Genomic DNA, 55,653 nt, shown 5'->3' with positions numbered 1-55,653 from the left:
GACCCGGCGGCCGTGTCCCGGATGATCCGCAACCTCGTGGACAACGCCGTCCGCCATGCCAATTCGAGCGTGGCCATCGACGTCGCCGGCCGGAACGGAACCGCCACGCTCACCGTCAGCGACGACGGCCCCGGCATCCCCCCGGCCGAGCGGGCCCGGGTGTTCGAGCGCTTCGTGCGCCTGGATTCCGACCGCTCCCGCGGCGGCGGCGGGGCCGGCCTGGGCCTGGCGATCGTCGCCGAGATCGTCGCCGCCCACGGCGGCACGATCACCATCGACGACCGGCCCGGCGGGGGAACCAGAATGATCGTGGAATTACCTCAGCACACCAACCGGTAACCGACGCCCCGGACCGTCTCGATGGTGTGGGTACCGAACGGAACGTCGATCTTGCGGCGCACGTACCCCACGTACACCTCGACGACGTTGTCCGGGCCCTGATGGTGCGCGTCCCACACGTTGCGCAAGATCTCGGCCTTCGTCACCACCACGTCCTTGTTGCGCATCAGGAACTCCAGCACCCCGTACTCGCGGGGAGTCAGCGTGATCGGGGTCGAGCCGCGCCGGACGGTGTGCCGGGCGGGATCCAGCGACAGCGATCCCGCTGTCAGCACCGCCGGCCGCTCGGGCGCGCCGCGACGCACCAACGCGCGCAGGCGCGCCACGAGCACCCGGAACGAAAACGGCTTCGTCAGATAGTCATCGGCCCCGAGATCGAACGCATCGGTCTCGTCGAACTCACCGTCTTTGGCTGTCAGCATCAGCACCGGTGTCCACACGTCCCGCGCCCGCATCCGGCGCAGCACCTCGTATCCGTTGTAACCGGGCAGCATGATGTCGAGGACCACGACGTCGAAGCTGTTCTCGGTCGCCCGCTGCAGGCCCTCGACGCCCGTGCCGACGGCCACGACGACGAAGCCCTCGGCCTTCAGCCCCATGGCCAGCGTCGCGGACAACCGCGGCTCGTCCTCGACGATCAGGACTCGCATGTCGCTACGCTACGTCGTGCGCGGCTTCCGGCCGACCGGGGTGACGTCCCGGCCGCTGCGGCAGGACGATGAGCAACGCGACGATGATCGCCGCGATGACGGCCGAGGCCAGCGGGCGGCTCAGGGCCAGGCCGCCGTCGGCGACGGGCTTGTCGAGGAAGTCGCCCACGGTCGCGCCCAGGGGGCGTGTCAGGATGAACGCGACCCAGAACAGGGTGACCCGCGACACCGAGGTCCAGTAGTACAGGGCCACCACGGCGGCGAGGGCTGCGGTGAACACCAGCGCGCCGCGCTCGTAACCGAAGCCGCGGGTGTCGGCGAGCCAATCGCCGAGCGCGGTGCCCAGCGTCTGCGAGAACGTGATCGTCGCCCAGTAGAAGGTTTCCACCCTGGGCGTGGAGACGGTGTTGACCGATACCGTTCCCTCCGACCAGCGCCACAGGCCCAGGGTGGCCAGGAGGCAGGCCAGAAGCAGCAGCGAACCGCCCGTGTAGCCGATCCCCAGCTGCCGGTCGGCGAAATCGGCCAGCGTGGTGCCGAACGTCGTCGAGGCCACGATCGTCGCCCAGTACAGCCCCGCATGGAAACGCTTGGCGCGGATCTGCGCGGCAACCAGCGCTATCAGCGCGACGCCGAAAAGCGCCACGCCAACCAGATATCCCCAATTCTTGTGTGTATCAGCGTGGAAGACGTTCATCGTGAGGGCGTCGCCACCCGTCTCGCCCAGCGTCGTCGCCAAGATTTTGATCACCCAAAAGCCCAGCGTCACCGCGGGCACTTTGGTCAGAGCGTGGCTTGCAGCGTCAGTCATCACACAGTGACCTTCCGGTGTCGTTGTTGTGCATGTCTACGGTAGCCACGCTGAGAAATCGCTGAGACCGGTCAATGAGGTGTCCGGTAACGGATCGGCCACGAATTGCCTGTGCATCGCCTTTGAATTTCGCCCCGACACCGGTTGCGGGCAGCAGATGATGGGCGAATTCCATCATGCTACCAAACTGCGAGGCGCTCAACACATTTCACGGCTCACGCGAGAGCCGGCCGTGACGGCGATGCTGGTGGCTGGTTAAGAATTACCTTAGCGTTCAATAAGTTTCGCCGTCAGTGCGGTTGCCGAGACGCCCAGTGGCCGCAAAACGCTGTGCCAATATGGGTGCATGCTGATGGGGGCAGACACCACGTTCGAACTCGGCGCGGGGGCGCGGTGGTCGATCATGGCCATCTCGTTGGGGGTGACGGCAAGCTCCTTCCTTTTCATCAATGGCGTTGCGTTCCTTATCCCTTCGCTGCAGGCTCGCCGTGGCGTCCCACTGGCCGAAGCGGGCCTGCTGTCGTCGATGCCCAGTTGGGGCATGGTGGTCACGCTCGTCATGTGGGGCTACGTGCTGGACCGTGTCGGCGAGCGGATCGTGCTCACGGCGGGCTCGGCACTCACCGCGGCCGCGGCTTACGCCGCGGCGTCGGCCCATTCACTGCTGATGATCGCCGCCTTTCTGTTCATCGGCGGGATGGCCGCGGCGAGTTGCAACGCGGCCGGCGGACGGCTGGTGTCCGCCTGGTTCCCGCCGCGGCGACGCGGCCTGGCGATGGGGATCCGCCAGACCGCGCAACCGTTGGGAATCGCTTTGGGCGCGTTGATCATTCCGGAGCTCTCCGAGAGCGGCCCGCACCGCGGGCTGATGTTCCTCGCGGTGATGTGCACGGTGGCGGCGGTGGCAAGCGCGATCGGAATCGCCGATCCGCCGCGGAAACCCCGCGCGGCGGCTGCACGGGGGGAACTGGCCAGCCCGTATCGCGGTTCGTTCGTGTTGTGGCGAATCCACGCGGTGGCCGGCCTGCTGATGATGCCCCAGACCGTGACCGTCACCTTCGTGCTCGTGTGGCTGATGAACCACCACGGCTGGTCGGTGGCGGCCGCGGGCGCTTTGGTCACCTTCGCCCAACTATTGGGCGCCGTGGGGCGAATCGCGGTCGGCCGCTGGTCCGATCGCGTCGGCTTGCGGATGCGTCCGGTCCGCACCATCGCGATCGCCGCCGCGCTGGCCCTGTTCCTGCTCGCCCTCACCGACGGCACCGGTTCGGGTTACGACGTGTTGCTCATGGTCGCCGTTTCGGTGCTCGCGGTGCTCGACAACGGGCTGGAGGCCACCGCGATCACCGAGTTGGCCGGGCCGTATTGGAGCGGACGCGCCCTGGGCCTGCAGAACACCACCCAGCGGCTGGTGGCCGCCTGCGGCCCGCCGCTCTTCGGCGCATTGATCATGGCGGCCCACTACCCGGCGGCCTGGGCGCTGTGCGCGCTGTTCCCGATGGCGGCGGTGCCGTTGGTTCCGGCCGATCTGCGCCCGCCCGGCCTGGAAACCCAGTCTTCGCGATTTCGTGAACGCCGTGACAGCCCCGCGGTCCGGTTAAGTATGCGCTGACGACTTCCAAAGTGCGCTCAGCGCAGGATCTTCGCGTACAGCAGGGCGTCCTGGGGCTCGGGCCCGATGGTGGGGTAGACGGCGTGGCGGGCCAGCCGTCCCTCCAACGCGAAACCGGCGCGCTCCAGCGACCGCGCCGAGCGCTCGTTGTCCGGGCTGCAGGTCGCCCAGACGCGGTATACCTGGCGATCGGCTTCCAGCGCGGCGAGCAGCAGGTCGAGCACCTCGGACATGTAGCCCTTGCCCCACCAGCGCCGGCCGAGGCAGTAGCCGATCTCGACCGAGTGCGGCGCGGCACGCCGGCAGCTGGTCAGCCCGACGACCTCGCCGCTGTGCTTCAGCGTGATGGCCCAGGTCCGCTCCTCGCCGCTGATGTTGAGCTTTTCGGTGATGACGCGTCGCGTCGCCGCCACGTCGCGATGAGGCGCCCACAGCAGGTACTTGGTGACCTCGGGATCGCGGGCGACCCGCTGAAAGAGCGCCCCCGCGTCGTCGAGCGCCGGCGGGCGCAGCATCAGCCGCGGGCCGGTCATGCGGTCGGGCGGGTAGTCGACCATGGCGCTACAGGCCAAGCGCCTGATAGGTGCGGCGGACGAACTTCGGTTGCGCGGTGCGGAGTTTCGCCAGCGACGTGTTGCCCGCGACGGCCGTCGCCGCGTCCACGGTCAGGTCGGGCAGGTTCTGGATCAGGTACAGCAGGATCAGGTCGTCCGCGCTCGGGTCGGCCTGCCACCACGTCCCGTAAGCGCCGGGCCAGCTGAAGGTCCCCGGGCCGCCCGGGCCGAACAGCGGGGCGGACTTCGCCGGATCGGTCACCACCGACAGGTTCAACCCGAACCCGCGCCCGACCCAGTACGGCGCCCCGAGGAAGTTGTGGCGCTTCTGTTCGTCGGTGAGCCGGTCGGTCCGCATGAGGCGGGCCGACTCGGGGGACAACACGCGCACGCCGTCGACCGTCCCGTCGTCGAGCAGCATCCGCACGAACCGCAGGTAGTCGTCGGCCGTCGACCACAGCCCGCCGCCGGCGTTGCAGAACGAGGGCGGCTTGATGTGCGGCGGCCCCATCACGCCGTGCTGCAGCTCGTGGTCGTCGGTGAGCCGGTACATGGTGGCGGCGCGCCGGCGCGCTTCGGGGGAGACGAAGAACCCGGTGTCGGGCATGCCCGCCGGACCCAGCACGCGTTCGTCGAGCACCTGGTGGAACGGCTTGCCGTCGACGCGGGAAGCGATGACGCCCAACAGGTCTATGGCGTGGCTGTAGGTGACCTTCTCGCCGGGCTGATGCACCAGTGGCAGCCTGGCCAGCTCGCTCAGCCAGGCATCGGGGCCGTCGTGGAAGGGCAGCCGCATGTAGGCCTTCGAGATCGGCCCGGACACCGAGAACGCGTAGGCCAGGCCGCCGGTGTGGGTGAGCAGGTCCTCGATCAGGATGGCGCGACTCAGCGGGTGCGTCCGGTCCAGCGGGCCGTGCGGGTCGTCGAGCACCCGCACGTCGGCCAGCTCGGGAGCCCAGCGCACGACCGGGTCTTTCAGCGCCAGCTTGCACTCGTCGACCAGGCTCATCACAGCCGCGACCGTGACCGGCTTGGTCATCGACGCGATGCGGAACAGCGTGTCGCGCTGCATCGGCAGGCCCGCATCGATGTCCCGGTAGCCGATCTCGTTGACCTGCAGGAGTTCTCCGCGCCGCCAGACCATCGTCACCGCACCGGCGAGCAGGCCCGCGTCGCACACCTCGCGGACGGAGGCCTGATTGACGTCCAGATTCACCCGGTTCAGGGTAGCGGGCGGGCCGGTGAACTGTGCCGACCGGGCACGGCGCCCGCTCAGGCGGCGTGAAGTCGGGCGAGTGCGATTCCGATCCGGGTTGCCAGTTCACTGACATCCACCGTGGGCGGTCCCGGCAACGGCGGCGCGCCGGACTGGTACTGCGTTCCGGTAGGCGTAGTGAATTCCGCAGTATGACAACCATTTTCGTCAACTGCGGTGGTGACGCGCCAGCCGGGCGCTTCCTTGGCGTAGTTGCAGCGTTCGCACGAACCGAGCCCATTCGCCGCGCTGGTCGGTCCGCCGCGATGATGCGGCCGGGCGTGATCGCGGTGGCGGATCGGGGCATCGCAATAGGGGGTGCGACAACGCTCGTCACGCAGCCCGATGAACGCGGCTAGCCCCTTGGGGGAGCAGCGCGACCGCGACTCCATGCTCACCAAAGCGCCCGAGCGGGGATGGCGGTAGAGCCTGCGCAGTGTGGCCCGCGACCGGTCATCGATGACCGCATCTCGCACAAGATGGCGCGCCACGGCGGCCGGTATCGGGCCGTACCCGTCGACCACCGCCGCCGTGTCGTCGTGACCCAGCAGCGTCTCGTCGGAGATGACGAGGTTGACCCCGACCGGTTGGGCCACCTCGGCCGGCCGACCCGTGACCCGCTCGACCAACGTGTCGGCCATCACCTGGCCGCGGGTGCGGTCATCGAACGTCGTGTCGGCGGCGCGCCTGAGCGCCGCGTAAATCGCGACGCCCTTGGCTACCGGGAGGAGCGCCGTCACCCACGTCATGGTGTCGGGGGCCGGGCGAATCGTCACCGTGCGTTCGGATTCGGCCTTCGCGGCGCAGTCGACCACCGCCTGCGCATCGAGGCGGTAGGCGATTGCCTTGGCCGCCGCCGCGATCCGCGCATCACCCATCCCTTCCAGCTTCGACCTGGCGGCGCACATCTCGGCGTCGAGCGCGCGACGGTCGTTGACGTCCAGGCAGGCCGATTCCCGCACGATCAGCGTCGCCCGCCACTCCGACAACCGCCCGGCCTCCAGCGCGGCGAGTGTGTGCGGCATCTCGTGCACCAGCGCCTTGGCGAATCCGAGATGGCGCCCACCGCGGGCCGGGGAATCCCGTCGTGCCAGCGCGATCTCGCTGGCCACCCCGCGGCCACGCTGGGCAGCCGGGACTCCGGCGTCGGCTTCGTTGGTGCGACGCAGCGCATCCATCGCCGCCGCCGCGCGCGCCTGGCCCGCGGCGGCCGCCGCTTTGACCGCCTCCAACTCGGCGATCCGCGCGATCAGCGCGGCTTCGTCGGCATGCGGATCCACGACCGCGAGCGCCCCCAATTCGAACATGCTTTCGATACTACACGGGGCACCGACACGTCGGCGAAGTCGACTAGCGCCGCTGCGCGCGGACGTACCAGAACGCCATTTCGATCTCGGTCCCGTCCACTTCGCGCCGCACGGTGGCCGGGTCCAGCGATTCGATATCCCAGCCGGCGCCGCCGAGGACCTCCCGCAGCGTCTGCTCGGACACCGCCGGTCGCGGCCATTCGGTGTCGGTCGGGTTGGCGTCGGAAAAGCAACTGATGAGGAGGGTGGCGCCCGGCCTGGTCGCCCGGTGCGCCGCGGCGGCGTAGCTGCGCTTGCCGTCGTCGTCGAGGCAGTGGAACATGCCGCTGTCGACGATGGTGTCGAACGCGTCGGTGTAGCCCTCGAGCTTGGTGGAGTCGGTCACTGCGAACCGCACGTCGACGCCGGCGTCGCCGGCGCGCCGCTCCGCGGTGATCAGCGCGGTGGGGGAGATGTCCAGCCCCGTCACGCGGTAGCCGTTCTTGGCCAGGTAGATGGCGTTGTCGCCGAGCCCGCACCCGATGTCGAGGACGTCACCGTGCACCCAGCCATTGGTGTGCCACGCGATGACATTCTCCTTGGGGGCCTTGGTATCCCACGGTGGTGTGGTCATCGCGGGGATGCCTTCGCCGGGGCTCTCGCCGCGGTAAAGCGCATCGAAGTCCATGCGCTGCAATCCGGAGGGAAAACCGGAGGAACTCGAGCCTGTCATTTCAGCCAGGATAGTCCGAAGTGCTACGCTGCCGGGCAGTCGACATCCTTTAACGATCCGTCCAGAGAGGCGGAGAAGGAGGTCAAGTCTCGCATGGCTGCCGTGAGTGGCGCCGGCCGCGAATTGATGTCGGCGGCCGACGTGGGTCGCACCATTTCCCGCATCGCGCATCAGATCATCGAAAAGACCGCGCTGGATGCTCCCGACGCGCCCCGGGTGGTGCTGCTGGGCATCCCGACCCGCGGCGTCACCCTCGCCAAGCGGCTGGCGGCCAACATCGGCGAATACAGCGGCGTGGACGTCGCGCACGGCGCCCTGGACATCACCCTGTACCGCGACGACCTGATGCAAAAGCCGCCCCGGCCGCTGGAGGCCACGTCGATCCCGGCCGGCGGTGTCGACGACGCGCTGGTGATCCTCGTCGACGACGTGCTGTACTCCGGCCGCTCGGTCCGCGCCGCGCTCGACGCGCTGCGCGACGTCGGCCGGCCGCGGGCGGTGCAACTGGCGGTGCTGGTCGACCGCGGCCACCGCGAACTGCCGCTGCGCGCCGACTACGTCGGCAAGAACGTGCCGACCGCGCGCGGCGAGAGCGTCCACGTGCTGCTGAGCGAGCACGACGGCCGCGACGGGGTGGTGATCTCGCGATGACGCGCCACCTGCTGGCCGCCGGCGACCTCAGCCGCGACGCGGCCGTCGCCATCCTCGACGACGCCGACCGGTTCGCCCAGGCGCTGGTGGGCCGCGACATCAAGAAGCTGCCGACGCTGCGCGGCCGCACCGTCGTCACGATGTTCTACGAGAACTCGACCCGCACCCGGGTGTCCTTCGAGGTGGCCGGCAAGTGGATGAGCGCCGACGTGATCAACGTCAGCGCGGCCGGATCGTCGGTGGGCAAGGGCGAGTCGCTACGCGACACCGCGCTGACCCTGCGCGCCGCCGGCGCCGACGCGCTGATCATCCGGCACCCGGCGTCGGGGGCCGCGCACCTGCTCGCCGACTGGACATGCGGCAACGGTGACGGCCCCTCGGTGATCAACGCCGGCGACGGCACCCACGAGCACCCGACCCAGGCGCTGCTGGACGCGTTGACCGTCCGCCAGCGCCTCGGCGGCATCGAGGGCCGGCGCGTCGTGATCGTCGGCGACATCCTGCACAGCCGGGTCGCCCGGTCCAACGTCATGCTGCTGACCACCCTGGGCGCCGAGGTGGTGCTGGTCGCGCCGCCGACGCTGTTGCCGGTCGGGGTCGACGGGTGGCCTGCCACCGTCTCCTACGACTTCGACGCCGAGCTGCCCGCCGCGGACGCCGTGCTGATGCTGCGGGTGCAGGCCGAGCGGATGAACGGCGGCTTCTTCCCGTCGGTCCGCGAGTACTCGGTGCGCTACGGGCTGTCCGAGCGGCGCCAGGCGATGCTGCCGGGCCACGCCGTGGTGCTGCATCCGGGGCCGATGGTGCGCGGCATGGAGATCTCCTCTTCGGTGGCCGACTCATCGCAATCTGCCGTGCTGCAACAGGTTTCGAACGGGGTGCACGTGCGGATGGCGGTGCTGTTCCACGTCCTCGTGGGAGCGGAGGAGATTGCGGCATGAGCGTGCTGATCCGCGGTGTGCGCCCCTACGGCGAAGGCGACCGGGTCGACGTCCTGGTCGATGACGGCCAGATCGCCGAAATCGGGCCTAAGCTGACGATCCCCGACACCGCCGACGTCATCGACGCCACCGGACAGATCCTGCTGCCCGGGTTCGTCGACCTGCACACCCACCTGCGCGAACCCGGCCGCGAATATGCCGAGGACATCGAAACCGGCTCGGCCGCAGCAGCTTTGGGCGGCTACACCGCGGTGTTCGCGATGGCCAACACCAATCCCGTCGCCGACAGCCCGGTGGTCACCGACCACGTCTGGCACCGCGGCCGGCAGGTCGGCCTGGTCGACGTGCACCCCGTCGGCGCGGTCACCGTCGGGCTGGCCGGGGCCGAGCTGACCGAGATGGGCATGATGGCCGCCGGCGCCGCGCAGGTGCGGATGTTCTCCGACGACGGGGTCTGCGTGCACGACCCGCTGATGATGCGCCGCGCCCTGGAGTACGCCACCGGCCTGGGGGTGCTGATCGCCCAACACGCCGAGGAGCCGAGGCTGACCGTCGGCGCCGTCGCCCACGAGGGGCCGACGGCCGCCCGGCTGGGGCTGGCCGGATGGCCGCGGGCCGCCGAGGAATCGATCGTGGCGCGCGACGCGTTGCTCGCCCGCGACGCCGGCGCCCGGGTGCACATCTGCCACGCCTCCACCGCCGGCACGGTCGAGATCCTGAAATGGGCCAAGGGGCAAGGCATCGCGATCACCGCCGAGGTCACCCCGCACCACCTGCTGCTCGACGACAGCCGGCTGGCCAGCTACCAAGGGGTGAACCGCGTCAACCCGCCGCTGCGCGAGGCCGCCGACGCGGTCGCGCTCCGTCAAGCGCTGGCCGACGGGGTGATCGACTGTGTGGCCACCGACCATGCCCCGCACGCCGAGCACGAGAAGTGCGTCGAGTTCTGCGCGGCGCGGCCCGGCATGCTGGGTCTGCAGACGGCGCTGTCGGTGGTGGTGCAGACGATGGTGGCGCCCGGCCTGTTGACCTGGCGCGACGTCGCGCGGGTGATGAGCGAGAATCCGGCGCGCATCGTCGGGTTGCCCGACCACGGCCGGGCGCTGGAGGTGGGGGAGCCGGCCAACCTGACCGTGGTGGACCCCGACGCCACCTGGACGGTCGCCGGGCCGGAGCTGGCCAGCCGGTCGGCCAACACGCCGTACGAGTCGATGACGCTGCCCGCCACCGTCACCGCGACCCTGCTGCGCGGACGGGTCACCGCACGGGATGGGAAGAGCCCGGCATGAACCGCGCCGGCGACGATGCAGTGGGGGTACCGCCCGCTTGCGGGGCACGAAGCGATGAGAAGGAGCGGCGCGCATGAACTCCGCCACGCTGGTGGGATCGCTGATATTCGCGGCCGTGCTGGTGGTGGTGATCGCGGTGCTCATCCAGCTGATGATGCGCGGCTGGCAGCGCCGCTCGCAGCGCCAGACGGAGCTGATCGGCGACCTGCCCGGCCTGCCCGACAAGCTGGGTACGGCGAGCGTCACCACCCGGGGGCTCTACTGCGGCTGCACGATGGCGCCCGCCTGGAACGAGCGCATCACGGCCGGCGACCTGGGGTACCGCAGCAAAGCGGTGCTCACCCGCTACCCCGAGGGCATCCTGCTGGAACGCATTCGCGCGAAACCGATTTGGATCCCGCGGGAGGCGGTCACGGCCATCCGCATGGAGCGCGGCATGGCGGGCAAGGTGGTGGCGCGCATCGGCGTTCTGGCGATCCGCTGGCGGCTGCCGTCGGGCCCCGAGATCGACACCGGGTTTCGCGCGAACAACCGCAGCGAGTACGACGCGTGGGTGCACGATTCGCAGGAGGGAGCCGCGTGAGTCGCGCCGACGACGATGCAGAACGAAGTGATGTGGGGGCACGCCCCCAAGTGGGAGGAGCGGCGCTCATGAGTAAGGCGCTACTGGTCCTCGAGGACGGCCGTGTCTTCACCGGCACGCCGTTCGGCAAGGTCGGCCAAACGCTCGGCGAGGCAGTCTTTTCCACCGGTATGTCCGGCTACCAGGAGACGCTTACCGACCCCAGCTATCACCGGCAGATCGTGGTGGCCACCGCGCCGCAGATTGGCAACACCGGCTGGAACGATGAGGACGGCGAAAGCCGCGGCGACAAGATCTGGGTCGCCGGCTACGCGGTGCGCGACCCGTCGCCGCGCGCCTCCAGCTGGCGCGCCACCGGCACGCTTCAGGACGAGCTGGTCCGCCAGGGCATCGTCGGGATCGCCGGCATCGACACCCGGGCGGTGGTGCGGCACCTGCGCAGCCGCGGCTCGATGAAGGCCGGGGTGTTCTCCGGCGAGTCGCTGGCCGAGCCGGCAGAGTTGGTCGACCGGGTGCGGGGCCAGCAGTCGATGCTGGGCGCCGACCTGGCCGGGGAGGTCAGCACCGAGGACGCCTACGTCGTGGAACCCGAAGGCCCGCACCGATTTACCGTCGCCGCGCTGGACCTCGGGATCAAGACCAACGCCCCGCGCAATTTCGCCCGGCGCGGCGTCCGCAGCCACGTGCTGCCGTCGTCGGCGACCTTCGAGCAGCTCGCCGACCTCAAGCCCGACGGCGTGTTCCTGTCCAACGGTCCCGGCGACCCCGCCACCGCCGACCGCGTCGTCGCGCTCACCCGCGAGGTGCTGGGCGCCGGGATCCCGCTGTTCGGCATCTGTTTCGGCAACCAGATCCTCGGCCGGGCGCTGGGCCTGTCCACCTACAAGATGGTCTTCGGCCACCGCGGCATCAACATCCCGGTCATCGACCACGCGACCGGGCGGGTCGCGGTGACCGCGCAGAACCACGGCTTCGCGCTGGAGGGGGAGGCCGGCCAGTCCTTCGACACGCCGTTCGGCCCGGCGATCGTCAGCCACACCTGCGCCAATGACGGGGTGGTCGAGGGCGTCAAACTCGCTGACGGCCGGGCATTTTCGGTGCAGTACCACCCGGAGGCCGCCGCCGGCCCGCACGACGCGGAATACCTTTTCGACCAATTCATCGACCTGATGGCGGCTCAGTGATGACGCCATGGCCCGCGAGCGCGCGTAGTACAACGACACGCCGTAAATCGCGTACAGATGGGGACCCTCGCGCCAAGGAAAGGGGGCGCTAGTGCCGCGTCGCACCGACTTGCGCCACGTGCTGGTGATCGGCTCGGGGCCGATCGTGATCGGCCAGGCCGCCGAATTCGACTACTCGGGGACCCAGGCCTGCCGGGTGCTGCGCGCCGAGGGCCTGCAGGTCAGCCTGATCAACTCCAACCCGGCCACCATCATGACCGACCCCGAGTACGCCGACCACACCTACGTCGAGCCCATCACCCCGGCGTTCGTCGAGCGGGTGATCGCCCAGCAGGCCGAGTGCGGCAACAAGATCGACGCGCTGCTGGCCACGCTGGGCGGCCAGACCGCGCTCAACACCGCGGTCGCGCTGTACGAGAACGGGGCACTGGAGCGCTACGGCGTCGAGCTGATCGGCGCCGATTTCGACGCCATCCAGCGCGGCGAGGACCGCCAGCGGTTCAAGGACATCGTCGGCAAGGTCGGCGGTGAATCCGCCCGCAGCCGCGTATGTTTCACCATGGACGAGGTTCGCGCGACCGTCGCCGAACTCGGCCTGCCCGTCGTCGTGCGCCCCAGCTTCACCATGGGCGGGCTGGGCTCGGGGATGGCCGACTCCGCCGAAGACGTCGAAAGGATGGCCGGCGCCGGGCTGGCCGCCTCGCCCAGCGCCAACGTGCTCATCGAGGAATCGATCTACGGCTGGAAGGAATTCGAACTCGAGCTGATGCGCGACGGCCACGACAACGTCGTGGTGGTGTGCTCCATCGAGAACGTCGACCCGATGGGCGTGCACACCGGCGACTCGGTCACCGTCGCGCCGGCCATGACCCTCACCGACAGGGAATACCAGCGGATGCGCGACCTGGGCATCGCGATCCTGCGCGAGGTCGGCGTGGACACCGGCGGCTGCAACATCCAATTCGCGGTCGACCCGCGCAACGGCCGGCTGATCGTCGTCGAGATGAACCCGCGGGTGTCGCGGTCAAGCGCGCTGGCGTCCAAGGCCACCGGTTTCCCGATCGCCAAGATCGCCGCCAAGCTGGCCATCGGCTACACCCTGGACGAGATCGTCAACGACATCACCAAGGAGACGCCGGCCTGCTTCGAGCCGACCCTCGACTACATCGTCGTCAAGGCGCCGCGGTTCGCGTTCGAGAAATTCCCCGGCGCCGACCCGACGCTGACCACCACGATGAAATCCGTCGGTGAGGCAATGTCGTTGGGCCGCAACTTCGTCGAGGCGCTCGGCAAGGTGATGCGGTCGCTGGAGACCGGGCGCGCCGGCTTCTGGACGAAACCCGACGACGACGGGGACGTCGACGAGGTCCTGACCAGGCTGCGGACGCCGACCGAAGGCCGGCTCTACGACATCGAGCTGGCGCTGCGGCGGGGCGCGTCGGTCGAGCGGGTCGCCGAAGCCAGCGGCGTCGACCCGTGGTTCGTCGCGCAGATCGGCGAGCTGGTCGAGCTGCGCGCGGAGCTGGTCGCCGCCCCGGTGCTCGAGGCCGACCTGCTGCGGCGGGCCAAGCACAACGGTCTCTCGGACCGCCAGATCGCCGCCCTGCGTCCGGAATTGGCCGGGGAGAACGGGGTGCGCTCGCTGCGCGAGCGGCTGGGCATCCACCCGGTGTACAAGACGGTCGACACCTGCGCGGCGGAGTTCGAGGCCAAGACGCCCTATCACTACAGCAGCTACGAGCTGGACCCGGCCGCCGAGACCGAGGTCGCCCCGCAGGCCGACAAGCCCAAGGTGCTGATCCTGGGATCGGGTCCCAACCGGATCGGCCAGGGCATCGAATTCGACTACAGCTGCGTGCACGCCGCAACGACGTTGTCGCAGGCCGGTTTCGAGACCGTGATGGTCAACTGCAATCCGGAGACGGTGTCCACCGACTACGACACCGCCGACCGGCTCTACTTCGAGCCGCTGACCTTCGAGGACGTGTGCGAGGTGTTCCGCGCGGAAACGCAGTCGGGCGCGGGCGGCCCCGGGGTCGCGGGAGTCATCGTGCAACTCGGCGGCCAGACCCCGCTCGGGCTGGCGCAGCGGCTCTTCGACGCCGGGGTTCCGATCGTGGGCACCCCGCCGGAGGCCATCGACCTGGCCGAGGACCGCGGCGCCTTCGGCGACGTGCTGGCCACCGCGGGGCTGCCAGCGCCAAAGTACGGCACTGCAACGACTTTCGCGCAGGCCCGCCGGATCGCCGACGAGATCGGTTATCCGGTGCTGGTGCGGCCGTCGTACGTGCTGGGCGGCCGGGGCATGGAGATCGTCTACGACGAGGAAACGCTGAAGGGCTACATCACCCGGGCCACGGCGCTCTCGCCCGAACACCCGGTGCTCGTCGACCGCTTCCTCGAGGACGCGGCCGAGATCGACGTCGACGCGCTGTGCGACGGGGCCGAGGTCTACATCGGCGGCATCATGGAGCACATCGAGGAGGCCGGCATCCACTCCGGCGACTCGGCCTGCGCGCTGCCGCCGGTCACGCTGGGCCGCAGCGACATCGACAAGGTGCGCCGCGCCACGGAGGCCATCGCCCACGGCATCGGCGTCGTCGGGCTGCTCAACGTGCAGTACGCCCTCAAGGACGACGTGCTCTACGTCCTGGAGGCCAACCCGCGAGCCAGCCGCACGGTGCCGTTTGTATCCAAGGCCACCGCGATCCCGCTCGCGAAGGCGTGCGCGCGAATCATGTTGGGCACCAGCATCTCCCAGCTCCGCGCCGAGGGCATGCTGGCGGCCTCGGGGGACGGCGCGCACGCGCCGCCGCAAGCCCCGATCGCGGTCAAGGAGGCCGTGCTGCCGTTTCACCGCTTCCGCCGCGTCGACGGGGCCGCCATCGACTCGCTGCTCGGCCCGGAGATGAAGTCGACGGGCGAGGTGATGGGCATCGACCGCGACTTCGGCACCGCCTTCGCCAAGAGCCAAACCGCCGCCTACGGATCGTTGCCGGCCGAGGGGACGATATTCGTGTCGGTGGCCAACCGGGACAAGCGATCACTGGTGTTTCCGGTCAAGCGGCTGGCCGATCTGGGCTTTCGGGTGCTGGCCACCGAGGGCACCGCGGAGATGTTGCGCCGCAACGGGATTCCCTGCGACGAGGTCCGCAAGCACTTCGAGCCGCCGCAGCCCGACCGGCCCGCGATGTCCGCGGTCGACGCGATCAAGGCCGGCGAGGTCGACATAGTGATCAACACGCCGTTCGGCAACTCCGGCCCGCGCATCGACGGCTATGAAATCCGCTCGGCCGCGGTGTCGGTGAACATCCCGTGCGTCACGACGGTGCAGGGCGCCTCGGCCGCCGTGCAGGGCATCGAGGCGGGGATCCGCGGCGACATCGGCGTGCGGTCGCTGCAGGAGCTGCACAGCGCCATCGGCGCGCAAAGCGCTGGGGCCGTAGGGCCCCGGGGCAACTTCCGATGACCGGGTTCGGCGCCCGGCTGGCGGCGGCGAAGCTGAGCCGCGGGCCGCTGTGCCTGGGCATCGACCCGCATCCGGAGCTGTTGCGGGCCTGGGGCCTGCCGACCACCGCCGACGGGCTCGCCTCGTTCTGCGACACCTGCGTCGAGGCGTTCGCCGGATTCGCCGTCGTCAAGCCCCAGGTGGCGTTCTTCGAGGCCTACGGCGCCGCCGGGTTCGCGGTGCTCGAACGCACCATCGCCGCGCTGCGTTCGGCCGGGGCGCTGGTGCTGGCCGACGCCAAGCGGGGCGACATCGGGACGACGATGGCGGCCTACGCCGCCGCCTGGGCCGGTGATTCGCCGCTGGCCGCCGACGCGGTGACCGCCTCGCCCTACCTGGGATTCGGGTCGCTGCGGCCGCTGCTGGAGGCCGCCGCGGCAACCGACCGTGGGGTGTTCGTGCTGGCCGCGACCTCCAATCCGGAGGGCGGCACGGTGCAGCGCGCGACGTTCGACGGCCGGACGGTGGCCCAGCTGATCGTCGACCAGGCGGCGGTGGTCAACCGGTCCGCCACGGGATCCGAGCCCGGGTACGTCGGCGTGGTCCTCGGCGCGACGGTGTTCGAGGCCCCCGACGTCAGCGGGCTGGGCGGACCGGTGCTGGTGCCCGGGGTCGGGGCGCAGGGCGGGCGGCCCGAGGCGCTCGGCGGCCTGGGCGGGGCCGCGCCGGGCCAGCTGCTGCCCGCGGTGGCGCGCGAGGTGTTGCGGGCCGGACCGAGCGTGTCCGGCCTGCGTGCGGCCGGCGAGCGGATGCTGGACGCCGTCGCGTACCTGTCCGTCCCCTAGGGCCGTCACTCCGCGGCGATCGCCGCTCCCGGCCGCGCCGTTTCCACGATCACGGTGGTGGCCTTGACGACGGCCACGGCCACGCTGCCGGGCTGCAGGTTCAGCTCCTGGGCGGCCGTGGTGCTCATCAGCGAGACGATGGTGTGGGGGCCGCACTGCATCTCGACCTGGGTCATCACCTTGTCGCTGATCACGCTGGTGACCAGGCCGACGAACCGGTTGCGGGCCGAGCTGCCGATGCTCAGCGGATCCGGCGGCGGGGTGGGCGCGTTGGAACGCGAAAACTCGGCCAGGTCCTCGCTGGCGATGACCTTGCGGCCGGCCGCGTCGTGGCTGACCGACAGCGTGCCCTGGTTGATCCACCGGCGGACGGTGTCGTCGCTGACTCCGAGCAGCTCAGCCGCCTGACGGATGCGCAGGTTCGGCACGGCTCGATGGTATCTGATATTTGGCTGGGCATTAGCTGAAACATCCCTGCGGACGGACCGCCGACCTGCCGCTTGGCCGCGGACGCGACACGCGCGACACGCCACGAAAAAATGCGTGATCCGCCGCACCCCGACTCGGGGCCGTCCGCCGTGGGCGCCCGCAGGGCCCGCGGCCGCGGCGCGCGGCTTTCGCCCATGGGCACAAAACCCCACGTCAAGCACCATATCCATGGCTCCCGCGGGCGATTGAGCACCGGCGCCGGCGCCCTTTCCCGACCCGTCGCCGCAGGGCCCCTGGCACCCCGTGCCGGGCTCGCCCGCGCGCTCCACGCTGCACATTTGCACAATTAACCAGGGGGGCGGGTTAGATTTCGTCAGGAAGCCTGAGTACGGTCATCTCCGCTGGCTGAAGTACCCGGCAGAGACAAACGAGATCGATTACCGATTGATCAGATACGGAGGAATCGTGGCCCTTCCCCAGTTGACCGACGAGCAGCGCGCGGCCGCTTTGGAGAAGGCGGCTGCCGCTCGTCGCGCGCGCGCAGAGCTCAAAGACCGCCTCAAGCGTGGCGGCACCAACCTCTCCCAGGTGCTCAAGGACGCCGAGAGCGACGAAGTCCTGGGCAAGATGAAGGTGTCTGCGCTGCTCGAGGCGTTGCCGAAGGTGGGCAAGGTCAAGGCGCAGGAAATCATGACCGAGCTCGAGATCGCGCCCACCCGCCGCCTGCGCGGCCTCGGCGACCGGCAGCGCAAGGCCCTGCTGGAAAAGTTCGGCTCCGCCTAACTCGCCCGCCGACGATGCAGGCCGACAGGCCTGATGAGACGGCGGGCGATCGGGCCCGGCCTGCGACGATGCGGGCCGTACGGCCTGTGGGGGTACCGACCCGGGAGCGCCGGTGAGCGCCCCCGAGGGGCCGGACGTCGTGCAGGGGGCACGCCCCGAGCCAATGGGCAGGGGGCGTGTGGTCGTGCTGTCCGGCCCCTCCGCGGTCGGCAAGTCAACCGTGGTCCGGTGTCTGCGGGAGCGGATCCCGAACCTGCAGTTCAGCGTCTCGGCCACGACCCGGGCGCCGCGGCCGGGCGAGGTCGACGGCGTCGACTACCACTTCATCACCCCCGCCCAGTTCCAAAAGCTGATCGACGACGGCGCGCTGCTGGAATGGGCGGAGATCCATGGCGGGCTGCACCGGTCGGGCACGCTGGCCGAGCCGGTGCGGGCCGCCATGGAGTCCGGGCTTCCGGTGCTCATCGAGGTCGACCTGGCCGGTGCCAGGGCGATCAAGAAGGCGATGCCCGAGGCGATCACCGTGTTCCTCGCCCCGCCCAGCTGGGAGGACCTGAAGGCCAGGCTGGTCGGCCGTGGCACCGAGACGGCGGAGGATATCCGCCGTCGCCTCGACACCGCCCGCATCGAAATGGCGGCCCAGGACGACTTCGATGAGGTGGTGGTCAACCGTCGATTGGAGTCTGCGTGCGCCGAATTGGTATCGTTGCTGGTGGGAACTGCGCCGGGCCCGGCATGATTTGCCTGGCCGGGCCAGCAGCCAGATCAGATTCAACCGACTCCAATCCGCCAGGAGATAGACCTACGTGAGCATTCCCCAGTCCGACGCGTCGCTGACCGCCGTGGACCAGTTCGATCCGTCGGCAGGCGGACAGAGCGCCTACGACACCCCGCTGGGCATCACCAACCCGCCCATCGACGAGCTGCTGGACCGCGTGTCCAGCAAGTACGCCCTGGTGATCTACGCCGCCAAGCGAGCCCGCCAGATCAACGACTACTACAACCAGCTCGGCGAGGGCATCCTCGAATACGTGGGCCCGCTCGTCGAGCCCGGGCTGCAGGAAAAGCCGCTGTCCATCGCGCTGCGCGAGATCCACGCCGACCTGCTCGAACACACCGAGGGCGAGTAACGGGCAGGCCGGGCGCGCTGTGGATGTCCGTGAGCGGATCTCAAAACGGGTCATAGTCGGCGTCTCCGGGGGCATCGCCGCCTACAAGGCGTGCACCGTCGTTCGCCAGCTCGCCGAGGCCGGTCACGAGGTCCGCGTCATCCCCACCGAATCCGCGCTGCGCTTCGTGGGGGCCGCCACCTTCGAGGCGCTGTCGGGTCAGCCGGTGCGCACCGGCGTCTTCGACGACGTTCCCGAGGTGCCGCACGTCCAGCTCGGCAAGCAGGCCGATCTCGTCGTGGTGGCGCCCGCCACGGCCGACCTGCTGGCCCGTGCCGTGCACGGCCGCGCCGACGATCTGCTGACCGCCACCCTGCTGACCGCCCGATGTCCGGTGCTGTTCGCGCCGGCGATGCACACCGAAATGTGGTTGCACCCGGCCACCGTTGACAACGTGGCCACGCTGCGCCGCCGCGGCGCGGTGGTGCTCGAACCCGCATCCGGGCGGCTCACCGGCACCGACAGCGGCGCGGGGAGGCTGCCCGAGGCCGAGGAGATCACCACACTGGCCCACCTGCTGCTGGAGCGCCACGACGCGCTGCCCTACGACCTCGCCGGCTGGCGGCTGCTGGTCACGGCCGGCGGCACCCGCGAACCCGTCGACCCAGTGCGCTTCATCGGCAACCGCAGCTCCGGCAAGCAGGGCTACGCGGTGGCGCGGGTCGCCGCCCAGCGCGGCGCCGAGGTCACCCTGATCGCCGGGCACACCGCCGGCCTGATCGACCCCGCCGGCGTCAACGTGGTGCACGTCAGCTCCGCGCAGCAACTCGGGGAGGCGGTGTCCAAGCACGCGCCCGAGGCCGACGTGCTGGTCATGGCGGCGGCGGTCGCGGACTTCCGGCCCGCGCAGGTCGCCGCCGCCAAGATCAAGAAGGGCCCGGATAACCAGTCCGAGTCCCCCACGATCGAGCTGGTCCGCAACGACGACGTGCTGGCCGGCGCGGTGCGGGCGCGAGCCCATGGGCAGTTGCCCAACATGCGCGCCATCGTGGGGTTTGCCGCCGAGACCGGCGACGCCAACGGCGACGTGCTGTTCCACGCCCGGGAGAAGTTGCGGCGCAAGGGTTGCGACCTCTTGGTCGTCAATGCCGTCGGCGACAACAGGGCGTTCGAGGTGGACAGCAACGACGGCTGGCTGCTGGCTTCCGACGGCACCGAGTCGGCGCTGCCGCACGGCTCGAAGACGCTGATGGCCAGTCGTATCGTGGATGCCGTCGTCGCGTTCCTGCACGGCCGCAGCGAGTAGCGGGGTTTGCTTCGGTACGGCGCCCGGACGGGGGCTGGCCCACCGGGACGATATTATTCGATTAACTAACTATTGGAAGGATAGAGACTGTGAGCGAAAAGGGTCGGCTGTTTACCAGTGAGTCGGTGACCGAGGGGCATCCCGACAAGATCTGTGACGCGATCAGCGACTCGGTCCTCGACGCGCTGCTGGCGCAGGACCCCCGCTCACGGGTTGCAGTCGAGGCGCTGGTGACCACCGGACAGGTGCACGTGGTGGGCGAGGTGACGACGACGGCCAAGGAGGCCTTCGCCGACATCACCAACACGGTCCGCGCGCGCATCCTCGACATCGGCTACGACTCGTCGGACAAGGGCTTCGACGGGGCGTCGTGCGGGGTGAACATCGCCATCGGCGCGCAGTCACCCGACATCGCCCAGGGCGTCGACACCGCGTACGAGGCGCGGGTCGAGGGCGAGCGGGACCCGCTGGACGCCCAGGGCGCCGGCGACCAGGGCCTGATGTTCGGCTACGCGATCAGCGACACCCCCGAGCTGATGCCGCTGCCCATCGCGCTGGCCCACCGGCTGTCGCGCCGGCTGACCGAGGTCCGCAAGAACGGCGTGCTGCCGTACCTGCGCCCCGACGGCAAGACCCAGGTCACGATCGCCTACGAGGACAACGTCCCGGTCCGGCTGGACACCGTCGTGATCTCCACCCAGCACGCGGCCGACATCGACCTGCAGAACACCCTCACCCCCGACATCCGGGAGAAGGTCCTCAACACCGTGCTCGACGACCTGGCGCACGGCACGCTGGACACGTCGTCGACGCGGCTGCTGATCAACCCGACGGGCAAGTTCGTGCTCGGCGGCCCCATGGGCGACGCGGGCCTGACCGGACGCAAGATCATCGTCGACACCTACGGCGGCTGGGCCCGCCACGGCGGCGGCGCGTTCTCCGGCAAGGATCCGTCCAAGGTGGACCGGTCGGCGGCCTACGCGATGCGCTGGGTGGCCAAGAACATCGTCGCCGCCGGCCTGGCGGAACGGGTGGAGGTGCAGGTGGCCTACGCCATCGGCAAGGCCGCGCCGGTCGGCCTGTTCGTCGAGACCTTCGGGACCGCGACGGTCGACCCGGTCAAGATCGAGAAGATCGTTCCGGAGGTGTTCGACCTGCGGCCCGGTGCGATCATCCGGGACCTGGACCTGCTGCGCCCGATCTATGCGCAGACCGCCGCCTACGGCCACTTCGGGCGCACCGACATCGAGCTGCCGTGGGAACAGCTCAATATGGTCGACGAGCTCAAGCGCGCGATCTAGGCACCGGGTGGTCGGCCTGTAGTGCCGGCAGCCCATCGATGCTCTGCCTGTTGCGCCGGGCGAGCCGGGCATACACGTCATCGGACGCCTTCTCGTGGTGCGCGTCGAGGACCGGGCGCTCGTCGACGAGCTCGTAGTAGGGCACCGCGAACCCGCAGGCGTCGGCGATCCGTTCGACCGTGATGACGGATGACGGTCGGCAACCCACGTTCACATGTGAGCGGAGGCCCCAGCCTCCCATACGGTCTAGCAGAGTGATGTATAATGTGGTGTATGAAGCGCACGAACATCTACCTCGACGAGGTGCAGACGGCGGCGCTCGACCGCGCGGCGGCGCAACAGGGCGTGTCGCGCGCGGAAGTGATACGCCAACTGCTGGACCGTGTTCTGGCGGGGGTGGATGAGCATGTCGCCACCGACCTTGACGCGATCAAGGATTCGTTCGGGGCGTTGCGCGACATCGAGGTGCCGGCGCGCGGCCCGGGCGCCCGTGAGAAGCATCTGGCCCGAGTGTGGGACCGCTCGTCGTGATGCTGGTCGACTCGGATGTGCTGATCGCGCATCTGCGCGGGCTCGGCGCTGCTCGAGACTGGCTCCTCGATGCCCGCAGAGAAGGGCCGCTGGCGATCAGCGTGGTGTCGATCGCTGAGGTTGCCGGCGGCATGCGCTCCGTCGAGCGTCGGCACGTGTGGCGGCTGCTGTCCTCTTTCCGCGCGGAACCGGCCACCGAGCTCATCGCTCGTAGCGCCGGGGACATGATGCGTCGATATCGTCGCAGTCACAGCGGTATTGGCCTCGGTGACTACCTGATCGCCGCGACAGCGGATGTCAAAGGGCTGCAGCTTGCCACGCTCAACGTCCGACACTTCCCCATGTTCGCGCATCTGCGACCACCGTTTGCGGTGCCGGCCGAGTAGCCAAGGGAAGTGGCCGCCCGGTGCAGAGAAACTGGTGCTGGCTGACGAGTTGGCGGGCCACCGCGCGGCCGGGCCGTACCTTGGCCATCCGATCGAAAACCCTGATTTGGCCCCGCATCTGCGCGCCACGCTGGAGTCGGGGCCGGCCGCTAACGGCTGAAGCGGTAGTCGTCGAGATCGAACCGCCGGCTGCGCCAGTAGGCCTCCAGCGTGGTGGTGGGACGTAGCGGCACGTCGCCGTTCTTGTCGAAGTAGTAGCTGTTGGCCAGCCGGCAGCTGTCCTGCCAGAAAATCTGGCGGTGCCGCTTGCGCATCATCTCGGCGAAGTACCGTTGGTTGGCCTCCTCGGTCACCTCCACACGTGTCGCGCCTTCGCGCCGAGCGCGTTTCAGGCACCGCACGATGTGGTGCGTCTGCATCTCGATGAGCGCGAAATACGAAGAGCCGACGTACCCGTACGGGCCGAAAACGGTGAACATGTTGGGGAAGCCGGGGACGCTGACGCCCTCGTAGGCCTGCAGCCGGTGTTCGTCCCAGAACCGGCTCAGGGACTTGCCGCCGCTGCCGGTGACCGCAAACGTGGGGACGTTGTCGGTGTCCATCACCTTGAAGCCGGTGGCCAGCACCAGCGCGTCGATCACGTGGGTCTCCCCGTCGGTGGTGGCCACGGCGGCGGGCGTGATTTTGTCGATCGGCTCGGTGACCAGCCGGACGTTGTCGCGGTTGAAGGTGGCCAGGTAGCCGTTGTGGAATCCGGGCCGCTTGCAGCCCACGGCGTAGCGGGGGGTGAGTTGCTCGCGCACCGCTGGGTCGGTGACCTGCTGGCGCAGATAGGCGAGTCCGGCCGACTCCATCCGCCTGGCGAGCGGGAACACGGTGAAGTACTGCGCCGAGATCGGGAAGCTCAGCTCGACGAAGGCCTGGCTGAGCAGCCGCTGGACCACCTTTCCGCCGGGTATCCGCATCGCCCAGCGGACCGGCGCGGGCAGCGGCACGTCGAACTTCGGGAAGCACCAGATCGGCGTGCGCTGAAACACCGTGAGTTGGGCGACGATCGGCGCGATCTCGGGGATGACCTGCACGGCCGAGGCACCGGTGCCGATGATCGCGACGCGCTTGCCGGTCAGGTCCTGGCTGTGGTCCCACCGCGCCGTGTGCATGGTGGTGCCGGCGAAGGAGTCGACCCCGTCGATGTCGGGCAGGTTCGGCACGGTCAGCACGCCGCTGGCGCTGATCAGGAACCGGGCGGTGAGCATGCCGCCGGGGTCGGTCTGCACCCGCCACAGGCGGTTCTCGTCGTCGAAATCGGCGGAGAGCACCTTGGTGTGGAACCGGATCCGCGACCCGATGCCGTACTTGTCGACGCAGTGTTCGGCGTAGGCCTTGAGCTCGCGGCCGGGCGCGTAGGTCCGCGACCAGCGCGGGCTCTGCTCGAAGGAGTACTGATACGAGAACGACGGAATGTCCACGGCGATACCGGGATAGGTGTTCCAGTGCCAGGTCCCGCCGACGCCGTCGCCGGCCTCGAGCACGAGGTAGTTGGACAGCCCGACCCGGTCGAGCTTGATCGCGGCACCGATGCCGGAGAATCCCGCGCCGACGATCAGGGTGTCGTAGTCGGGGGTTTCCATACCGCGTGGGCTCATGCGCGCCTGCTTCCGATGACGTGAATGCCGTGCTTGGGCCGCAGGGTCAGCGTTGCCTCGAGTTCGACGGGATGGCCGGGCGCGAGGTCAAAGGTGAAGCGCCGGCTCATGATCGCGGCCATCAGCACCATTTCCATCAGGGCGAAGCTCTGCCCGATGCAGATGCGCCGGCCGCCGCCGAACGGCAGGTAGGCCGAGCGGGGACGGTTCCTGTCCGGCCGGCAAAACCGGCCGGGCTCAAAGGTTTCCGGGTCGGGCCACCACCGCGGGTCATGGTGGATGTGGTGGATCGGGATGAGGATGGTGGTGCCGCGCCGGATGTGACGCCCGCCGATGACGTCGTCGTCGATCGCGCGGCGGGCGATCGTCCAGACCGCGGAGAGGTAGCGCTGCGCCTCCTGCAGGCATGCGGTGGTCCACGGCAGGCTGCCCAGGTCCTCGGCGGTGGGACGGCGGGCGCCCAGCACGTCGTCGATTTCGGCGAGCATCCGGTCGCGGGCGCCGGGGTGCTGTGCCAACAGGTACCAGAACCACGACATCGCGTTCGCGGTGGTTTCGTGACCGGCGAGCATGAACGTCAGGGCCTCGTCGCGCACCCGCCGGCGCGGCCACGTTCCGCCGTCGGCGTGCAGCAACACGTCGAGCAGGTCGGCGGAGTCGGTCGGTTGCACCAGTCGGTGGTCGATGACCGCGTTGACCGCCCGGTCGAGGGTCAGCGTGATGTTCTGGATGTCGCGCAGCGGCGGGGGCATGCGAAAGCCGGAGAACACCAACCAATTCAGTGTGTCGTAGACCCCGCGCGGCATCAGGCCCCACAGCCCCAGTCGCTCTAGTCGCTCGGCGTGCCGCAGGCCGCGCGTCGCCAGGTCGTTCATGCTCTCGACCAGCGGCCCGAAGTCCTGGCCGAACAGGGAATTGGCGACCACCCGCAGCGTCGCCTCGACCATCGTCTGGTGGATGTCGAAGCGCGTGCCCGGTTGCAGGGCGTCGACGACCCCCATGATCGGGTCGATCATCAGGTCGACCATGCCGTTGAGGTGGCGCCGGGCGAAGGTCGGGTTCAGCGTGCCGCGGTGCGCGGCCCAGGAATCGCCCTCGTCGGTCAGCAGGTTGACGCCCGCGGTGGCCCGGATGGGCTCGTACTCGTCGGACTTGACGTATTTCAGCCGGGCCTCGTGCAGCACGTGATCGACGTAGTCGGGATGGCTGATCGAGACGAAACGTCTTCCCGCGCAACGGAATCGAACGATATCGTTGCCGCGTAACCGTCCGACGAAGCGGTCGCCCACATCGAATCCGACGGTGAGGGCCTCGCGGGTCATCGTCCAGGAGCTCAGGCGTCTGGCGGGTCCCCCCAGGGGGCGCTCAGCGGTGAGGGTCGCCATGACTCCACTGTATGGATGACGGCGGCGGCCGGTAATGAGAGTATCGGACAGGGAGTTGGGAGATTAGGACAGTCCATGGGTCATCCACCGACGTTGAGTCACCCGGTCTATGCGACCCGGGTCTTGTGCGAGGTGGCCGGCGAGCGCGGGGTGCCGACGGGCGAGGTCCTGGCGGGCACCGCGATCGACCCCGCCGCCCTGAGCCGGCCGGACGCGATGGTAAGCGCCCTCGACGAGATCGAGGCGGTGCGCCGGGTGCTGGCGCGGCTGCCGGGTCAAGCCGGTATCGGCGTCGATGTGGGCAGCCGGTTCGCTCTCACGCACCTCGGGCTGTTCGGCTTCGCGGTGATGTCGTGCGGCACCCTCCGGGAACTGTTCTCGATCGCGATGCGGTACTTCGCGCTGACCATGATGCACATCGACCTCACGCTGTTCGAGACCGCCGAGGGCTACGTCCTCGGACTCGAGGCCGGCCACCTGCCCACCGATGTGCGCGGATTCTTCATCGAGCGCGACATCGCCGGAATCATCGCGACCACAGTCAGTTTCGCGTTGCCGGTGGCCGAGAAGTACGCCGACGAGGTGTCGGCGGAATTGGCCGTCGACGAGGAGCTGCTGCGGCCGCTGCTCGAACTGGTGCCGGTGCACGACGTCCGGTTCGGCCGCGCGCACAACAGGCTGCACTTCCCGCGCGCCATGTTCGACGAGCCGCTGCCGCAGGCCGATCGCCACACGCTTCAGATGTGCATGGCGCAGTGCGACGTGCTGATGCAGACCAACGAGCACCGCCGGGGCATCACCGCGCTGGTGCGCAGCAAGCTGTTCCGCGATTCCGGCGTGTTCTTGACGCTTCCCGACGTCGCCGGCGAGCTCGCCATTCATCCGCGAACGCTGCGCCGCCGGCTCGCCGAGGAGGGAACCTCGTTTCGGGCGCTGCTGAACGAGGCGCGGTCCGCGGTGGCGGTCGACCTGTTGCGCAACGTCGGGCTGACGGTGGATGAGGTTTCCACCCGGCTGGGCTACTCCGAGGTCTCGACTTTCTCGCACGCGTTCAAGCGCTGGTACGGCGTCGCGCCCAGCGCGTATACGCGTAGGGGCCCGTAAAGGGCTAGGGGTGCAGCGCCTTGCGCAACGCCGCCAGCCCGCGGTTGGTGGCCTCGGCCGCAGCGGGAATCACCAGGGCGAAGCTCGCGTAGCCGTGCACCATGTCCGGCTCGTTGCTCAGTTCGGCGGGCACGCCCGCGGCATTCAGCAACTCGGCGTAGCGCGACCCGTCGTCGCGCAGGGGGTCGTGTTCGGCGGTCCCGATGAAGGCGGGCGGCAGTCCGGAGAGGTCGTCCGCGTTGGCCGGGGCCAGCGTGGTCGGCAGGGCCTTCGGGTCGGTGATGTCGAGGTCCGGCAGGTACCAGGAGAGAAAGGCCTCGATCACGTCGCGATCCAGGATGGGCGCGTAGGCGTTCTCGTTGTGCGACGGCAGCGACAGGTCGGCGGTGACCGTCGGGTACCACAGCAGCTGGAACGTCAGCGCGGGTCCACCGTTATCCCGGGCCAGGTGCGCCATGACGGCGGCGAGGTTGCCGCCCGCCGAGTCCCCAGCCACCGCGATCCGGTCCGGGTCGCCGCCCAGCTCGGCGGCGTTCTTGGCGACCCACTGCAAGGCGGCCCAGCAGTCGTTGACGCCGGCCGGGAACGGGTGTTCGGGGGCCAGCCGGTAGTCGACCGACACCACGATGGCCTCGGCGCCGACGGCGTGCGTGCGGGCTACGGGGTCGTGAGTCTCCAGGTCGCCGAGCGAGAACCCGCCGCCGTGGTAGAAGACGACGACGGGCAGGGTTTCGCGGTCGCTGGCCGGCCAGTAGATCCGGACGGGAATGTCGGTGAGCTCGCCGTGACCGATCCTCCGCTCTTCGGTGCGCAGATCGGGAAGCAGCTCCGGGGGCACCTTGAGCTGCCGCAGCCTCGAGCGCGCGACCTCGACACCGTCGGCGGCGTTGAAGGTGACCGTGAAGGCGTTCAGCAGCGTTTTCAGCGTCGGATCGATGGTCGGTCGAGCGATGGTCGGCTCAATCATTAGTACAAAGTACGCCTTGCGTTCACCTGTGCAGCGCATTCCGCAGCGCCGCGAGCCCACGCTCCATACCGGCGGTGGCGGCCGGCACCACGCCGGCGTAGCCGAGGTAACCGTGCACCAGGGTCTCAGCGTTGTGCACCTCGACCGGGACGCCCGCGGCGGCCAGCAGCTCGCCGTACCGGATGCCGTCGTCGCGCAGCGGGTCGTGACCCGCGACGCCGATGTAGGCCGGTGGCAGGTCGTCCAGGTTTTTCGCCCGCCCCGGCGCCATGCCCGGCGGCGGGTCCGACAGGTCGACTTCGCCTGCGTACCAACGCGAGAACGCGGCGATGGACCTGGCGTCGAGGATCGGCGCGGTGGCGTTTTCGGTGAACGACGGCAGCGACGGGTCCCAGAGCGTGGAGGGATACCACAGCAGCTGGAAGGCGATTGCCGGCCCGCCTTCGGCGGCAGCCTCGCGGGCGCGTTGCGCGGTCGCGGCGGCGATCGTCCCGCCGGCCGAATCGCCGGCGACCGCCACCTGGTTGGTGTCGGCGCCGAGCTGCCCCCCGTGCTCGGTGACCCACAGCGTTGCGGCCCAAGCGTCTTCGACGGCGGCGGGGTAGGGGTGCTCCGGCGCCAACCGATAGTCGACGGACACCACGATCGCGTCGGCGCCGACGGCGTGCTGGCGAGCCGTGCCGTCGTGGGTGTCGAGGTCGCCCACCACGAAGCCGCCGCCGTGGAAGTACAGCACGATGGGAGCCCCGTCCTCTGCGGGATCGGTTTCCGGCCAATAGATCCGGGTGCCGAGGGGGCCGCCGGGACCCGGGATCGCCCGGTCCTCGACCCGCAGCTCGGGGTGCAGTGGGCGTCGGGGCAGGTCGCGGAACCGTTGCCGCGCCGCGTCGACACCATCGTCAGTTGATAGCCGGAACGGAACCGCATCCAGTACCTTCTGCAAGATGGGGTCGATACCAGGGTTTTCCTCGGCTGTGTCCAAGCTGGGCATGGAAGTACCGTACGCACCGCGCCTGGTGTCCGGCGGGTGGGTGTTGGCCGGGTGGGCGGGCCTCGCCTACGGCGTCTACCTGACCGTGATCGCGTTGCGCTCGCCGCCGGGAACGAGTTTGACGGGGCACTGGGTTTTGCAGCCGCTGTTCAAGGCGTCGATGGCGTTGCTGCTGACCGTGGCCGCGGTGGGGCACCCCATCGTCCGCGAGCGGCGGTGGCTGATACCGGCGCTGCTGTTGTCGGCGGTCGGCGACTGGCTGTTGGCCATCCCGTGGTGGACGATGTCATTCGGGTTGGGGCTGGCGGCGTTCCTGTTGGCGCACCTGTGTTTCCTGGGCGCGCTGGTTCCCCTGGCCCGGACGTCGCGGCCGCGCCTGGCCGCCGTCGTGCTGATGTGCCTCGTCTCGGTGTCGTTGTTGCTGTGGTTTTGGCCGCACCTGGTCCGCGACAAGCTGACGATCCCGGTGACGCTCTACATGATCGTGCTGACCGCGATGGTGTGTGCGGCGCTGCTGGCGGACCTGCCGACGATCTGGACGGCGGTGGGGGCGGTGTGTTTTGCGGCGTCGGACGCCATGATCGCCATCGGCCGGTTCATCCTGTACAACGACGCGCTGGCGGTGCCGATCTGGTGGTTGTACGCCGCGGGCCAGGTCCTGATCACGGCGGGATTCTTCTTCGGCCGGGAGGAACCCGATTACGAGGGCGACTACCAAGCCGATTACGAGGGCGATTACGAGGGCGATCACGGGCCCGAGACTGACGAAGGCTAGTTGTCGGTTCCCTTGGCCGGCAAGGTAACTCCCGAGGTCGAACCCATCGCCCGGGTGCTGCCCATGCTCTCGGTGCCACACCTGGACCGCGAGTTCGACTACCTGGTGCCGGCCGGGCAGTCCGACGACGCCCAGCCCGGGGTACGGGTGCGGGTGCGGTTCCACGGCCGGCTGGTCGACGCGTTCGTCCTGGAACGCCGCAACGACACCGATCACACCGGCAAGCTCGGCTGGCTGGATCGCGTCGTGTCGGCCGAACCGGTGCTCACCCCGGAGATTCGCCGATTGGTCGACGCGGTGGCGGCGCGCTACGCCGGCACCAGGCCCGACGTGTTGCGGCTGGCGGTGCCGCCCCGGCACGCCCGGGTCGAGCGGGAACCGGCGCGTGTCTTCGCGCTGCCCGTGGTCTCGTCCGTCGACGCCTCGGGCTGGGAGGCCTACGGCCGCGGCGGGCAGTTTCTGGCCGCCCTGGCCGAGTCGCGCGCCGCCCGGGCCGTCTGGCAGGCGCTGCCGGGCGAGCCATGGGCCGACCGCTTCGCCGAGGCCGCGGCGCAGACCGTGCGGGCGGGACGGGCGGCGCTGGCGATTGTGCCCGACCAGCGGGACCTGGACACGCTGTGGGAGGCCGCGACCGCCCGCATAGACCCGGAATGCGTGGTGGCGCTGTCGGCCGGGCTGGGTCCGGCCGCCCGCTATCGGCGTTGGCTCGCGGCGCTGCGAGGCACCGCGCGGCTGGTGATCGGCACCCGCAGCGCGGTTTTCGCGCCGCTGTCCGACTTGGGCCTCGTCATGGTGTGGGCCGACTCCGACGACAGCCTCGCCGAGCCGCGGGCGCCGTACCCGCACGCCCGCGAGGTGGCGATGCTGCGCGCCCATCAGGCCCGGTGCGCGGCGCTCATCGGCGGCTTCGCGCGGACGGCCGAGGCCCAGGCGCTGGTGCGCCGCGGATGGGCGCACGACATCGTCGCGGCGCGGCCGGTGGTGCGGGCCCGCACCCCGCGGGTGGTCGCCCTCGACGACAGCGGCTACGCCGAGGAACGCGACCCGGCGGCCCGCACCGCGCGGATCCCGTCCATCGCGCTCCGCGCCGCCCGCTCGTCGCTGCAGGCCGGGGCGCCGGTGCTGGTGCAGGTGCCGCGGCGTGGGTATGTCCCGTCGCTGGCGTGCGGGCGCTGCCGCACCATCGCCCGGTGCCGGCACTGCACGGGCCCGCTGTCGCTGCAGGAGGGCGGCCCCGGCGCCGTGTGCCGGTGGTGCGGACGCCCCGAACCGCAGCTGCGGTGCGCGCGTTGCGGATCCGACGCCGTGCGCGCGGTGGTCGTGGGGGCGCGGCGCACCGCTGAGGAGCTCGGCCGCGCCTTCGCCGGTACGCCGGTCATCACCTCGGCGGGCGACGCCGTCGTGGGGGAGGTGGCCGCCCGCCCGGCGCTGGTGGTCGCGACTCCGGGCGCCGAACCCCGAGCGGAGGGCGGGTACGGGGCGGCGCTCCTGCTGGACACCTGGGCGCTGCTGGGCCGCCAGGACCTGCGCGCCGCCGAGGAAGCGCTGTGGCGCTGGATGAGCGCCGCGGCGCTGGTGCGTCCGCGCGGCGACGGCGGCGTGGTGCTGGTGGTCGCCGAATCATCCATTCCCACAGTGCAATCGCTGATCCGTTGGGACCCGGTGGGGCATGCGGATGCCGAACTGGCGGCTCGGGCCGAGGTCGGCCTGCCGCCCAGCGTGCACATGGCGGCCATCGATGGGGGCGCCGAAGCGGTGGCCGCGCTGCTGGAGGAGGCGGGGCTGCCCGACGGGGCCGAGGTGCTCGGTCCGGTGGACCTGCCGGCGGGCGTGCGCCGTCCGCCGGGGACGCCGGCGGATGTGCCCGCGATCAGGATGCTGGTGCGCGTGCGCCGCGAGCACGGACTGGCGCTGGCGGCCGCGTTGCGGCGCGGCGTGGGCGTGCTCAGCGCGCGCCAGAACCATGAGCCGGTGCGGGTGCAGATCGACCCGCTGCACATCGGATAGCTCTTCGCCCGGCTCAAATCATTCCCTGTGGCGATAGTATTTGTGGGAAACAATCCCAGATCTCGACATTAGAAGGCTGTTACACTTTCTACTCTTTAGCTCGCTGATGGCCCGAAGGGGAGGCGCAATGGCGTCGGACAACGCGACTACGGCGGACGAGTCTTTGGACGCGATCACCGACGCGTTGCTGACCGCCTCCCGTTTGCTGGTGGCGATCTCGGCCCGCTCGATCGGGCAGGTCGACGAGACCATCACCATTCCGCAGTTCCGGACGCTGGTGATCCTGGCCAACCGGGGCCCGATCAACCTGGCCACGTTAGCCGGCCTGCTGGGCGTGCAACCGTCGGCCACCGGCCGGATGGTCGACCGGCTCGTCGCCGCCGGACTGATCGACCGCCTCCCGCACCCCACTTCCCGCCGCGAACTGCTCGCCGCGCTGACCAAGCGCGGCCGCGAGATCGTCCGCCGGGTCACCGCGTACCGGCGCGCCGAGATCGCCGCCATCGTGGAGAAGATGCCGCCGCCGGAACGCCACGGGCTGGTGCGGGCCCTGACGGCGTTCACCGCCGCCGGCGGCGAGCCCGACGTCCACCTGGACGCGGACATCGACTTGTAGTCGGTTTCGGTCGTCGGGGTCCCGTGCCGGGCTGGGGGGCGGCCCGGCACGGGCCTGACTCGGCGCTTCTCAGAGTTTTTCAGAGCTTCTCTGCGGTGACCAGCAGGTACTCCCACCGCATGGCGCCGTCGGCCAGGTGCTGGTGCGCCAGTTCGACGAGTTGGGCGTCGAGCGCGGCGGCCAGGATCCGGTTGTGGCCGATGTTCGCGTACGCCTCGATCGTCGGGCCGTAGTGATCCTTGAAGTAGCGGTGCACGGCCTCGGCGCTGTCGAACCGGTTCACCCGCAGGTTGCCCCGCAGCGTCGTGACGCGGCCGACCCGATCGCCCAGCAGCCCGGCGACGTAACCCTCGCGTCCCCACAACGCCGCCGGCGCCACCGCCGGCGACAGGCTCGGACGGTACGGCCGCAAGGTGGCCAGCATCCGGCCGAAGAACCCCTCGGGGGTCCAGCTGATCACGCCGATCATCCCACCCGGCCGGCAAACCCGGATCAGCTCGTCGGCGGCGCGCTGGTGGTCGGGCGCGAACTGCACGCCGATGGCCGAGATCACCGTGTCGAACTCGCCGTCGCCGAACGGCAGCGCGTGCGCGTTGGCTTCGCGGTAGTCCAGCAGCAATCCCTGCGCGGCGGCCCGCGCCTGGGACCGCCGCAGCAGCTCGGGCGTGAGGTCGGTGGAGACGACGTCGGCACCCGTCTTGGCGGCGGGCAGCGAGATGTTGCCGGAGCCGGCGGCGACGTCGAGCACGCGCACGCCCGGTCCGATACCCGTCGCGGCCACCAGGACCGGACCCAGCGGCGCCATCACCTCCTCGGCCATCAGGGCGTAGTCGCCCAGCGCCCACATCGCGCGATGCGTGGCCGCGATGTCGTCGGGAATGGTGGTGTCGACAGCGTCGAGGGTCATGGGACCTCCTGAGTTGGGAACGGACTGGCTGCTCGACCTCGTCGTCGTGGGCGCGGTGGCAGAGAAATCCGCGACCATTTCCGCCAGAAATAATATCCAGCGGCGATAATATACTGACGCAACTGTGTGAAACTGTGCGGTTCCTAGGCGTGTCCTGCGGAGATCCGGTGCTTCCTAGACTTGTGCCCGTGCGTCTAGTCTTCGCCGGAACTCCCGAACCCGCGCTGCCCGCGCTGCGTCGCCTCATCGATTCGCCCCGCCACGACGTGCTCGCGGTGCTGACCCGGCCCGACGCCGCCTCGGGCAGGCGCGGCAAGCCGGAGCCGTCACCGGTGGCCCGCGAGGCGCTCGACCGCGGCATCCCGGTGCTGCGGCCGGCCCGGCCCAATTCGCCGGAGTTCGTCGCCGAGCTGTCGGAGTTCGCACCGGACTGCTGCCCGGTCGTGGCCTATGGCGCCCTGCTGCGCGACGGCCTGCTCGCCGTGCCCCCGCAGGGTTGGATCAACCTGCACTTCTCGCTGCTGCCGGCCTGGCGCGGCGCGGCGCCGGTGCAAGCCGCGATCGCCGCGGGGGACACCATCACCGGCGCGACCACCTTCCGGATCGAGCCGAGCCTGGACTCCGGGCCGGTGTACGGGGTGGTCACCGAGGCGATCGGGCCGACCGACACCGCGGGCGATCTGCTCGAGCGCCTTGCCGTTTCGGGCGCGGAGCTGCTGGCGGCCACGCTGGACGGCATCGCCGACGGGACCCTGACGCCGCGGCCCCAACCCACCGAGGGGGTCAGCGTGGCGCCCAAGGTCAGCGTCGAGCAGGCCCGGGTGCGCTGGGACCTGCCCGCGCCGGTGGTGGAGCGCCGGATCCGCGCCGTCACGCCGAACCCGGGTGCCTGGACGCTCATCGGTGACCTGCGAGTCAAGCTCGGACCGGTGCGGCTCGACTCGGGGTCGCCAGAACCCTTGGCGCCCGGTGCCATTCACGTGAACCGCAAGAGCGTGTGGATCGGCACCGGCTCCGAACCCGTGCGGCTGGGCCAGATCCAGCCGCCCGGCAAGAAGCTCATGAACGCCGTCGACTGGGCGCGCGGCGCCCGGCTCGACGCCGCCGCGCGGGCGTCATGAGCGCGCCCCGCCCGACCAACCGGGGGCGTCAGCGGCGGCGCCGGCCGCTGGACCCGGCGCGCGCGGCCGCGTTCGAGGTGCTTCGGGCCGTCAGCGAGCGCGACGCGTACGCGAACCTGGCGCTGCCGGCGTTGCTGCGCCAGCGCGGAATCGGCGGCCGCGACGCCGCTTTCGCCACCGAGCTGACCTACGGCACCTGCCGCACCCGGGGGCTGCTCGACGCCGTCATCGGCGCGGCCGCCGGGCGCTCGCCGGAGGCCATCGACCCGGTGCTGCTCGACCTGCTCCGGCTCGGCGCCTACCAGCTGCTGCGCACCCGGGTCGACGCCCACGCCGCGGTGTCCACCACGGTCGAACAGGCCGGCATCGAATTCGACTCGGCCCGAGCGGGTTTCGTCAACGGTGTGCTGCGCACCATCGCCGGCCGAGACGAGCAGTCCTGGGTCGATGAGCTGGCGCCCGACCCGGCCCGGGATCCGATCGGGCACGCCGCGTTCGTGCACGCGCACCCGCGCTGGATCGCCCAGGCCTTCGCCGACGCGCTCGGCGCGGCCGCGGGGGAACTCGACGCGGTCCTGGCCAGCGACGACGAACGGCCCCAGGTACACCTGGCGGCGCGCCCGGGCGTGCTGACCGCCGCCGAGCTGGCCGACGCGGTGGGTGGCGCAGTCGGCCGTTATTCGCCGTACGCCGTGTATCTGCCGGGCGGGGATCCCGGGCGGTTGGCTCCCGTGCGCGACGGCTCCGCGCTGGTCCAGGACGAGGGCAGCCAGCTGGTGGCCCGCGCGCTGACGCTGGCCCCGGTCGACCGTGACAACGGCCGATGGCTCGACCTGTGTGCCGGACCCGGCGGCAAGACCGCCCTGCTGGCCGCGCTGGGCGTGGACTCCGGGGCCCGCGTCACCGCGGTGGAACCCGCGCCGCGCCGCGCCGACCTGGTGGCCGAGAACACCCGCGGGCTGCCGGTCGACGTGCTGCGGGTCGACGGGCGGCAGACGGGTCTCGAACCCGGCTTCGACCGGGTGCTCGTCGACGCGCCGTGCACCGGGCTGGGGGCGTTGCGGCGCCGGCCGGAGGCGCGGTGGCGGCGCCAGCCGGCCGACGTGCCGCCGCTGGCCAAGTTGCAGCGCGAGCTGCTGGCCGCCGCGATCGCGCTGACCCGGCCCGGCGGTGTGGTGCTGTATGCGACCTGTTCGCCGCACCTCGCGGAAACCGTTGGGGTGATTGGCGACACGCTGCGCCGGCAGCCGGTGGAGGCCCTGGACACCCGGCCGCTGTTCGAGCCCGTCGAAAAGGGCACGGCGCAGGGCCCCACCGAGAGCTCGGTGCAGCTTTGGCCCCACCGCCACGGCACCGACGCCATGTTCGCGGTCGCCCTGCGCCGCGCCTGAGGTGAGGTTGGCCGCCGGGCTCAGTAGTGTGGCGCACATGCCCGGCCATACCGGTAGACCGCTGATCGCGCCGTCGATCCTCTCCGCCGATTTCGCCCGACTCGCCGACGAAGCGGCCGCCGTGTCCGGCGCCGACTGGTTGCATGTCGACGTGATGGACAACCACTTCGTGCCGAACCTGACCGTCGGCCTGCCGGTGGTGGAGGCCCTGCTGGCCAGCACCACCATCCCGATGGACTGCCATCTGATGATCGAGGCCCCGGATCGGTGGGCGCCGCCCTACGCCGAAGCGGGCGCCTACAACGTCACCTTCCATGCCGAGGCCACCGACAATCCCGTCGGGGTGGCCCGCGACATTCGCGCCGCGGGCGCCAAGGCCGGGATCAGCGTGAAACCGGGGACGCCGCTGGAGCCCTACCTGGAGATCCTGCCGCACTTCGACACCCTGCTGATCATGTCGGTCGAGCCCGGCTTCGGGGGCCAGAGCTTCATTCCCGACGTGCTCGGAAAGGTCCGCACCGCGCGCAAGATGATCGACGCCGGAGAGCTGACGATCCTGGTCGAAATCGACGGCGGCATCAACGAGGACACCATCGTGCAGTCCGCCGAAGCCGGCGTCGACTGCTTTGTCGCCGGGTCGGCGGTCTACGGGGCGGAGGACCCGGAGGCCGCGGTCGAGGCGTTGCGGCGACACGCCGCCGTCGCATCAGCGCATCTGAGCGCGTGAACCAGCCCCAGTCGGTCGACAGCCTCGACGCCGCGATGCGTCTGGCCATCGAACACTCCTACCAGGTCAAGGGCACCACGTACCCGAACCCCCCGGTGGGGGCCGTCATCGTCGACCCCCAAGGCCGCGTCGTCGGCGTCGGCGCCACCGAGCCCGCGGGTGGTGATCACGCCGAGGTGTTGGCCCTGCGGCGGGCCGGCGGCCTGGCCGCCGGCGGCATCGCGTTCGTCACCCTCGAGCCGTGCAATCACTACGGCAAGACCCCGCCGTGCGTGAACGCCCTGATCGAATCAAGGGTGAGCCTGGTCGTCTACGCCGTCGACGACCCCAACGCGATCGCGGGCGGCGGAGCGGGCCGGCTGCAGGCCGCGGGCGTGCAGGTGCGGTCCGGGGTGCTGGCCGATCAGGTGGCCGCCGGGCCGCTGCGGGAGTGGCTGCACAAGCAGCGGACCGGGCTGCCGCACCTGACCTGGAAATACGCCAGCAGCGTCGATGGCCGCAGCGCGGCCGCCGACGGCACCAGCCAGTGGATTTCCAGCGAGGCCTCCCGGTTGGACCTGCACCGGCGCCGCGCGACCGCCGACGCGATCGTGGTCGGCACCGGCACCGTGCTGGCCGACGATCCCGCGTTGACCGCCCGGCGCCCCGACGGCTCGCTGGCGGACCGCCAACCGCTGCGGGTGGTCGTGGGGATGCGCGAAATACCGCCGGAGGCAAAGGTTCTCAACGACGATTCGCGCACCATGGTGATTCGCACCCACGACCCCATGGAGGTGATCAGGGCGCTGTCGGACCGCACCGACTTGCTGCTGGAGGGCGGCCCCACCCTGGCCGGCGCCTTCCTGCGGGCCGGGGCGGTGAACCGCGTCCTGGCCTACGTCGCGCCGATCCTGCTGGGCGGGCCCATCACGGCCGTCGACGACGTCGGGGTGCCCACCATCGCGCGGGCGCTGCGCTGGCGGTTCGACGGGATCGACCGGGCCGGCCCCGATCTGGTGCTCAGCCTGGTGCCGCACGGCGGCTAACCCTGATGGCGCTCAGGGCGCAGGGACGACGGCGCGCTCTTGCTCGGGGACTTCGGGCTCCTCGGCGTGCTCGCTGCGGCCGCGAATCAACAGGCCCAGCAGCGCTCCCGCCACACAGACGCCGGCGGTGATGGTGAAGATCTCGCCGTACATCGCCGCGAACGACGGCAGGACGTTCTGCGCCTGGGCGACGGCTCGATCCGGCTTGCTCATGCCGCCGGGCAGGGCAGCATTTTTCTCGTTGAGGATCTGGTAGAAGCGGTACAGCCCCCATGCGCTGAGCGCGGCCACGCCGATCAGCATGCCGGTCATCCGGGACACCACCACCGCCGCGGAGGCGATGCCGTGCTCGGCCGCGGGCACCACCCGCAGGGCGGCCGACGTCAGCGGGCCGATCACCAGCCCGAGCCCCAAACCGGTGATCAGCAGATCGTTGTTGACCGCGACCCCGCCGATCAGTAGGTCGTTGTTCATCGCGGGCACCGTGAACAACCCGAAGAAGCTGTGCTGATAGTGCGGCAGGTCCACCGGCCAGTGCGCGATCAGCAGGTAGCCGCCGGCGGCGATCAGCAGCCCGACCAGGGTGACGGCGCGGTCGCCGACGCGGGTCGCGATGAAGCCGCCCAGCAACGCTCCGATCGGCAGCGCGATCAGGAACGACGTCAGCATCGCGGCCGCTTTGTTCTGGTTCAACCCCAGCACGCCCTGACCGAACAATTCCACGTCGACCAGCGTCACCATCAGCGCGGCGCCCGCGGCGAACGACGCGCCCATCGCGGCCAGGAACGGCCGGAACTGCACTCCCGCCGGATCGATCAGCCGGGTCCGCGCGAAGCGTTCCCAGAGCAGGAATATGACCGCGAAGACGGCCGCCGCGATCACCAGCGGCAACCCATAGCTAGGCAGCGCCTGCTGACCATTCGGGTTGGGGTTGTACAGCCCGATGACCGCGAGACCGAGGGTGACGGCCAGCAGCAGGCCGCCGACCACGTCGATTTTCTCCGGCGCCTCGCTGCGGTCGTGCGCGGGCAGGCTGACCTGGATCAGGGCCATGGCGACCAGGGTCAGCGGGACGTTGATCCAAAACACGTCACGCCAGTCGCGGAACAGCCAGACGATGAAAATCCCGTACAGCGGACCCAGCACGCTGCCGAGTTCCTGGGCGGCGCCGATGCCGCCGAGTACGGCGGCACGATTGCGCTGCGCCCAGAGATCGGCGCCCAGGGCCAGCGTCACCGGCAGCAGCGCGCCGCTGGCGATGCCCTGGATGGTGCGGCCGGCGACCAGCACGTGAAGCGTCTGCACGTGGAAGTTTTGTATCGGGTACCCGAGGATCACCAGGTCGCGGAGCGGGTGCCCGAAGATCTCCACATTCATGCTGGCGACGTCGAAATTGCCGATCGCCACCGACAGCGCGGTGATCACCGAGCCGACCATGAACGTGGCCAGGCTGACCTGCAGCAGTCGCTTGCGGCCGAACCGGTCGGAAGCCTTACCCAGCAGCGGCATGGCCGCGATGTAGCCCAGCAGGTACATCGTGACGATCGGGGTGATCCGCTGGAGTTGGTTAATCGGGATGCCGACGTCGTGCATGATGTCGCGCATGATGGTGACCACGACGTAGGCATCGAGGGCGCCCAGCAGCACCGCCAGGCTGCCGGCCCCGATCGCGACCCGGCGTCCTGCCAGCCGGCTCATGAGCTCGCCGCGGGCTTGTTGATCTGCACCGGCTGGTTCCAGTTCGACAACGTCATTTGGACGTTGTTGCCCTGGCTGTATTGGAGGCTGATCTGGGCCAGCTCGTGGTCACCGGTCTCCACGACCCACACCGTGGCCGGCACCGGCTTGGTCGCCTTGAAGGGGGGGACGATCTTGTTCACGGCGTCCGGCGAGACGTTTCCGCTGATGCGGACCGCGGTTTGGCCGCTGACCTGGTCGCGCCCCTCGGACTTGGCGTCGGTGAAGTTCGCCAGCACATTCGGCAGGCCGGTGTCCGGGCTCAGGATCGCGGAGGGGTCATAGACCTGGGAGGCCGGACCGACATCGGTCATCGTCTTGTCGCCGGGGTTGAGGGCGTTGGTGTACAGGTCGCCGCCCACCACGACGAAGTCGGCGCTGATGTCTTGCCCGAGATAGCTGATCTGGGCGTTGCCCTGTGCCGCGACGTTCGGGGAGGTGGTGAGGTCGCCGGTCAGGTTCCGCACGGGCAGGCCCGGGATTTTTCCGCCCACCGTCAGCACCAGATGCGCGCTCTTCAGGTTCTTGGTGGCATCCGTGGACTGCTTCACCAGCGTCGCGCCGTCGGGCAACGGGCCCCCGCTTTTCGACGAGCTGAACGAGCAGCCCGCGACCAGGGCGGTGGCAAGGCTCAAGAATGCAAGGACGGCCGACCAGCGGCGGGGGGTTTGCATACCCTGCATCGTAGAGGGTGCCGGTGACCGGCTTTGGGAACGTGGGGGCCGCCTCGCCGCGCATCGGCCCGTTAACCTGGTGCAATGTTCACCGGAATTGTCGAGGAGCTCGGCGAGATCACCGGCCGGGACGTCCTTGCTGATGCCGCGCGGCTGACCATCCGCGGGCCGGTGGTGACCGCCGATGCCGGCCACGGCGATTCGATCGCCGTCAACGGCGTGTGCCTGACGGTCGCCGAGCTGAAGCCCGACGGCCGCTTCACCGCCGACGTAATGGGCGAGACCCTCAACCGGTCCAACCTCGGCGAGTTGCAGGTCGGCAGCCGGGTGAATCTGGAGCGCGCCGCGGCCATCAACAGCCGGCTGGGCGGGCACATCGTGCAGGGGCACGTCGACGGCACCGGCCAGGTGGTGGCCCGCACCCCCTCCGAGCACTGGGAAATCGTGCGGATCGAGGTTCCCCCGGCGGTGGCCCGCTACGTCGTGGAAAAGGGGTCGATCACGGTCGACGGGATCTCCCTGACGGTGTCCGGGCTCGGGTCCGAGCCGCGGGACTGGTTCGAGGTCTCGCTGATCCCGACGACGCGGGAACTGACCACCCTCGGCCGGGCCCCGGTCGGGACGCAGGTGAACCTCGAGGTCGACGTCATCGCCAAATATGTTGAGCGGCTGATGGGCAGATAAACGCTGGTCACAGGCATAAACGTCCAGGATGTCGTGCAGCGAGGCGATGAGCCTGTCCTAGTGGACGACCGTCGGCCCACGGACACGCTGCTGCTCGTTGGACATCCCGCTGTTGGCCCTCTGGCTTACGCTGCAATACGTTTCGTGAGCGGTGGCTTGCGTTTACGCATGGTTCTCTCCGATTTCGGGCCTGTTGCCGGCCCCGGCTATCCGGAAGTGTGGCTAGGCGAAGCGTGGCTAGGCTGCGTCACCGGGTTCGGTGACCATTTCCGTCACGGTTCAGGTAACGGCGCTGTAGCCGTTCGATGAGAATCTGGGCCTCGGAGATGTCTAGCCGCAGAGCAGCCGCTTCGCGCCGGATGGCCGACGCCTGACCGTGCATGCCGGCGACATCTTGGCGCTCAAGCCACACCAGCTTGTGGCTCATCGCATGCAATTCCTCGCGCAACGCGCGGACCAGCTCCACAGCCTGCGCGACGTCGCATGCATGGACGTCGCCGGGCGGTCCCAAGCTCAAGCCCCCGCCGAAGCCCCATTCACGCATAACCCTCAAGCGTTCGCTTCGCGCTCGTGAGCGCCTAGGGCCTTAGGGCGTAGGGGCCTAGGGCCATAGGGCCCCATGGAGGCATGACGAAACCGTACTGTTCCCGGCAGGTGCTAGCGGATCCCGAGTCGGCCAGGTTTTCCTACACCGGCACCCGAGCTGCGGTGTTCTCCCAGCAACCCTGAACTGGCAGTTGATCCGTGGTTTCAAAGCACGTATGCGGCAGCCGTCGCTAATCTCAGCACCTGCCATCGGACCCAACCCTTCCGTGGGTCGCCCGCGGGTTGCTTGAGCCGATGCCGCACCGTTGGGATGCAACAGCTTGTTTGGGCAGCGCTGTTCACGAAGTTGAAAACAGGCCGCACACAGCGGCGCTTTCGCCGTTGCAGCGGCCTGCTTTCAGCTCGGCTGGTTACAGCTGGTTTAAAGGGGGCGCCAGTTGGGGCCGTCCCAGTAACCCCAATGGTTCTGGCCTTGGTCCCAGACCACCCGGGCCCACGGCGCCCACGGCGGCGGCGATGGCGGCGGGCCCGCCCAAGGCGGTGCTCCGTAGCCCGCGGGGCCGCCGTAGTTGTCGTCCCAGTCACGGCACTGGTTCCAGTTCTGGTAAGGGCCCCAGCCCTGGTCCCACTGGTCGCCCGGGCACCAGTGGTGGTGGTACATGGGAGCCGGCGGAGGAGCCGCCTGGGCGGTGCCCGAGGCCAGCCCCAGCATGGATGCAGCCAGGCCGCCGGCCGCCAGCGCACCGGTGCACAGACGAACCCAAGGCTTTGTTTGCGTGTTGGTATTCATGCCGCCTCAGATTCCCCTTAGGAATGAGGCCGAAACGCCTTCACTCGCGTTGACCGCGCCTCATAGCTTCCACCTAACTTGCGCTCACCCCGCGCTTACGCTGCGCGCCCGGGTGATCGACCCTCCCCAAAACCTCAAAAACCCGTGGCAATAACCGCGCCGCCCAGGTGGTTCATACTGAATGCGACACTTGGGCTTCTCCGGTGGGCCCCTATGAGAGCAGGCAGCAACGATGACGAGGTTGGACTCCGTCGAGAGGGCGGTTGCCGACATCGCGGCCGGCAAGGCCGTCATCGTCATCGATGACGAGGATCGCGAGAACGAGGGCGACCTGATCTTCGCCGCCGAGAAGGCGACGCCGGAGCTGGTGGCGTTCATGGTCCGCTACACGTCGGGGTACCTGTGTGTCCCCCTGGACGGCGCGATCTGCGACCGGCTGGGGCTGCTGCCGATGTATGCGGTGAACCAGGACAAGCACGGAACCGCCTACACCGTCACCGTCGATGCGAAAAACGGTGTCGGCACCGGGATTTCGGCCTCCGACCGGGCCACGACCATGCGGTTGCTGGCCGACCCCACCAGCATCGCCGAGGATTTCACCCGCCCCGGTCACGTGGTCCCGTTGCGTGCCAAGGACGGTGGCGTGCTGCGCCGGCCCGGCCACACCGAGGCCGCCGTCGATCTCGCCCGGATGGCGGGGCTGCGGCCCGCGGGCGCGATCTGTGAGATCGTCAGCCAGAAGGACGAGGGCTCGATGGCCCAGACCGATGAGTTGCGAGTCTTCGCCGACGAGCACGACCTCGCGCTGATCACCATCGCCGACCTGATCGAATGGCGGCGCAAGCACGAGAAGCACATCGAGCGGATCGCCGAGGCGCGGATCCCCACCCGGCACGGCGAGTTTCGCGCGATCGGCTACGCCAGCATCTACGAGGACGTCGAACACGTGGCGCTGGTGCGCGGCGAAATCGCCGGGCCGAACGCCGACGGCGACGACGTGCTGGTCCGCGTGCACTCCGAATGCCTGACCGGCGACGTGTTCGGTTCCCGTCGCTGCGACTGCGGGCCGCAGCTGGACGCCGCGATGGCCATGGTCGCGCGCGAAGGCCGCGGCGTGGTGCTGTACATGCGCGGCCACGAGGGCCGCGGCATCGGCCTGATGCACAAACTGCAGGCTTACCAGCTGCAGGACGCCGGCGCCGACACCGTCGACGCCAACCTGAAGCTCGGATTGCCCGCCGACGCAAGGGATTACGGCATCGGCGCGCAGATCCTCGTCGACCTCGGGGTGCGCTCGATGCGGCTGCTGACCAACAACCCGGCCAAGCGGGTCGGGCTGGACGGCTACGGCCTGCACATCATCGAGCGGGTGCCCCTCCCGGTGCGGGCCAACGCGGAGAACATCCGCTACCTGATGACCAAGCGCGACAAGATGGGTCACGACCTGGTGGGGCTGGACGACTTTCACGAATCGGTCCATTTGCCGGGTGAATTCGGCGGTGCTTTGTGAGCGGTAGCGGGGAGCCGGAGCTGCCCGCGCTGGACGCGTCCGGCCTGCGGGTCGGCATCGTCGCCAGCACCTGGCACACCGAGATCTGCGACGCGCTACTGGCGGGCGCGCGCAAAGTCGCCGCCGACTCGGGCATCGAGGACCCGACGGTGGTCCGCGTGCTCGGCGCGATCGAGATCCCCGTAGTGGCGCAGCAGCTCGCCAGCAACCACGACGCCGTCATCGCCCTGGGTGTCGTAATCCGCGGTGAGACACCGCATTTCGAGTACGTGTGCGACGCGGTGACCCAAGGGCTGACCCGGGTCGCCCTGGACACGTCGACGCCCGTCGCCAACGGGGTGTTGACCACCAACACCGAGGAGCAGGCGCTGGCCCGGGCCGGGCTGCCGACATCGGCCGAGGACAAAGGGGCCCAGGCGGCGGGGGCGGCGCTGACCGCCGCGCTGACCCTCCGTGACCTGCGCGCCCGGTCGTGAGTGCGCCCAACCGCGAGGTCTGGGATGTCGAGCTGCGTCCCCACCGGACGCCGGTTTTCGTCTATGCGGCGGCGTTTGTGATCGCCGCGGCGCACATCGTGGTGGGCCTGTTGCTCAAGATCAAGTCCAGCGGCGTCATCTTCCACACCTCCGACCAGGTGGCCATCGCCGTGCTCGGCCTGGTGATCGCCGGTGGTGTGCTGCTGTTCGCGCGGCCGCGGCTGCGCGTGGGCCCGGCCGGGCTGGCGGTGCGAAACCTCTTCGGATACAGGCTGATTCCCTGGGGTGAGGTGGCCGGTGTGTCGTTTCCCGCCGGGAAACGGTGGGCGCGCATCGACCTGCCCGACGACGAGTACGTTCCGGTGATGGCGATCCAGGCCGCCGACAGGGAACGCGCCGTGGACGCCATGGACACCGTGCGGTCGCTGCTGGCGCGATACCGGCCGGATCTGCGCTGAGCGCTATAGGGTCGCCCGATGGCGCGTCCTGGGTGGGTGACTGCCGCATTGGCCATCGCTGCGGCGCGGTTGTGTGCCTGCGCCACATCGGTGGCGGGTCGGGCGGTTTTCCGGGCTTCCGGCCAGCCGGGGGATTCTCGCTCGGGCGGGCAGCCGTCGATCTCGGCAAGTGGCCTCTTGTTGCAGTCCGGGGATTCGACTCCTTTCGGCGCGGCAACCGCGATTGCGGTGGTGACAACTACCGATTGCGGTGGTGACAACTACTTCGCCGACGTCCGGCCGGCGGAATGCTCGGCGGCGGTGGTATGCATCCTGTCCGATCCCAGAGTCCGCTGGGCGGTTGTTGGCCGTTGGTGACCCAATGTGTTGCGCTGCGGCGATTCCGGGGAGCAGGCCGACTGGGCGACCGATACGTGGAGGTGGTGGCCGCGCAGGTGGCCGCGATGCTGCAGTGCGCCCCCCAACGCTGGCGACTCTTTGCTCGAATCGGCGCTGCGGCGAAAAAAGTGGACACCTTTTCCGCTAAGGCGTTATTTGCGCCGAACGGCCTTCGCCGGCAAGCCGCATCTTCTGTGCCGTTACTAAGCAGTAGGGCGGTTCGCTAAGGACCAGTCTCATGGCAGTGCAGCCGGCCTGCGCCCCCGGGGTAGGTTCACCGTTATGGGAGAAAGAGCGATCAACTTAGATCGGATATTCCATACATTCAGCGACCCAACCGACTTGTTGGGGTGCCCGAGAGCGCAGTCGAATGCGCGTAGACACATTTCGGTGAGGTCGTCTCGCGAAATTTTCTGCGACTGAACCCATTTCACGCAGGCTGCGCGAACGAACGCCAACCAGCCCTCTACCGCGATCTCGGTGACATCGCGCAGTCTGCCCTCCGCGACGAGTTCATCGATCAGGCGTTGGCCCACGACGTTGAGCTCTTCGGTGATAATGGCCTGGATCGCCGGGTCATCCGACAATGCGCCGCGGTTCATCGCGACTGCCTCAAAGGGATGGTCGGCAAAATATTGGATGTAGGCCTCGAGTCCAGTGGCAAGCTGTTCTGTCAGCGGTAGCTGCGGATCAGGATTGGCGCGTGCCCGCAAGCGGTTACTAGCTCGCTTGAATATAGCTACGTATAAGTCTCGCTTGCTCGGGAAATAATGGTACAGCGTCGCTCTCGACACACCCGCGCGGGCGGCGATCTCCTCCACCCACACATCTTCATAAGGCTTTTCCGCGAATAACGCTGCTCCGATGTCGAGCAGCTGCTCGCGTCGCTGTTGCGGCTCTAGCCGGGACGGTCTCACCGTGCCGACCATAATCGATGAGTGACGCGCACGGCAAGAGACACATCGTTACAATACGTGTTCAATACAGCTAACTGGCTGCGTCAAACGTTTGCACATGAAGAGCCGTAGGGCAGGGCTTTTTTGGGAAAATCAAGTTCGCCTGACTGGCCAGGTCAGCTGAGCTCTTCCAGGAAAACTCGGTCGCCCCTGTGGCAAAGAGACCCAGCAAACAGGCGAAGCAACCCGGCGAATCGGAAGCTATCGGCAGCAAATCGTCCGCGTTGATTCGGGTACGAGCGTACCATATCGTGCGAGACTAGTCTTCGGTGACAACGACAGGCGGACCGCTCGGCTTGGCACGCCGGAGGTTAGCGGCGGGCCGACAGGGCGGCGGGCCTGCTCGATCAGCATGGTCACCGAGCGGTAGCTGATGGGCTTCCCGTGCAGCCACCACCCGTTGCCGCGGCGTCGTTTCGCCACGGCGGCGTGTAACTGCTGCTCATAGCGTGGTCCCGATCGGGTCGATTATGCGGTGCAGCCCTTCAGCCGCCGGCGCAGGTGTTCAAAACTGGCGATGGCGCGGCGCATCTCGGTGCATGCGCCGCGTCTCGGCTCGGCCGCCAGGCGCCCGATCCGCTGCGCACGGACTCGCCCTCGGCCAGCGCGATTCCGTGTCGACACGGAGTTGTCAACAGTCGAAATGTGCAATAAGGCTTGGGTGTGCTCTGAAATGTTTTCTGACAATCGCACCCATCATTTGCTCAAGACGTTTCAGCGTGGCGCGATTATCAGCTGCCTGATGGCACGGGAGATTTTCTGAGATACCCCCTGACTGTGTCTGCCGGGGCAATTAGGCAATGGCGAGCACGTGATTCCTAGCAATCCAGTCGTCGATCTGGCCCACGGTGACGGGTAGCGCTTCCCCTGAAAACACCATGTGGTCGGAACGCGGAATTTCGACGTGGGTGCCCTGCTGATACTTGGCTGCGGTCTGGCGCACGACTCCGGTTGACACGATCCGGTCGCACTCGCCCCCTATCACCAGCACGGGGGTTGTCACCGCTGCGAAGTCGACAAGGGTTGGCTTGGAAAGCTTCAGCACCGCAAGGGCCATCTCCCAGAATGCTCGTCCGGATTCGCAGACCAAGCCGTCATATATCTCGCGGGCGGTGTCCTCAGCCTGAGAGTTGGCGATCCACCGTTGACATTGCTCTAACGTCGGGGGATACACCGGCTTGGCCCATGCGCGTGGCCGCAGCAAGGACGGGAGGGACATCCGCATGTTTGTGGGAGTCGTACCGAGGATGCCCGCGGTTGGGCCAGGACACGCTGCGACCAACCCAGCGTGGTGTGTGCGCGCGGCAACCAATTGCGCCAGCAGCCCTCCCATCGAATGACCTATTAGAAGCGCTGGGGAATCCAGGGAATTCACGTATGCCACCAGGTCGTCGGTGTAGTCGCTGAGGCTTAGTGACGCGACCTTCATCGCGCCTTCCCGCATTGGTAGGTCGTGATGACGCAGCGTCGGGGTGTGCACCCTGTAGCCACGCTCTTCGAACGCGGTGCGGGCCGGAGTCAGCTGCTCGCCACGGCTCCACGCGCCATGAATCAGGACGACGTGCTTGGTATCGGACATGAGACTCAGGATGACAGCCGATGCGGCAGACTGCCCTGTAAGCGCCATTTTGGGTACACCTCCGCGGGGGGCCCGGTTGGTGTGAGTTGGGTCGCTAGTCGGGTTTGGCAGTTGCGGCGGCGTTTGGTGGCGATGCGCGCGGCCCGGTTTTGCGCGCGGGGTGCGCCGGCGTGGGACATCATCGCCATGCGCTCGCCGCACCGGTCGGTGGCCTTCGGTGCATCGCCTGTGGGCACAGACAAGCTGGGGAACAGCAGCGCGCTACCCGGGGTGGTGACGTAGGTGTCGGGCAGGGTCCAGATCACCGTGCCGCTGACGACCTGCCCGTCCGACACCCGATGCCGAGGAGCCACCGCCCTTTTAGGTATCGCCCCCATGTTGTTGTCCGCGCGCCCCGGCTGCGGATGGGGCCGGCCGGGCTGTCGGTGCCGAAAACTGTTCGAATACAAGCAGATTCCCTGAGCCGACGTGGCCGGTGATGGCGATCCAGGCCGCCGACAGGGACCGCGCCGTGGACGCCATGGACACGGTGCGGTCGCTGCTGGCGCGATACCGGCCAGACCTGCGCGTCTAACGGTTCAGGCGTCGAAGAACAACGTCCCGGTGTTGAGGGGGGCGTACGACAGGTAGATCGGCATTATCTCGAATGGCGAATTCCCGGTATTGAAAAGGCCATTCGCCCCGGTGACGACAACCGGGGCGGTCGGAGCCGCACCGACCGTCTCCTGGTAGAGCGTGACATCGTTGGCGGTGTAGACGGTGAGGGTCGTTCCCTGCGGCACGTAACCGTCCACCGAGCCGGTGCCTAGCGTCGCGGGGATATCTCCCCACAGGCCACCGGAATCCACGAACGCGTCATTAACGGTCACCGCGGTGCCGCCGTTGACCGAAACCTTCAGCGTGGTCACCGGCGCCCCGGAAGACGAGGTGAGGGCGGCCAGCGGGTTGGCGCCGAACTGCGCAGAGCCGGCGGGCTCGTTGAGAAGCACACCCTGGTCGAGGGTGCCCGGCAGGGCTTGCACGGGGCTAGTGCCCAGTGGGCCGACGAGGTTGCTCCCGCCGATGCCCAGAACCGGAAGCCCGTCGGCGACGGGCAGATTCGTTGACATGCCGTTCTGCGTCTGCGTCACGGACGTGATCACGGCAACGGTGGTCGGCTGGGTGATGATGCCATTCCCGAAGTTCACCGTTGCCAGATACGTTGTGTAGTTTTCGGTTAGCGTGTTTCCCCCGTCGCCGTAAATGACGCTGCCCGTCCCGGTGGGGCTGCCGAGGGTCGCGAAGTTGACGTCCTGCGGCGGGACGACGAGACCTCGGGATCCCGTGTCGAGAACCACTTGCGAATTGGGTCCGCCGGCGATCGAGACGTCGACGTAGGGCCTGTTGATCTGCTGGTCCACCTGCACCGGGATGGTGGGCGCACCACCGGTGCCGCCGGCGGCCCCGTGCAGGCCCAACAGGGGCGCGGCGCCGCCGGCACCGCCGACACCGCCCGCGACGCCCCCGGGACCGCCGGAAACCCCGCCGGTACCGCCCGCGCCGCCGTTGCCGACCAGCCACCCGCCGCGGCCGCCGGTACCGCCGCTGCCCCCAAGCTCCCCGCCCAACCCGCCGGGCCCGCCGTTGCCGAAGTACAGCGCGCTGCCGCCGACGCCGCCGGTACCGAACGGCCCGCCGATCCCGCCCGCGCCGCCGTTGCCCCAGATCAAGCCGCCGGTGCCGCCGGACCCGCCGGACGCGTCCCAGCCTCCCATGCCGCCGGCACCGCCGGAGCCGATCAACCCGGCCGGACCGCCCGGGCCGCCGGCTTGCCCGGACGCTCCCGACCCGCCGCTACCGCCACTGCCCAGCAGGATCCCGCCCGCCCCGCCGGCCTGCCCCGATCCCGGCGTCCCGTTGAGGCCGTTGCCGATCAGCGGGCGCCCCACCAGCCGCTCGGTGGGCAGGTTGATCACCCCGAGCACGTCTAGCGCGAGGATCTGCAGCGGGGAGCTGCTGGCGGCCTCGCTGGCCGCATACGCGCCCGGAGCCCCGCTCAGCGCTGCGACGAACTGGGCGTGAAACGCCTCCGCCTGCGCGCCGAGCGCCTGATAGTCCCGGGCGTGGCTGGAAAACATCGAAGCGATCGCCGCCGACACCTCATCGCCGGCGGCCGCCACCACCCCGGTGGTGGAGGCCGCCGCCGCCCTGTGGGCCACCGCCACCGACGAACCGATACCCGCGATATCGCCGGCCGCGTCCGTGACGAGTTCCGGCTCGATCACCAACGACACTCGGAACCCCCAGCGGTAGTGGTTGCCCGGCGATCAGGGATACGCGGATCGTAGCCCTCCCAACAGCGAATTCCGCGGTTTTCGAGGACGCCTCGCGCGCGCGACCCCGAGGGCGCCCCGCCGCTCTCGACGCCCCGTCAGCGACTACTAGCCTGGGAACGTGCCAGATCCCGCAACGTATCGCCCCGCGCCCGGGTCCATCCCGGTCGAACCGGGCGTCTACCGGTTCCGGGACGCGCACGGGCGGGTCATCTACGTCGGCAAGGCCAAGAGCCTGCGCAGCAGGCTGACGTCCTACTTCGCCGACATCGCCGGCCTGCACCCGCGAACGCGGCAGATGGTGACCACCGCGGCCAAGGTCGAGTGGACGGTGGTCAACACCGAAGTCGAGGCGCTGCAGCTGGAATACAACTGGATCAAGGAGTTCGATCCGCGCTTCAACGTCCGCTACCGCGACGACAAGTCGTACCCGGTGCTGGCCGTCACGCTCAACGAGGAGTTCCCGCGGCTGATGGTCTACCGCGGTCCCCGGCGCAAGGGCGTACGCTATTTCGGGCCGTACTCGCACGCGTGGGCGATCCGCGAAACGCTGGACCTGCTCACCCGGGTGTTCCCCGCGCGCACCTGCTCGGTCGGGGTGTTCAAGCGGCACAAGCAGATCGACCGCCCGTGCCTGCTCGGCTACATCGACAAATGCTCGGCGCCCTGCGTCGGGCGGGTCAGCGCGGAGCAGCACCGCCAGATCGTGGAGGACTTCTGCGACTTCCTGTCCGGCAAGACCGACCGGTTCGCCCGCGACCTGGAGCAGCAGATGAACGCCGCCGCCGAGGAACTCGACTTCGAACGGGCGGCTCGGCTTCGTGACGATCTCGGCGCCTTGAAGCGGGCCATGGAAAAGCAGGCCGTGGTGCTTGGCGACGGCACCGACGCCGACGTGGTCGCCTTCGCCGACGACGACCTGGAGGCGGCGGTGCAGGTGTTCCACGTCCGCGGCGGCCGGGTCCGCGGCCAGCGCGGCTGGATCGTCGAAAAGTCCGGGGACCCGGGAGAATCGGGCGAGGAGCGGTTGGTCGAGCAATTCCTGACCCAGTTCTACGGCGAGCAGGCCGAACTCGATGGCGCCGCCGACGAATCCACCAACCCCGTGCCCCGCGAGGTGCTGGTGCCGTGCCTGCCGTCCAACTCCGACGAGCTGACCAGCTGGCTGTCCGGCCTGCGCGGCTCGCGGGTCGCGTTGCGGGTGCCGCGGCGCGGCGACAAGCGCGCGCTGGCCGAAACCGTGCAGCGCAACGCGAAAGAGGCGCTGCAGCAACACAAGCTGAAGCGGGCCGGCGACTTCAACGCGAGATCGGCCGCGCTGCAGAACATTCAGGAGGCGTTGGGTCTGGCCGATGCGCCCCTGCGCATCGAGTGTGTCGACATCAGCCACGTGCAGGGCACCGACGTGGTGGGCTCGCTGGTGGTGTTCGAGGACGGCCTGCCGCGCCGGTCGGACTACCGCCACTTCGGCATCCGCGAGGCGGCCGGGCAGGGACGCTCCGACGACGTGGCCTCCATCGCCGAGGTGACCCGGCGCCGGTTCGCGCGGCACCTGAGCGAGCAAAAAGACCCGAATATGCTTTCCCCGGAAGGAAAATCACGCCGCTTCGCCTACCCGCCCAACCTGTTCGTCGTCGACGGCGGCGCTTCGCAAGTCAACGCGGCGTCCGCCGTGCTCGATGAGCTCGGCATCACCGACGTCGCGGTCATCGGCCTGGCCAAGCGGCTGGAGGAGATCTGGGTGCCGTCGGAGCCCGACCCGATCATCATGCCGCGCAACAGCGAGGGCCTCTACCTGCTGCAGCGCGTGCGTGACGAGGCGCACCGGTTCGCCATCGCCTACCATCGCAGCAAGCGATCCAAGCGAATGACCGCCTCAGCGCTGGATTCGGTGCCAGGATTGGGGGAACATCGCCGCAAGGCGCTGGTAACCCATTTCGGATCGATAGCCCGCCTCAAGGAGGCCACCGTCGACCAGATCACCGCCGTTCCGGGCATCGGCGTGGCCACCGCCACGGCCGTCCTCGAGGCCCTGCGACCCGAGCAACCGGAAGTTCCGGAATGACGAGCCAAGACGAGTTCACCGACAACCACCGCGGCGGCGCCTACCCGGAAGACGGAGCCGGCATCGACGTCGTGCTGGTGACGGGGTTATCGGGGGCCGGGCGGGGCACGGCGGCCAAGGTGCTCGAGGACCTCGGCTGGTACGTGGCCGACAACCTACCGCCCCAGCTGATCACCCGGATGGTCGATTTCGGGCTGGCCGCCGGTTCGCGGATCACCCAGCTGGCGGTGGTGATGGACGTGCGGTCGCGGGGGTTCACCGGCGATCTGGATTCGGTGCGCAACGAACTGGCCACCCGCAACATCACCCCGCGCGTGGTGTTCATGGAGGCCTCCGACGACATGTTGGTGCGCCGCTACGAACAGAACCGCCGCAGCCATCCGCTGCAGGGCGAGCAGACCCTGGCCGAGGGCATCGCCGCCGAACGCAGGATGCTGGCGCCGGTGCGGGCCACCGCCGACCTGATCATCGACACCTCGACCCTGTCGGTGCGGGGCCTGCGGGAGAGCATCGAGCGCGCCTTCGGCGGCGAGACCGGCGCGTCCACCAGCGTCACCGTCGAGTCGTTCGGCTTCAAGTACGGCCTGCCGATGGACGCCGACATGGTGATGGACGTCCGGTTCCTGCCCAACCCGCACTGGGTCGACGACCTGCGCCCGCTCACCGGCGAGCATCCCGCGGTGCGCGACTACGTGTTGGGCCAGCCCGGCGCGGAAGAGTTCCTCGACGCTTACCATCGTTTGCTAAACCTCGTTGTCGACGGCTACCGCCGGGAGGGCAAGCGTTACATGACGGTCGCCATCGGCTGCACCGGCGGCAAGCATCGCAGCGTCGCGATCGCCGAGGCGTTGATGCAGCTGCTCAGGGGCAACCCGCAGCTGGCGGTGCGGGTGCTGCACCGGGATCTGGGTCGCGAATGAGTGATGGCATCGTTGCGCTGGGGGGCGGACACGGCCTGTATGCGACGCTGTCGGCGGCGCGCCGGCTGACGCCCCACGTCACCGCGGTGGTCACCGTCGCCGACGACGGCGGCTCGTCGGGCCGGCTGCGCAGCGAACTGGATGTGATCCCGCCCGGCGATCTGCGAATGGCCTTGGCGGCCTTGGCCTCCGACAGTCCGCACGGGCGGCTGTGGGCGACCATCCTGCAGCACCGATTCGGTGGCAACGGCGCGCTGGCCGGCCACCCGATCGGCAACCTGCTGCTGGCCGGCCTCAACGAGGTGCTCGCCGATCCGGTCGCCGCCCTCGACGAGCTCGGCCGCATCCTCGGCGTGAAGGGCAGGGTGTTGCCGATGTGCCCGATCGCGCTGCAGATCGAGGCGGACGTGTCCGGCCTGGAGGCCGACCCGCGGATGTTCCGCCTGATCCGCGGCCAGGTGGCGATCGCGACCACACCGGGCAAGGTGCGGCGGGTCCGGCTGCTGCCGCCCAATCCTCCGGCGACCCGGCAGGCCGTCGACGCCATCATGGCCGCCGACCTGGTGGTGCTGGGGCCCGGATCGTGGTTCACCAGCGTGATCCCGCACGTGCTGGTGCCGGGGCTGGCCTCGGCGCTGCGGGCCACCACCGCGCGGCGGGCGCTGGTCCTCAACCTGGTCGCCGAGCCGGGGGAGACGGCCGGCTTCTCGGTGGAACGCCACCTGCACGTGCTGGCCCAGCACGCGCCCGGCTTCACCGTGCACGACATCATCATCGACGCCGAACGGGTGACCGGTGAGCGCGAACGCGAGCAGCTGCGCCGTACCGCGACGCTGCTGGAAGCCGAGGTCCACTTCGCCGACGTGTCCCGACCTGGTACACCTTTACATGACCCGGGCAAGCTCGCGGCGGCGCTCGACGGGGTCCGAGCGGGCCACAGTGGTGGTTCGAAAGGCCCGGGAGCCCCCTCGGCGACGACCACGAACGAAATCCGCGTCGACGGTGAGAGGGGTGACGACGCGTGGCGATGACGACCGAAGTCAAAGACGAGCTGAGCCGCCTGGTTGTGAAGTCGGTCAGCGCGCGGCGCGCGGAGGTCACGTCCCTGCTGAGGTTCGCCGGCGGGTTGCACATCGTCGGCGGCCGGGTGGTCGTCGAGGCCGAGGTGGACCTGGGCAACGTCGCGCGCCGGCTGCGCAAGGACATCTTCGAGCTCTACGGGTACAACGCCGTCGTGCATGTGTTGTCGGCCAGCGGGATTCGCAAGAGCACCCGCTACGTGCTGCGGGTGGCCACCGACGGCGAGGCGCTGGCACGGCAGACCGGGCTGCTCGACATGCGGGGCCGTCCGGTGCGCGGGCTGCCCGCCCAGGTCGTCGGCGGCAGCATCGCCGACGCCGAGGCGGCGTGGCGGGGCGCCTTTTTGGCGCACGGGTCGCTGACCGAGCCGGGACGTTCGTCGGCGCTGGAGGTCAGCTGCCCCGGCCCCGAGGCCGCGCTGGCGCTGGTGGGCGCGGCACGCCGGCTGGGGGTCAGCGCGAAGGCGCGCGAGGTGCGCGGCGCCGACCGGGTGGTGGTGCGCGACGGTGAGGCGATCGGCGCCCTGCTGACCCGGATGGGGGCCCAGGACACGCGGCTGATCTGGGAGGAGCGGCGGATGCGTCGCGAGGTGCGCGCGACTGCCAACCGGCTGGCCAATTTCGACGACGCCAACCTGCGCCGCTCGGCGCGGGCGGCGGTCGCGGCGGCCGCCCGGGTGGAGCGCGCGCTGGAGATCCTCGGCGATACCGTCCCGGAGCATCTGGCCTCGGCGGGCAAGCTGCGCGTCGAGCACCGGCAGGCCTCCCTGGAGGAGCTGGGCCGGCTGGCCGACCCGCCGATGACGAAAGACGCTGTGGCCGGCCGCATTCGGCGGTTGCTGTCGATGGCCGACCGTAAGGCGAAGGTCGATGGCATCCCGGACACCGAGTCGGCGGTGACGCCGGACCTCTTGGAGGATGCCTGACACCGGGCTACGGTCAGGTCATGAAACGGCTTTCGAGCGTTGACGCGGCGTTTTGGTCCGCGGAAACTGCGGGCTGGCACATGCATGTGGGCGCTCTGGCCATCTGCGATCCCCACGACGCGCCCGAGTACAGCTTTCAGCGGCTCCGCGAACTGATCATCGAGCGGCTCCCGGAGCTGCCGCAGCTGCGGTGGCGGGTCACCGGGGCGCCGCTCGGGCTGGACCGGCCGTGGTTCGTCGAGGACGAGGAACTCGACGTCGATTTCCACATCCGGCGCATCGCCGTTCCGGCGCCCGGCGGCCGCCGGGAGCTCGAGGAGCTGGTGGGCAGGCTGATGTCCTACAAGCTGGACCGCTCCCGGCCGCTTTGGGAGATGTGGGTGATCGAGGGCTTGGAATTTGGACGGATCGCAACGCTGACCAAAATGCACCACGCCATCGTCGACGGGGTCTCGGGGGCGGGGCTGGGCGAGATCCTGTTGGACGTCACCCCGGAACCGCGTCCGGCGCAACGGGAAACGGTGGGATCGCTGGTCGGATCGAAGATTCCGGGGCTGGAACGACGCGCGGTGGGCGCGCTGATCAATGTCGGCATCAAGACGCCCTTCCGCATCGCCCGGCTAATGGAGCAGACCCTGCGCCAGCAGGTCGCCGCGCTGGCTGTGAGCAGCAGGCCGCCGGGCTACTTCGAGGCGCCCAAGACCCGGTTCAACGCTGCCGTGTCGCCGCACCGGCGGATCACGGGTTGCCGCGTCGAGCTGGCCCGCGCCAAGGCCATCAAGGACGCGTACGGCGTCAAGCTCAACGACGTCGTGCTCGCGCTGGTGGCCGCCGCCGCGCGCGAATACCTGCAGAAGCGGGGAGAGCTGCCGGCCAAACCGCTCATCGCGCAGATCCCCGTGTCCACCCGCACCGACGAGAACAAGGACGACGTCGGCAACAAGGTCAGCTCGATGACCGTGTCGCTGGCCACCGATATCGAGGACCCGGCCGAGCGGCTGCAGGCCATCCGCGAAAGCACCCAGAGCGCCAAGCTGATGGCCAAGGCGTTGTCGGCGCACCAGATCATGGGGCTGACCGAGACCACGCCGCCCGGGCTGCTGCAGCTGGCCGCGCGCGCGTACACCGCCAGCGGGCTGTCGCGAAACCTGGCCCCCATCAACCTGGTTGTGTCCAACGTCCCCGGTCCGCCGTTCCCGTTGTACATGGCCGGCGCCAAGCTGGATTCGCTGGTGCCGCTCGGCCCGCCCGTCATGGACGTCGCCCTGAACATCACCTGCTTCTCCTACACCGACTACCTGGACTTCGGCTTCGTGACGACGCCCGAAGTGGCCAACGACATCGACGACATGGCCGACCGCATCGAGCCGGCGCTGACCGAGCTGGAGAAGGCAGCCGCGCGCGAAGCGAGCAGCTAGCCGAAGACGATCCCGGGTCAATCGGGTTCGTCGTCGTCGTCGTCCTCGTCTTCGTCGTCGCGGAGGAATCGTTCGGGGTGATGGAAGGTGTTGGTTCGGGGTTGTCCGTGGTCGAGGTTTGGCGGTGGTATCCATTCGGTTTGGCCTCGGGCGTTGGTGCGGGTGGTCCAGCCTTTTTCGGCGAGTCTGTTGTCGGGGCCGCAGGCCAGGGTGAGGTCGTTGATGTCGGTGCGGTAGGTGGTTGCCCAGCCCCGCACGTGGTGGACTTGGCTGTGGTAGGCCGGGGCGTCGCAGCCGGGTTTGGTGCAGCCGCGGTTCCTTGGCGTACAACATGATCCGCTGGGCGGGGGAGGCCAGGCGCTTGGTGTGATGTAGCGCCAGGGGTTTGCCCTGGTCGAAGATCGCCAGGTAGTGGTGAGCGTGGCTGGCCATGCGAATCAGGTCCGACATCGGAAGC

The 55,653-nt window shown here is 69.4% G+C and carries 54 protein-coding genes and 2 pseudogenes (1 of these 56 only partly in view); 34 read left to right on the top strand and 22 right to left on the bottom strand.

The window, feature by feature from the left end:
* Positions 1-339, top strand: the 3' portion of a protein-coding gene (locus VMD50_RS02740; RefSeq protein ID WP_325424607.1) for a HAMP domain-containing sensor histidine kinase. Its footprint begins 1,044 nt before the window's first position; the window shows 339 of its 1,383 coding nt (coding positions 1,045-1,383); its start codon lies off the left edge, out of view; it ends in the stop codon at positions 337-339.
* Here the strand turns inward: VMD50_RS02740 and VMD50_RS02735 are convergent.
* Both VMD50_RS02735 and VMD50_RS02730 read right to left on the bottom strand, forming a co-directional pair.
* Positions 321-989, bottom strand: a complete 669-nt coding sequence (locus VMD50_RS02735) for a response regulator transcription factor (protein WP_325424605.1) — start codon at positions 987-989, stop codon at positions 321-323. The genes VMD50_RS02740 and VMD50_RS02735 overlap by 19 nt on opposite strands.
* A gap of 4 nt (positions 990-993) precedes the next feature.
* Positions 994-1,800 (bottom strand): COG4705 family protein, encoded by an 807-nt coding sequence (locus VMD50_RS02730; protein WP_325424603.1) that lies wholly within the window; start codon positions 1,798-1,800, stop codon positions 994-996.
* A gap of 352 nt (positions 1,801-2,152) precedes the next feature.
* Between VMD50_RS02730 and VMD50_RS02725 the strand changes: the two genes are divergently transcribed.
* Positions 2,153-3,412 (top strand): MFS transporter, encoded by a 1,260-nt coding sequence (locus tag VMD50_RS02725; protein WP_325424674.1) that lies wholly within the window; start codon positions 2,153-2,155, stop codon positions 3,410-3,412.
* A 17-nt stretch (positions 3,413-3,429) separates the two neighbouring features.
* Here VMD50_RS02725 and VMD50_RS02720 read toward each other — a convergent pair whose 3' ends face one another.
* From VMD50_RS02720 to VMD50_RS02705, 4 genes are read right to left on the bottom strand one after another with little or no spacing between them, the layout of a single operon-like run.
* On the bottom strand, positions 3,430-3,969 hold the full coding sequence (locus VMD50_RS02720; RefSeq protein WP_325424601.1) for a GNAT family N-acetyltransferase: 540 nt from the start codon (positions 3,967-3,969) through the stop codon (positions 3,430-3,432).
* A 4-nt stretch (positions 3,970-3,973) separates the two neighbouring features.
* Positions 3,974-5,182, bottom strand: coding sequence for a serine hydrolase domain-containing protein (locus VMD50_RS02715; RefSeq protein ID WP_325424600.1), 1,209 nt, complete (start codon positions 5,180-5,182; stop codon positions 3,974-3,976).
* A gap of 56 nt (positions 5,183-5,238) precedes the next feature.
* Positions 5,239-6,528 carry an HNH endonuclease gene (locus VMD50_RS02710; RefSeq protein WP_325424598.1) on the bottom strand — a complete coding sequence of 430 codons (1,290 nt, stop codon included), beginning with the start codon at positions 6,526-6,528 and terminating at the stop codon, positions 5,239-5,241.
* Between the two features lie 43 nt (positions 6,529-6,571).
* Positions 6,572-7,204 (bottom strand): class I SAM-dependent methyltransferase, encoded by a 633-nt coding sequence (locus VMD50_RS02705; RefSeq protein WP_325424672.1) that lies wholly within the window; start codon positions 7,202-7,204, stop codon positions 6,572-6,574.
* A gap of 129 nt (positions 7,205-7,333) precedes the next feature.
* Here VMD50_RS02705 and pyrR point away from each other — a divergent pair, with 129 nt between their 5' ends.
* From pyrR to pyrF, 7 genes are all read left to right on the top strand, one after another.
* On the top strand, positions 7,334-7,891 hold the full coding sequence (gene pyrR, locus VMD50_RS02700; RefSeq protein WP_325424596.1) for a bifunctional pyr operon transcriptional regulator/uracil phosphoribosyltransferase PyrR: 558 nt from the start codon (positions 7,334-7,336) through the stop codon (positions 7,889-7,891).
* Positions 7,888-8,832, top strand: a complete 945-nt coding sequence (locus VMD50_RS02695; RefSeq protein WP_325424595.1) for an aspartate carbamoyltransferase catalytic subunit — start codon at positions 7,888-7,890, stop codon at positions 8,830-8,832. The genes pyrR and VMD50_RS02695 overlap by 4 nt, the downstream gene beginning before the upstream one ends.
* Entirely contained in the window at positions 8,829-10,121 is a 1,293-nt protein-coding gene (locus VMD50_RS02690; protein WP_325424594.1) for a dihydroorotase, read from the top strand. Before VMD50_RS02695 ends, VMD50_RS02690 begins: the two co-directional genes overlap by 4 nt.
* A gap of 73 nt (positions 10,122-10,194) precedes the next feature.
* The gene (locus VMD50_RS02680) at positions 10,195-10,704 is read left to right on the top strand and encodes a PH-like domain-containing protein (RefSeq protein ID WP_325424592.1); all 510 of its coding nucleotides are present in this window, start codon (positions 10,195-10,197) and stop codon (positions 10,702-10,704) included.
* Between the two features lie 68 nt (positions 10,705-10,772).
* On the top strand, positions 10,773-11,888 hold the full coding sequence (gene carA, locus VMD50_RS02675; protein WP_325424590.1) for a glutamine-hydrolyzing carbamoyl-phosphate synthase small subunit: 1,116 nt from the start codon (positions 10,773-10,775) through the stop codon (positions 11,886-11,888).
* A 91-nt stretch (positions 11,889-11,979) separates the two neighbouring features.
* Positions 11,980-15,357, top strand: coding sequence for a carbamoyl-phosphate synthase large subunit (carB, locus tag VMD50_RS02670; protein ID WP_325424588.1), 3,378 nt, complete (start codon positions 11,980-11,982; stop codon positions 15,355-15,357).
* On the top strand, positions 15,354-16,181 hold the full coding sequence (gene pyrF / locus VMD50_RS02665; protein ID WP_325424586.1) for an orotidine-5'-phosphate decarboxylase: 828 nt from the start codon (positions 15,354-15,356) through the stop codon (positions 16,179-16,181). Before carB ends, pyrF begins: the two co-directional genes overlap by 4 nt.
* Before the next feature lie 5 nt (positions 16,182-16,186).
* Here the strand turns inward: pyrF and VMD50_RS02660 are convergent, their stop codons facing one another.
* Complete coding sequence (locus VMD50_RS02660; RefSeq protein WP_325424584.1) at positions 16,187-16,609, bottom strand: TOBE domain-containing protein; 423 nt, start codon at positions 16,607-16,609, stop codon at positions 16,187-16,189.
* Between the two features lie 466 nt (positions 16,610-17,075).
* On the opposite strand from VMD50_RS02660, the gene mihF reads away from it, so the two are divergent.
* From mihF to metK, 5 genes are all read left to right on the top strand, one after another.
* Entirely contained in the window at positions 17,076-17,393 is a 318-nt protein-coding gene (gene mihF / locus VMD50_RS02655) for an integration host factor, actinobacterial type (protein WP_067880726.1), read from the top strand.
* A gap of 112 nt (positions 17,394-17,505) precedes the next feature.
* A complete protein-coding gene (gene gmk, locus VMD50_RS02650) occupies positions 17,506-18,132 on the top strand; it encodes a guanylate kinase (protein ID WP_414685983.1) in 627 nt (208 codons plus the stop codon).
* A gap of 67 nt (positions 18,133-18,199) precedes the next feature.
* On the top strand, positions 18,200-18,523 hold the full coding sequence (rpoZ, locus tag VMD50_RS02645) for a DNA-directed RNA polymerase subunit omega (protein ID WP_066910468.1): 324 nt from the start codon (positions 18,200-18,202) through the stop codon (positions 18,521-18,523).
* Positions 18,524-18,542: 19 nt separating this feature from the next.
* On the top strand, positions 18,543-19,808 hold the full coding sequence (gene coaBC, locus VMD50_RS02640; RefSeq protein ID WP_325424576.1) for a bifunctional phosphopantothenoylcysteine decarboxylase/phosphopantothenate--cysteine ligase CoaBC: 1,266 nt from the start codon (positions 18,543-18,545) through the stop codon (positions 19,806-19,808).
* 89 nt (positions 19,809-19,897) lie between these two features.
* Positions 19,898-21,109 (top strand): methionine adenosyltransferase, encoded by a 1,212-nt coding sequence (gene metK / locus VMD50_RS02635; RefSeq protein WP_325424574.1) that lies wholly within the window; start codon positions 19,898-19,900, stop codon positions 21,107-21,109.
* Here metK and VMD50_RS02630 read toward each other — a convergent pair.
* Positions 21,093-21,317: a hypothetical protein gene (locus VMD50_RS02630; protein WP_414685982.1), complete on the bottom strand. Its 225-nt coding sequence runs from the start codon at positions 21,315-21,317 to the stop codon at positions 21,093-21,095. The genes metK and VMD50_RS02630 overlap by 17 nt on opposite strands.
* A gap of 65 nt (positions 21,318-21,382) precedes the next feature.
* Here VMD50_RS02630 and VMD50_RS02625 point away from each other — a divergent pair, with 65 nt between their 5' ends.
* Positions 21,383-21,640, top strand: coding sequence for a ribbon-helix-helix domain-containing protein (locus tag VMD50_RS02625; protein WP_325424572.1), 258 nt, complete (start codon positions 21,383-21,385; stop codon positions 21,638-21,640).
* Positions 21,637-22,026 carry a type II toxin-antitoxin system VapC family toxin gene (locus tag VMD50_RS02620; RefSeq protein WP_325424570.1) on the top strand — a complete coding sequence of 130 codons (390 nt, stop codon included), beginning with the start codon at positions 21,637-21,639 and terminating at the stop codon, positions 22,024-22,026. The genes VMD50_RS02625 and VMD50_RS02620 overlap by 4 nt, the downstream gene beginning before the upstream one ends.
* A gap of 149 nt (positions 22,027-22,175) precedes the next feature.
* Here VMD50_RS02620 and VMD50_RS02615 read toward each other — a convergent pair whose 3' ends face one another.
* Together VMD50_RS02615 and VMD50_RS02610 are read right to left on the bottom strand one after the other, a co-directional pair.
* Positions 22,176-23,657 (bottom strand): flavin-containing monooxygenase, encoded by a 1,482-nt coding sequence (locus VMD50_RS02615; protein WP_325424668.1) that lies wholly within the window; start codon positions 23,655-23,657, stop codon positions 22,176-22,178.
* Positions 23,658-23,668: 11 nt separating this feature from the next.
* Positions 23,669-25,057, bottom strand: coding sequence for a cytochrome P450 (locus VMD50_RS02610; RefSeq protein ID WP_325424568.1), 1,389 nt, complete (start codon positions 25,055-25,057; stop codon positions 23,669-23,671).
* A gap of 75 nt (positions 25,058-25,132) precedes the next feature.
* Here VMD50_RS02610 and VMD50_RS02605 point away from each other — a divergent pair, with 75 nt between their 5' ends.
* Positions 25,133-26,161: a helix-turn-helix transcriptional regulator gene (locus VMD50_RS02605; protein WP_325424566.1), complete on the top strand. Its 1,029-nt coding sequence runs from the start codon at positions 25,133-25,135 to the stop codon at positions 26,159-26,161.
* Between the two features lie 4 nt (positions 26,162-26,165).
* Here VMD50_RS02605 and VMD50_RS02600 read toward each other — a convergent pair whose 3' ends face one another.
* Together VMD50_RS02600 and VMD50_RS02595 are read right to left on the bottom strand one after the other, a co-directional pair.
* Positions 26,166-27,128: an alpha/beta hydrolase gene (locus VMD50_RS02600; protein ID WP_325424564.1), complete on the bottom strand. Its 963-nt coding sequence runs from the start codon at positions 27,126-27,128 to the stop codon at positions 26,166-26,168.
* A gap of 22 nt (positions 27,129-27,150) precedes the next feature.
* Positions 27,151-28,119: an alpha/beta hydrolase gene (locus tag VMD50_RS02595; RefSeq protein ID WP_325424562.1), complete on the bottom strand. Its 969-nt coding sequence runs from the start codon at positions 28,117-28,119 to the stop codon at positions 27,151-27,153.
* Here VMD50_RS02595 and VMD50_RS02590 point away from each other — a divergent pair.
* The 3 genes from VMD50_RS02590 to VMD50_RS02580 all read left to right on the top strand — a co-directional run bounded on the left by VMD50_RS02590 (position 28,118) and on the right by VMD50_RS02580 (position 31,517).
* Positions 28,118-28,894, top strand: a complete 777-nt coding sequence (locus VMD50_RS02590; protein ID WP_325424561.1) for a lysoplasmalogenase — start codon at positions 28,118-28,120, stop codon at positions 28,892-28,894. The two genes, VMD50_RS02595 and VMD50_RS02590, sit on opposite strands and share 2 nt — an antisense overlap.
* A gap of 63 nt (positions 28,895-28,957) precedes the next feature.
* A complete protein-coding gene (locus VMD50_RS02585) occupies positions 28,958-30,901 on the top strand; it encodes a primosomal protein N' (protein WP_325424666.1) in 1,944 nt (647 codons plus the stop codon).
* Positions 30,902-31,028: 127 nt separating this feature from the next.
* On the top strand, positions 31,029-31,517 hold the full coding sequence (locus tag VMD50_RS02580) for a MarR family winged helix-turn-helix transcriptional regulator (RefSeq protein WP_325424559.1): 489 nt from the start codon (positions 31,029-31,031) through the stop codon (positions 31,515-31,517).
* Between the two features lie 79 nt (positions 31,518-31,596).
* Here the strand turns inward: VMD50_RS02580 and VMD50_RS02575 are convergent, their stop codons facing one another.
* The gene (locus tag VMD50_RS02575) at positions 31,597-32,424 is read right to left on the bottom strand and encodes a class I SAM-dependent methyltransferase (RefSeq protein WP_325424557.1); all 828 of its coding nucleotides are present in this window, start codon (positions 32,422-32,424) and stop codon (positions 31,597-31,599) included.
* Between the two features lie 188 nt (positions 32,425-32,612).
* Here VMD50_RS02575 and fmt point away from each other — a divergent pair, with 188 nt between their 5' ends.
* From fmt to ribD, 4 genes are read left to right on the top strand one after another with little or no spacing between them, the layout of a single operon-like run.
* Positions 32,613-33,545, top strand: coding sequence for a methionyl-tRNA formyltransferase (gene fmt / locus VMD50_RS02570; protein ID WP_325424555.1), 933 nt, complete (start codon positions 32,613-32,615; stop codon positions 33,543-33,545).
* Positions 33,542-34,936, top strand: coding sequence for an RsmB/NOP family class I SAM-dependent RNA methyltransferase (locus VMD50_RS02565; protein ID WP_325424553.1), 1,395 nt, complete (start codon positions 33,542-33,544; stop codon positions 34,934-34,936). The genes fmt and VMD50_RS02565 overlap by 4 nt, the downstream gene beginning before the upstream one ends.
* A 37-nt stretch (positions 34,937-34,973) precedes the next feature.
* Positions 34,974-35,663 (top strand): ribulose-phosphate 3-epimerase, encoded by a 690-nt coding sequence (rpe, locus tag VMD50_RS02560; RefSeq protein WP_414685981.1) that lies wholly within the window; start codon positions 34,974-34,976, stop codon positions 35,661-35,663.
* Positions 35,664-35,698: 35 nt separating this feature from the next.
* A complete protein-coding gene (gene ribD / locus VMD50_RS02555; protein WP_325424664.1) occupies positions 35,699-36,688 on the top strand; it encodes a bifunctional diaminohydroxyphosphoribosylaminopyrimidine deaminase/5-amino-6-(5-phosphoribosylamino)uracil reductase RibD in 990 nt (329 codons plus the stop codon).
* A gap of 12 nt (positions 36,689-36,700) precedes the next feature.
* On the opposite strand, the gene VMD50_RS02550 is transcribed toward ribD, so the two are convergent.
* Together VMD50_RS02550 and VMD50_RS02545 are read right to left on the bottom strand one after the other, a co-directional pair.
* Entirely contained in the window at positions 36,701-38,386 is a 1,686-nt protein-coding gene (locus tag VMD50_RS02550) for an MFS transporter (RefSeq protein WP_325424549.1), read from the bottom strand.
* A complete protein-coding gene (locus VMD50_RS02545) occupies positions 38,383-39,099 on the bottom strand; it encodes an LppX_LprAFG lipoprotein (protein ID WP_414685980.1) in 717 nt (238 codons plus the stop codon). Before VMD50_RS02545 ends, VMD50_RS02550 begins: the two co-directional genes overlap by 4 nt.
* An 84-nt stretch (positions 39,100-39,183) precedes the next feature.
* Here VMD50_RS02545 and VMD50_RS02540 point away from each other — a divergent pair, with 84 nt between their 5' ends.
* Positions 39,184-39,783 (top strand): riboflavin synthase, encoded by a 600-nt coding sequence (locus tag VMD50_RS02540; RefSeq protein WP_325424545.1) that lies wholly within the window; start codon positions 39,184-39,186, stop codon positions 39,781-39,783.
* Positions 39,784-40,030: 247 nt separating this feature from the next.
* Here VMD50_RS02540 and VMD50_RS02535 read toward each other — a convergent pair whose 3' ends face one another.
* Both VMD50_RS02535 and VMD50_RS02530 read right to left on the bottom strand, forming a co-directional pair.
* Positions 40,031-40,327 carry a hypothetical protein gene (locus VMD50_RS02535; protein ID WP_325424543.1) on the bottom strand — a complete coding sequence of 99 codons (297 nt, stop codon included), beginning with the start codon at positions 40,325-40,327 and terminating at the stop codon, positions 40,031-40,033.
* A 423-nt stretch (positions 40,328-40,750) separates the two neighbouring features.
* Positions 40,751-41,119, bottom strand: coding sequence for an Mtp family mycobacterial-type pilin (locus VMD50_RS02530; protein ID WP_325424541.1), 369 nt, complete (start codon positions 41,117-41,119; stop codon positions 40,751-40,753).
* Positions 41,120-41,351: 232 nt separating this feature from the next.
* On the opposite strand from VMD50_RS02530, the gene VMD50_RS02525 reads away from it, so the two are divergent.
* From VMD50_RS02525 to VMD50_RS02515, 3 genes are read left to right on the top strand one after another with little or no spacing between them, the layout of a single operon-like run.
* A complete protein-coding gene (locus VMD50_RS02525) occupies positions 41,352-42,629 on the top strand; it encodes a bifunctional 3,4-dihydroxy-2-butanone-4-phosphate synthase/GTP cyclohydrolase II (RefSeq protein ID WP_325424539.1) in 1,278 nt (425 codons plus the stop codon).
* The gene (ribH, locus tag VMD50_RS02520; protein ID WP_325424537.1) at positions 42,626-43,105 is read left to right on the top strand and encodes a 6,7-dimethyl-8-ribityllumazine synthase; all 480 of its coding nucleotides are present in this window, start codon (positions 42,626-42,628) and stop codon (positions 43,103-43,105) included. Before VMD50_RS02525 ends, ribH begins: the two co-directional genes overlap by 4 nt.
* Positions 43,102-43,563, top strand: coding sequence for a PH domain-containing protein (locus tag VMD50_RS02515; protein ID WP_325424535.1), 462 nt, complete (start codon positions 43,102-43,104; stop codon positions 43,561-43,563). Before ribH ends, VMD50_RS02515 begins: the two co-directional genes overlap by 4 nt.
* 614 nt (positions 43,564-44,177) lie before the next feature.
* On the opposite strand, the gene VMD50_RS02510 is transcribed toward VMD50_RS02515, so the two are convergent.
* The 3 genes from VMD50_RS02510 to VMD50_RS02500 form a co-directional block, all read right to left on the bottom strand.
* Positions 44,178-44,870 carry a TetR/AcrR family transcriptional regulator gene (locus tag VMD50_RS02510; RefSeq protein ID WP_325424534.1) on the bottom strand — a complete coding sequence of 231 codons (693 nt, stop codon included), beginning with the start codon at positions 44,868-44,870 and terminating at the stop codon, positions 44,178-44,180.
* An 820-nt stretch (positions 44,871-45,690) separates the two neighbouring features.
* Positions 45,691-46,476, bottom strand: coding sequence for an alpha/beta hydrolase (locus VMD50_RS02505; RefSeq protein ID WP_325424532.1), 786 nt, complete (start codon positions 46,474-46,476; stop codon positions 45,691-45,693).
* Between the two features lie 5 nt (positions 46,477-46,481).
* Positions 46,482-46,829, bottom strand: coding sequence for a hypothetical protein (locus tag VMD50_RS02500; protein WP_325424530.1), 348 nt, complete (start codon positions 46,827-46,829; stop codon positions 46,482-46,484).
* Between the two features lie 119 nt (positions 46,830-46,948).
* Between VMD50_RS02500 and VMD50_RS02495 the strand changes: the two are divergent.
* Positions 46,949-47,050: pseudogene (locus VMD50_RS02495) on the top strand (PH domain-containing protein); the annotation flags it as partial.
* A 4-nt stretch (positions 47,051-47,054) separates the two neighbouring features.
* Here the strand turns inward: VMD50_RS02495 and VMD50_RS02490 are convergent.
* The gene (locus VMD50_RS02490) at positions 47,055-48,749 is read right to left on the bottom strand and encodes a PecA family PE domain-processing aspartic protease (protein WP_325424528.1); all 1,695 of its coding nucleotides are present in this window, start codon (positions 48,747-48,749) and stop codon (positions 47,055-47,057) included.
* 160 nt (positions 48,750-48,909) lie between these two features.
* Here VMD50_RS02490 and uvrC point away from each other — a divergent pair, with 160 nt between their 5' ends.
* Genes uvrC through VMD50_RS02465 form a run of 5 tightly spaced genes read left to right on the top strand, consistent with a single transcriptional unit; the run spans position 48,910 to position 55,196 of the window.
* A complete protein-coding gene (uvrC, locus tag VMD50_RS02485) occupies positions 48,910-50,853 on the top strand; it encodes an excinuclease ABC subunit UvrC (RefSeq protein WP_325424526.1) in 1,944 nt (647 codons plus the stop codon).
* The gene (gene rapZ / locus VMD50_RS02480; RefSeq protein ID WP_325424524.1) at positions 50,850-51,773 is read left to right on the top strand and encodes an RNase adapter RapZ; all 924 of its coding nucleotides are present in this window, start codon (positions 50,850-50,852) and stop codon (positions 51,771-51,773) included. Before uvrC ends, rapZ begins: the two co-directional genes overlap by 4 nt.
* Positions 51,770-52,804 (top strand): YvcK family protein, encoded by a 1,035-nt coding sequence (locus VMD50_RS02475; RefSeq protein ID WP_325424522.1) that lies wholly within the window; start codon positions 51,770-51,772, stop codon positions 52,802-52,804. The genes rapZ and VMD50_RS02475 overlap by 4 nt, the downstream gene beginning before the upstream one ends.
* The gene (gene whiA / locus VMD50_RS02470; protein WP_325424520.1) at positions 52,801-53,778 is read left to right on the top strand and encodes a DNA-binding protein WhiA; all 978 of its coding nucleotides are present in this window, start codon (positions 52,801-52,803) and stop codon (positions 53,776-53,778) included. The genes VMD50_RS02475 and whiA overlap by 4 nt, the downstream gene beginning before the upstream one ends.
* A 20-nt stretch (positions 53,779-53,798) precedes the next feature.
* Positions 53,799-55,196 carry a WS/DGAT/MGAT family O-acyltransferase gene (locus tag VMD50_RS02465; RefSeq protein ID WP_325424518.1) on the top strand — a complete coding sequence of 466 codons (1,398 nt, stop codon included), beginning with the start codon at positions 53,799-53,801 and terminating at the stop codon, positions 55,194-55,196.
* Between the two features lie 17 nt (positions 55,197-55,213).
* Here the strand turns inward: VMD50_RS02465 and VMD50_RS02460 are convergent.
* Positions 55,214-55,653 (bottom strand): annotated as a pseudogene (locus VMD50_RS02460) (HNH endonuclease signature motif containing protein); the annotation flags it as partial.

Source organism: Mycobacterium sp. (assembly GCF_035506235.1).
Classification (GTDB): domain Bacteria; phylum Actinomycetota; class Actinomycetes; order Mycobacteriales; family Mycobacteriaceae; genus Mycobacterium.
The sequence above is the reverse complement of the archived record's forward strand: the minus strand, read 5'-3'. Positions and strand labels throughout refer to the sequence as shown.

Coding starts and splice junctions, on each gene's coding strand:
- VMD50_RS02535 (WP_325424543.1), bottom strand. CDS start 40,327: ATGCGTGAATGGGGCTTCGGCGGGGGCTTGAGCTTGGGACCGCCCGGC.
- whiA (WP_325424520.1), top strand. CDS start 52,801: ATGACGACCGAAGTCAAAGACGAGCTGAGCCGCCTGGTTGTGAAGTCG.
- pyrR (WP_325424596.1), top strand. CDS start 7,334: ATGGCTGCCGTGAGTGGCGCCGGCCGCGAATTGATGTCGGCGGCCGAC.
- VMD50_RS02680 (WP_325424592.1), top strand. CDS start 10,195: ATGAACTCCGCCACGCTGGTGGGATCGCTGATATTCGCGGCCGTGCTG.
- VMD50_RS02525 (WP_325424539.1), top strand. CDS start 41,352: ATGACGAGGTTGGACTCCGTCGAGAGGGCGGTTGCCGACATCGCGGCC.
- carA (WP_325424590.1), top strand. CDS start 10,773: ATGAGTAAGGCGCTACTGGTCCTCGAGGACGGCCGTGTCTTCACCGGC.
- VMD50_RS02580 (WP_325424559.1), top strand. CDS start 31,029: ATGGCGTCGGACAACGCGACTACGGCGGACGAGTCTTTGGACGCGATC.
- VMD50_RS02690 (WP_325424594.1), top strand. CDS start 8,829: ATGAGCGTGCTGATCCGCGGTGTGCGCCCCTACGGCGAAGGCGACCGG.
- VMD50_RS02730 (WP_325424603.1), bottom strand. CDS start 1,800: ATGACTGACGCTGCAAGCCACGCTCTGACCAAAGTGCCCGCGGTGACG.
- VMD50_RS02590 (WP_325424561.1), top strand. CDS start 28,118: ATGGAAGTACCGTACGCACCGCGCCTGGTGTCCGGCGGGTGGGTGTTG.
- VMD50_RS02475 (WP_325424522.1), top strand. CDS start 51,770: ATGAGTGATGGCATCGTTGCGCTGGGGGGCGGACACGGCCTGTATGCG.
- VMD50_RS02565 (WP_325424553.1), top strand. CDS start 33,542: ATGAGCGCGCCCCGCCCGACCAACCGGGGGCGTCAGCGGCGGCGCCGG.
- VMD50_RS02605 (WP_325424566.1), top strand. CDS start 25,133: ATGGGTCATCCACCGACGTTGAGTCACCCGGTCTATGCGACCCGGGTC.
- VMD50_RS02610 (WP_325424568.1), bottom strand. CDS start 25,057: ATGGCGACCCTCACCGCTGAGCGCCCCCTGGGGGGACCCGCCAGACGC.
- VMD50_RS02585 (WP_325424666.1), top strand. CDS start 28,958: ATGCTCTCGGTGCCACACCTGGACCGCGAGTTCGACTACCTGGTGCCG.
- VMD50_RS02540 (WP_325424545.1), top strand. CDS start 39,184: ATGTTCACCGGAATTGTCGAGGAGCTCGGCGAGATCACCGGCCGGGAC.
- ribD (WP_325424664.1), top strand. CDS start 35,699: ATGCGTCTGGCCATCGAACACTCCTACCAGGTCAAGGGCACCACGTAC.
- VMD50_RS02465 (WP_325424518.1), top strand. CDS start 53,799: ATGAAACGGCTTTCGAGCGTTGACGCGGCGTTTTGGTCCGCGGAAACT.
- VMD50_RS02545 (WP_414685980.1), bottom strand. CDS start 39,099: ATGCAAACCCCCCGCCGCTGGTCGGCCGTCCTTGCATTCTTGAGCCTT.
- VMD50_RS02695 (WP_325424595.1), top strand. CDS start 7,888: ATGACGCGCCACCTGCTGGCCGCCGGCGACCTCAGCCGCGACGCGGCC.
- VMD50_RS02710 (WP_325424598.1), bottom strand. CDS start 6,528: ATGTTCGAATTGGGGGCGCTCGCGGTCGTGGATCCGCATGCCGACGAA.
- VMD50_RS02575 (WP_325424557.1), bottom strand. CDS start 32,424: ATGACCCTCGACGCTGTCGACACCACCATTCCCGACGACATCGCGGCC.
- VMD50_RS02595 (WP_325424562.1), bottom strand. CDS start 28,119: ATGCCCAGCTTGGACACAGCCGAGGAAAACCCTGGTATCGACCCCATC.
- VMD50_RS02725 (WP_325424674.1), top strand. CDS start 2,153: ATGGGGGCAGACACCACGTTCGAACTCGGCGCGGGGGCGCGGTGGTCG.
- rapZ (WP_325424524.1), top strand. CDS start 50,850: ATGACGAGCCAAGACGAGTTCACCGACAACCACCGCGGCGGCGCCTAC.
- rpe (WP_414685981.1), top strand. CDS start 34,974: ATGCCCGGCCATACCGGTAGACCGCTGATCGCGCCGTCGATCCTCTCC.
- VMD50_RS02530 (WP_325424541.1), bottom strand. CDS start 41,119: ATGAATACCAACACGCAAACAAAGCCTTGGGTTCGTCTGTGCACCGGT.
- VMD50_RS02735 (WP_325424605.1), bottom strand. CDS start 989: ATGCGAGTCCTGATCGTCGAGGACGAGCCGCGGTTGTCCGCGACGCTG.
- VMD50_RS02510 (WP_325424534.1), bottom strand. CDS start 44,870: ATGGTCGGCACGGTGAGACCGTCCCGGCTAGAGCCGCAACAGCGACGC.
- VMD50_RS02550 (WP_325424549.1), bottom strand. CDS start 38,386: ATGAGCCGGCTGGCAGGACGCCGGGTCGCGATCGGGGCCGGCAGCCTG.
- VMD50_RS02720 (WP_325424601.1), bottom strand. CDS start 3,969: ATGGTCGACTACCCGCCCGACCGCATGACCGGCCCGCGGCTGATGCTG.
- VMD50_RS02505 (WP_325424532.1), bottom strand. CDS start 46,476: ATGTCCGATACCAAGCACGTCGTCCTGATTCATGGCGCGTGGAGCCGT.
- VMD50_RS02615 (WP_325424668.1), bottom strand. CDS start 23,657: ATGGAAACCCCCGACTACGACACCCTGATCGTCGGCGCGGGATTCTCC.
- VMD50_RS02600 (WP_325424564.1), bottom strand. CDS start 27,128: ATGATTGAGCCGACCATCGCTCGACCGACCATCGATCCGACGCTGAAA.
- pyrF (WP_325424586.1), top strand. CDS start 15,354: ATGACCGGGTTCGGCGCCCGGCTGGCGGCGGCGAAGCTGAGCCGCGGG.
- VMD50_RS02625 (WP_325424572.1), top strand. CDS start 21,383: ATGAAGCGCACGAACATCTACCTCGACGAGGTGCAGACGGCGGCGCTC.